The following is a 52180-nucleotide window of genomic DNA, read 5'->3' on the forward strand; positions in this document are numbered from 1 at the left end:
TTTTCACCATTAAGAGATTAAGAAAAATTAAGTTTTAGCTCTTAATAGTTATTTTTTTGCCACAGATTTCAAGGATTAAAAGGATTTTCTGCATTGTCTATAAAGCAACGCGGATAACACAGATTTGCTAAAGCAAAGACGCTGATAAAAACGGATTTTTAAAACCTTAATTTTTCTTAATGCCTTAATGGTTCAAACCTTTGCTAACTTTGCGTAAATCTTTGCGCTCTTTGCGGTTAAACTAAAATTTAAAATATTCTTTTGCGTTATTATAAGATATATCCTGAACCATTTTCCCTATCCATTCCATGTCATTAGGAAGTTCTCCGCGTTTTATTTCGTCACCTAAAAGATTACAAAGAATGCGTCGGAAATATTCGTGTCTTGGGAAAGACAAAAAGCTTCTGGAATCGGTTAACATTCCCACGAAACAACTAATTAATCCCATGTTCGAAAGTGCGTTTAATTGCTTGGTCATTCCGTCTTTTTGATCCAAAAACCACCATCCTGATCCAAACTGAACTTTACCTCTAATACTACCGTCATTAAAATTTCCTATCATCGTTGCCATAACTTCATTATCAGCTGGATTCAGGTTGTAAATGATTGTTTTTGTCAATTTATCTTTACTATCTAATGCATTTAAAAATGAAGATAGTTTTTGTGCTTGCGGATAATCCCCAATAGAATCCCAACCAGTATCTGGTCCTAAAATCCTATGCATTCTCGCATTATTATTTCGTAATGCTCCTAAGTGAAATTGTTGCACCCAACCAAATTCATGATACGTTTCGGATAAAAATAACAACACAGCACTTTGAAATTTTAAGGCTTCATCGGGTGTAATTGTTTGGTTTTCTCTTTTCTTTTTGAAAATTGAATTGATCTCATTTTCAGTGAAGTTTTCAAAGTAAATTTGATCTAATCCATGATCACTAAGTTTGCATCCATTTTTAGCAAAATATTCAATTCTATTTTTTAAAGCACTGCATAAATCAGCATAAGAACTAATTGTAATTCCTGCAACTTCTCCCAGAGTATCAATATATTGATTGTAACCATCATTAGAAATTAAAATAGCTTTATCAGGTCTAAAAGCCGTGCTCATCTTAGTCCCAATTGGGTTCTTGGCTAATTTTATATGGTATTCTAAATTATCAATTGGATCTTCGGTCGTACAAACCACTTCGGCATTTACTTTTTTAAGCAAGTTTTGTGTGCTGTACGCTTCTGAATTTATTTTCTCTGAAGTTTCGATGTAGATACGCTCAGCCGATTTTTCATTCAATAAATCATAAATATCAAAATAACGAGCCAATTCTAAGTGTGTCCAATGATACAAAGGATTACGCATCGTGTACGGAACTGTTTTTGACCAGTTTATAAACTTGTCTTTATCAGAACCATTTCCTGTTATAAATTGCTCATTAATACCCAATGTACGCATAGCGCGCCATTTGTAGTGATCGCCATTTATCCAAACCTGAGTAGTGTTTTCAAAGATTTTATCTTCAGCAATAAACTGCGGATTCAGGTGATTATGGTAATCTATTATCGGTTGATTCTTGGAATAATTATGATATAATTCTTCCGCGAATTTATTTTCAAGTAAAAAATTATCGTTTATGAATGTCTGATTTGCGCTCATATTTTTTATAGAATTGAGTGGTTATTCGTTTGATGGTTTACCGATTGTGGCAAGAATTCCACCATCAACATATATGATTTGACCGTTTACAAATCGGCTAGCTTCAGAAGCTAAGAAAACTGCTGTTCCGGCTAAATCTTCTGGATCTCCCCATCGTCCCGCAGGCGTTCGACTTATAATAAATTCATTAAAAGGATTTCCGTCTACGCGAATAGGTTCTGTTTGCGAAGTAGCAAAATAACCCGGTCCGATTCCGTTAACCTGAATATTGTGTTTTGCCCATTCCGTAGCTAAGTTTTTGGTAAGCATTTTCAAACCTCCTTTTGCAGCAGCATAAGCAGAAACACTATTTCGACCTAACTCACTCATCATCGAGCAAATATTGATAATTTTACCTTCATTTCGCTCAATCATTTTACGCCCCACTAATTGCGACATGATAAAAGCTCCAACTAAATCCACATCTATAACACGACGAAAATCTTCGATTGGCATACTCACCGCAGGTTCTCTCTTGATGATTCCTGCATTATTTACCAAAATATGAATTGGTCCCTGATTCTTCTCGATTGCTTCTACTTGTTCGGCAGCAATTTTTTCGTCGGTTACATCAAAAATATATCCTGATGCTTTGTACCCTTTACTTTTGTAATATTCAAGCGCCTCTTCTAATTTGCTTGGTGTTGTACTACTAATTACTAACTCTGCTCCTGCTTGCGCTAAACCTTCAGCCATAGCCATACCCAGACCATGCGTACCTCCTGTTATTAAGGCTCTTTTATTACTTAAATCAAATAATTTCATGATTCTTTATTTTAGTTCGTTTGGAGCAACGATGTCCATATCTCCGTAATCTAAATTTTCTCCCGCCATTCCCCATATAAAAGAATAATTAGACGTTCCAGCTCCGGAGTGAATAGACCATTCTGGAGATAAAACTGCCTGATGATTTTGCATGAAAATATGACGTGTATTTTGTGTTTCTCCAAGGAAATGGCAAATTGTTTGTGGCGCTTCTAGATCAAAATAGAAATATGCTTCCATTCTTCTATCATGTGTATGTGCTGGCATGGTATTCCAAACATTTCCTGGTAATAACTCTGTTAATCCCATTTGTAACTGGCAGGTTTGAACAATACTATTCACAATCAACTTATTCAAAACCCTGCGATTTGCAGTTTTTTCTTCTCCTAACTGAATTACTTCGGCATTTTCTTTACCTACTTTTTTATTTGGAAATTTGGCATGAGCCGGAGCTGAATTAATATAAAACAAAGCTTGCTCTCCATTGGCACTTGCAAACAAAACTTCTTTGCAACCCTGACCTACATATAAAGCTTCCTTTTTATCTAATTCAAAAACTTCTCCATCGACAGTTACAGTTCCTTTTCCGCCAACATTTATAATTCCTAATTCTCTTCTGTCTAGAAAATTTTCAGATTTTAAATATGGAATCGTTTCTAATTTCAACACTTTTCCAACTGGCATAATCCCTCCTACAATGTATCTATCGTACATAGAATACGTAAGCTGAATTTGGTTTTCGATAAATAATTTCTCAATTAAAAACTGAGTTCTTAATTCGTCAGTACCATACTTTTTAAAATCTGTTGGATTTGTTGCGTATCTAAATTCAAAGTTTGTCATAATTTCTATTTAAAAATGTAATCGATTACAAAACTACACAATATATTCTAATTAGTTATAATCAAATCTCAATTTATTATTTATAAATCAGTGATAGGTGCGTATTTTGGTACTAAAAGTTTCATTACTGACCAGCCTGTTAAGTAACAAACAGCACATATTGAAAAAATGATAAAATAGCCAGCTTCAATTCCGTGAAAACCCATAAAAGACATATTGGTTTCTTTGCTATAATCAAACAACAAACCTGATCCTTTATTAATTAATGTTGATCCAACTCCTCCTGCCAATCCGCCAATACCTGTAATGGTTGCGATTGCTTTTTTAGGAAACATATCTCCTACTGTTGTAAATATATTAGCCGACCAAGATTGGTGAGCAGCACCCGAAATACCTATTATAATTACTGGCAACCAATAGCTTATATACCCTAATGGTTGTGCGATTAATGCTAATAAGGGAAAGAATGCAAAAATTAGCATAGCTCTCATTCTACCTTCGTATGGATTCATGCCTTTCTTCTCGACAAAATAAGTTGGCAACCAACCGCCAATAATTGAAAGTAACGTAATCATGTATAAAACAAATAATGGTAAAGCTGCTTGGGTAGAATCCATTCCGTAAACCGAACTTAAATAAGCTGGTGTCCAAAATAAGAAAAACCACCAAACACCATCGGTCATGAACTTACCAAAAGCAAAAGCCCACGTTTGTTTGTATCTAAAACAATCTGCAAAAGTTACTTTGGTAGTGTTTTCGGGAACGTAACCTACAAGTTTGCTATCGGCAATATCATCTTGCTGAATATATTCTAATTCAGCAGCAGAAACCTTCGGATGTTTTTCTGGTTTATCATACATAAAAACCCAAAATCCCATCCAAACAAAACCTAAAGCACCTATAATAATAAATGCCATTTCCCAACCAAAAGATTTAGCTATAAAAGGAATAGATATTGGTGCTGCCAATGCTCCAACGGTAGCACCAGCATTAAATATACTTGTAGAGAATGCTCTGTCTTTTTTAGGAAAATATTCGGCTGTGGTTTTAATCGCTGCAGGAAAATTTCCTGCCTCTCCTATTGCCAAAATGAAACGGGCAAAAATAAACAGAGTAACACTCACATTTATTACCATTCCTGTATCGTTTATAGAACTAATTATTTCTTTAGAACCTTCAAATCCTACAAACCAATTACCAGTTATTATTCCTGAAGTTGCAATACCGCAAAACGCATGCAAACAAGCTCCTAAAGACCAAATTCCGATTGCCCAAAGAAATCCTTTTTTGGTATCCAACCAATCCACAAATCTTCCTGCAAATAATAAAGAAACAGCATAAAATATAGAAAATAAGGCAGTAATGTTTCCATAATCATTGTTTGTCCAATGAAACTCAGGAGCGATATAATCACTCCATGTTAAAGAGAGCACTTGTCTGTCTAAATAATTGATGGTTGTGGCAAAAAATAACAATGCACATATACTCCAGCGATACTTTCCAGTGGATTTAGTGGTTTGGTTCATGGTTTTGGTTTATTATGGATAGTTAAAAAATTATTCTCTTTATTTATGCTTGTCAATTTCAAAATTAAGGCAGAAATAAATTTTAATGTAATCGATTGCACAAATATAGTTTTTAATACTAACTTAGCAAATAATTTAAATATTTTTTTAAAAAATCTATTTAAATAAACATATCACATAAAAAAACCAATACATAAGTAAGCATTAACCAATATATTTGTTAAATGGTCTTTTACCAAAAAAGATAGAATTAAAGGCCGAAAACTCAACCAAAATCTGCTAAATAAAAGCAAAATAAATAAAGAAAATATCGCATTGAAACGGCATAGTTTCGATAAAAAAACAAAATGAAAAAAAATAAGAATCTAAAAAATTGCCTAACAGTTATAATTCTAATTGTAGCCTTAAAGATAGGCACTCCGATATATGCTCAGGATAAAGTTATTCCGCTTTGGACAACTGCAATTCCAGACGCTATAAAGGCACCAAATTATCAAGAAAAAGAAGTTGTAAAAGATGGAATAGTAACTGGTGTTAGTTTTGTTACAATTCCTACATTGGCTATATACTTACCTCACGAAATCAAACCAAATGGAACATCGGTACTAATACTTCCGGGTGGTGGATATTCGCATTTATCGATAGATAAAGAAGGTGCAAAAGTTGCAAAATGGCTTAACTCACTCGGGATTACAGCTTTTGTATTAAAATACAGATTACCAAGCGATTTAATTATGAAAGACAAAACAATTGGGCCGTTGCAAGATGCGCAAGAAGCAATGCGTTTTATCAGAAAAAATGCCAATCAATTGAATTTAGATTCTGATAAAATTGGTGTAATAGGATTTTCTGCAGGAGGGCATTTGGCTTCGACTCTATCAACTCATTATAATGATATTGTCTATAAAACGGATAATACGATTAGTGCACGTCCGAGTTTTTCTTTATTGATCTATCCAGTAATTTGCATGACCGATGTAGTTGCACACAAAGGATCTCAGACTAATTTATTGGGCGTAAATCCTTCTCAGGAATTAATAGATAAATTCTCTAACGATAAGAGAGTTACTCCCGAAACACCTCACGCTTTTCTTGTTCACGCAACCGATGATACTGTTGTTCCATCTGAAAATAGCATTAACTATTACCTGGCTCTTAAAAACAATAAAGTTTCTGCCGAATTACATTTATATGAAAAAGGCGGACACGGATTTGGTTTAGGCGTAAAAGATACAAGCTTCTTCTGGACAAAAGATTGCGTGGAATGGTTAAAGGCTAATGAGTATTTATGAAGGTATAGAAATAAGAAGTCACTATACAAAAACTAGTTTTTCAGTTTTATCTATGAAAATTAAAAAAAAGAAAAATACCTTTATTGACTTATAACTTATGTCCAATAAGCAAGAAAAAAATACACAAAACAAGAATTAATTAAATATAAAAAATTAAACAATGATTATAGATTCATTAAATAACGCTGCAAAATATTATAGTTTACACCCTAACTTTAAAAAGGCTTTTAATTATGTAAACGAAAATGATATAAGTAAGCTTCCGGAGGGATCATTTGAAATAGCAAAAGGGGTAAAAGTAATAGTTATTCAAGGCGAAGGACTTTTAAAAGAGGAAAGTATCAAAGGATTTGAATGTCACGACAAAAATATCGACATACAAATTTCTATAAAAGGTCCTGAAACTTTTGCCTGGAAACCAAGAGAAAAATGCATTAGTCCGAATGGAGATTATAGCGATGAAAAAGATGTACGATTTTTTCATGACGCTCCAGATATGTTTTTTCAATTGCAAGAAAAACAGTTCGCTATCTTATTCCCAGAAGATGTTCATGCAGCAATGATTGGTGAAGGGATGCTAAAAAAAATCGTAATTAAGGTTGAAAAATAAAACATTCAGACTGAACACAATATAAAGCAAAGAGAATTTGATTTGAAAAGAAACATGATAATCGATCTTATCTCTTGATACAGAATAAAAAACAGTACCTAATTTATATGGATTCAATATTTAATCTTAAAGGAAAAATTGCTTTAATAACGGGTGGTGCAGGCGTGCTGGGCAGTAACTTTGCTACTGTTTTGGCTAAGCAAGGCGTTATCACAGGAATCGTATCACAATCTATTGAAAAAGCGAATAAAATAGTAGATAGAATACAAAATAATGGCGGACAAGCTTTTGCTATACAAGCAAACGTATTAAAAAAGGAAGAACTCGAGAAAGCAAAGGATTATATCATAGCTCAATACGGGCGTTTGGATATTCTTATAAATGCTGCTGGCGGAAACATGCCTGGAGCAACTATAAGTCAAGACCAGGCAATATATGATATGAATGTTGATGATTTGCAAAAAGTAATTGATCTGAATATAATTGGGACAATGCTACCCTCTCAGGTATTTTCTGAACTTTTTGCTAAGCAAAAACAAGGTATCATCATTAATATTTCATCGGCATCGGCACAAAGACCATTAACGCGAGTTGTTGGATACTCGGCATCAAAAGCTGCAATTGATAATTTTACCCAATGGATGGCAGTAGAACTAGCTACTAAATACGGAGAAGGTATTCGTGTAAACGCAATATCTCCTGGCTTTTTTATAGGTGAACAAAACAAGGCTTTATTACTTAACCCTAATGGCAAATTAACACCAAGAGGCGAAAAGATTATCAAAAATACTCCTATGAGAAGATTTGGGACACCCGAAGATATAAATGGAGCTCTTTTATTTTTATGCAGTGACATGTCTAAGTTTGTAACGGGAACAATCCTTAAAGTAGATGGTGGTTTTGCTGCTACGAGTATTTAAAAAGAAATCATTTCAATAAAAACGACTGACTTGATATCATCAATTCTAAAAAATATTCTCTGAAGAAACAAACATTAAGTTGCACTTAAAACATTGATATAAAAAAAGAAAAATGAATAATATGATTTCTCTTGGATATTCTCTTACTTTGTGTAAACTATTATAAATCATTAAACTATGAAAAAATTTAATTTACTAGCAATTATCTTATTGACCGCTTTTTCTGTTAATGCTCAAGATGTCAAATTCGCACCATTGGATACAAGTCCAGTTGACATTAGTTATTATCCGCACAAAGCCGTTAAATCTAAAAAAACGGATAGTCCAACTGCTGTTATTAAGGTGGTTTATTCTAGACCTTCGGCAAAAGGGAGAGTTATTTTTGGACAATTAATTCCGTTTGGTGAAGTTTGGCGTGTTGGAGCTAATGAAAACACAGAAATCAAATTCTACAAACCAGTTACAATTGGTGGTAAAAACATTCCAGCAGGAACTTATAGTTTATTTGCCATTCCTGAAAAAGACAAATGGACAATTATTATCAATAAAGAAATAGATCTTTGGGGAGCTTATGCCTATGACGAAACCAAAGATATTGCCAGAGTAACAGTTCCTGTTAAGGCGGTATCAACTCCTATAGAAGCTTTATCAATTGCTTTTACTAATAATGGTTCCGTAGCAAATCTGGTAATTGGTTGGGACAAAACAACTGTTGAAGTTCCGATAACAATTAAATAATTATTTACCATTAGAACTAAATATAAAAGAGATACTTAATAAAATAAGTATCTCTTTTTTTTTATACTGAAAACTGAGAGTAAATACTCAACACTGAGACTGAATACTAAAAACTAAAGCCTCCTAACTTCCTTAGGATTTAATCCTGTTTGTTTTTTTAGGAATTTATTAAAATGACTTACATCCGAAAATCCAAACTCATTGCTTATTTCTTTCATTAAAGCATTGCTGTGTTTAAGGCGATTTTCTATTAATTTGTATTTATAATCATCGATATATTTCTTTATTGAACCTCCTGTTTGTCGCTTAAACAAACTACTTAAATGATTGGGTGCCATATTAAAAAAACCTGATAAAACTGTTAAGTTTAAATTAACAGGCACACGAATTTCTTTATGAATATAATTCATAATTCCGACCAATAAGCCTTCATTCAAAACCATGTTGGCTCCTAATGATTCAAAAGCATTTTTCTTAATTACAGCAAATACACTTCGTATTAAATAAAGAAGCACCTCATTAGATCCGTTTTGGCTACCTCCATCCCACTCGCTCACAATCAATCGCATAAGGTGATTTATTTTATCTAACTCTTGAGGAGAATCAACCAGTTTGCCATCTGATGTATTGCTTATTCCAAGCAACTGATCCAGGACTTTATTCCATTCGTTTTTGGCAGTATCAGATGAAGTTCCGTCGAGATAGCGATTATTAAATTTTAATACGCTAAACTCTGTTTCTTTATCGATTATAAAAAGATGATAATCTGATGGACATAATAAGAATACACAAGGTCCTTTATACGTGACTTCTCCTCCATTTAATTGATGTAAACCACTACCAGAATGAATAAAAACCAACTCAAAATGATTGTGATTATGCACAGGAAACGGCCAGGTTTCGGTCGTAAAATGCCGAATAAATAAAGGAGTATGTTGGATAAAACGTTCCAAATGATTGTTGTTTTTTTTTACAAAAATAGAGTTTAAAAGTACAATTTTTACTTTTAAGAGTACAATAGCTTTGCAAAAAAAGTTTATGACAAAAACCAGTTTCAAACCAGCGGTGATTCCGCTTATGGCAGTTTCAGCCGGAGTAATCGTTGCTAATATATATTACAACCAACCCATATTACAAACAATAGCTTTATCACTAAAAGTTACCGAAACCCAAATTGGGAAAATTTCCATGCTTTCGCAATTAGGATATGGACTTGGAATGTTCTTTTTACTTCCGCTTGGCGATAAAGTCAATCGCAAGAATCTTATTCTTTTATTGTGTGGATTATTGGTACTTACTTTGTTTTTTATAACATTGACATCTTCATTAACTGCCTTATATATACTCAGTTTTTTTGTTGGACTTTTCTCTACTCCTGCCCAAATTATATTACCTATGGCAGCAACATTGGGCAAAGAAAACAGAGGTAAAAACGTCGGCGTAGTTTTCAGCGGAATATTGGTAGGGATATTAGGAGCGCGGGTTATTAGTGGTTTCATAACCGAATTACTAGGTTGGCGCTATGTTTTTGGAATTTCGGGATTAATGGTTCTTTTGGTTACGCTTATGCTAAAGTTATACCTGCCCGAAGTACCTTCAAAATTCAAAGGCAGTTATTTCCATCTTATAAAATCAACATTGGCACTCATACCCAAATACCCTGTTTTACGCCAAACAGCACTTTTAGGATCATTTACATTTGGAGTGTTTTGTTCCTTCTGGACAACGCTTACATTCCATCTTAGCAGCGCGCCTTTAAACTATCATTCGGGCATAATAGGATTGTTTGGTTTAATCGCCATTGGTGGTGCATTGGTCGCACCATATTTTGGAAAAATAGCCGATAAGGGCAATGTACGACGCTCTTTATTAACTACAGTTTCGATGATTATAGGCAGCATTATCCTTATAAAAATCTTCCCATATTCTATTCCTGTGTTAATTCTTAGTGTTTTCTTCTTAGATATTGGTGTACAAGCAACCCAAATTACCAATTTTACACGTATATATAGTTTACACGAAGAAGCACATAGTAGACTGAATACCATATACATGACTACTTATTTTATTGGTGCCGCAGTAGGTACTTACTTCGGACTTTTAAGTTGGAAGTTAGGAAAATGGGATATGGCTACCTCGCAAATGCTTTTATGGAGTATTATTGCATTAATAATAGTAATTTTTTCAAACAAACGTAAAGCATGAAGAACATAGCAATAATTAGTGACATACATGGTAATTTACCAGCGCTAAAAGTCGTTCTCGAAGATATAAAACAAAGAAACATTGATCAAATATATTGCTTAGGCGATTTGGTCGATTTTGCTCCTTGGCATAATGAAGTAATCGAGCTAATTAATGCATTAGAAATTCCTTGCTTAATGGGAAATCATGATGAACGCATCGCATTTGATCATGAAGTAACTCCATTGCCAAAACATAATCCTGAGGAAAGAGCCGCACGCCTTAACGGAATTAATTATACCAAACAAACTATTAAACCAGAGAACAAGGCATTCTTAAAAACGCTTCCTGAAAGACTCTTACTTAATTTTACCATTTCTGGAAAAGAAACTAAAGTACTATTAGTTCACGGTAGCACCCGAAGCAATGATGAATACATTTATGAGAATCATGATCTTACAGATGTTCAATCGATGCTTACTCAGGAAAAAGCCGATATCATCATTATGGGACATACTCACAAACCGTATGTTAGGCATATAGAAGCAACCACAGAATCTCCTGCAGGAACATTAATAAATTCAGGCTCCGTAGGTCGCTCCAGAGAAGATAATCCATTGGCAACATACCTTATATTCCATATTTCTGACGAAAATATAACTCCCGAAATTGTTAAGCTACAATACCCAATAAACGAAGTTATACGTGCCATTGAAGAAAGTGAAATTCCTGATTTTTATGCCAAATTTTTAAAGAAAGACCTAATCGTTTAATTTGATAAAATAAAAAATTCTATAAAATATTATATCTCGTTAAGGCTTACTCTGTCTTTTTTAAGAGCGCGAATTTCTATGTTTCTATCTGTTAAGGAATTACCTCCAGTGGATTATATATTTAGCCTAAAAATAGCAAGTTTGTTCCAAATAAATAATTATATTGCGATACAAATCAATACAATATGATGGGTTTAAAAAATAGTAGCAAGAAAACAAAAGCCGCTTTTATACTGGCAATTGTAATGTTAATTATAATACTAAGTACTTTTAATACACTACGAAACGCTGAAACCACCAATGAGAATATCAATGCAATTTACAAAGATCGCTTAATCGTTTCGACCTATATTTTTCATTATGCCAATGAGTTAAACCTTGTTAAGGCAAACGCAGTTAAAAACAGTAATGAAGCTGATAAAAACGATGCTGTTATTACGTCTATTCAAAATATCAAGGCAATAAACTTATTGTATCATAAAACGGTTTTAACACCCAAAGAAAAAGAAGACTTTAATACTTTTGTGGCTATCTGCTCCAAAATAAACAAACAAGCTCAAGACAAACAATGGCAAGAAGTCGAAAAATCGGCAGATGAAGCTTTAGTTACTTTAGAATCACTTTCTAAAATTCAGGTTGATGAAGCTAAATTACAATTAGAAAACGCCAATAAAGCATACAACCAATATAATGTATTGGCACAACTAGAAATTGCTTTATTAATAGTTCTTGGCGTTGCAATTATCTATTTATTGCTAACAAAAAGACACAAGCGAACTATAAAAATTCCCGAAGGCCCTAGCCTGAATTAATTTAAAAATCATATTTCTTAAATCATAAAGCCTGTTGAAGCAAATACTGCATCAACAGGCTTTTTCTATGTTTTCTGTATTTCTACTTCACTCCTTCTAAATATTAAAATATAAAAAATGCATTTCATGATTTTAATCATGAAATAAGATTAACCTCAATAATATCTTTACAACGCTAAAACCATAATTAAATAATTATAATTCAAAAAGTTATAAAACATTTGTAGTAAAAATTATGGAATAGGTTCCTCCTAGGCCGAATACAAAATTAGAAATTGCAATAATATGCAATAGCCTTCATAAAAAGCAAGGCAATTATATATAGAACACGTTTTCGGTTTGGGAGTTTTTTTCAATTTAAAATTCTGTTTTCTAAAAAAGTAACTAATCTAATTTGGGTATTCTTAACATGAAATATAAGAGTATCGATAAAAATAAATTCATGGATAAATTATTCTTAATTTCTGAAATAAACCGATTAAAACAAGAAAAAAACGCGATTATCCTCGCTCATTATTATCAAGAAAAAGACATACAAGATATTGCCGATTTTGTAGGCGACAGTCTTGAATTATCAAAAAAAGCAGCCACTACAAATGCAGATACAATTGTTTTTGCAGGAGTTTATTTTATGGCCGAAACTGCAAAAATTATCAATCCAAATAAAAAAGTGCTTTTACCTGACCTCAATGCAGGTTGTTCTCTTGCCGATGGATGCGACCCGGTTAACTTTAAAAAACTAAAAGAACTTTTTCCTAAACATGTTGTGGTAACCTACATCAATTCTTCAGCAGAGATAAAAGCTTTAAGTGATTGGGTATGTACCTCATCTAATGCAAAAAAAATAATCGAAGCGATTCCTAAAAAACAAGAAATAATTTTTGCCCCAGACAAAAACCTAGGAATGTATCTAAAAAAGGAAACAAAACGTGATTTACTTCTTTGGGATGGTTCCTGCATTGTACATGAAGCTTTTTCATTAGATAAACTAATCGAAATTTACAATACAAACCCAACCGCCAAGATTGTTGCCCATCCCGAATCCGAAAGACATATCTTGGAAACAGCCCACTATATTGGGTCAACATCTGGAATGCTCAATTTTATCAAAAATGATTCGGCTACAACATTTATCGTAGCAACAGAGGCAGGAATAATGCATCAACTCGCAAAAGATGCTCCGCAAAAAACAATCATTCCAGCTCCTTCTCACGAAGATAATACCTGTGCTTGTAGCGAATGTGCCTATATGAAGATAAATACATTAGAGAAGCTTTATTTATGTCTAAAGAATGAAAGCCCAGAAATTAGCATTAATGAAGAATTACGATTACAAGCTATAAAACCAATAGATAGAATGCTCAATTTCTCTTAATCACCAAAGCTTATCATCATGAAAAATACTGACATACTTATAATTGGTTCTGGAGTGGCAGGTTTATTTTTTGCAATAAAAATAGCGAAAAAACGTCCTGAATTATCGATTACAATCATGACCAAAGAAAAAGCTAAAAACTCCAATACGCAATTAGCGCAAGGAGGAATTGCAGTTGTTACCGATAGTATCGAAGATAGTTTTGAGCAACACATTCAGGACACCTTAAAATCTGGCGGTGGTTCATGTGATGAGGAAATTGTAAAAATGGTAATACATCAGGCGCCAGAAAGATTAGGTGAACTTATTGATATTGGTGTTTCTTTTGATAAAAATAAATCCGGAATCTGGAATTTAGGTTTAGAAGGCGGACATTCTCAACATCGCATTTTACATCATAAAGATATATCTGGAGCAGAAATCGAAAAAAAACTAATTGATACCATAAATCAATTGTCTAATATTACCGTATTAGAAAATCATTTGGTTATAGATATAAATACTAAAAACAATAAAGGAAATCCTTATGCTATAGGAGCTTTTTATTGTGACAAAGTCAATGACAGAATAAAATACATACAAGCTAAAACCATTGTTTTAAGCACTGGAGGATGTGGGCAAATTTTTAAAAACACTACAAATCCCGAAATTGCAACAGGTGATGGAATCGCAATTGCATCACGAGCCGGAGCCTTAATAAAGGATATGCAATACATACAGTTTCATCCAACGGCATTATACGAAGAAGATAAAAACCCGTTTTTTTTAATTTCTGAAGCCGTAAGAGGTTTTGGAGCGCATATCGTTAATGAAGATCAAAAGCGTTTTATATTTAAAGATGATATTCGCGGAGAATTAGCGACAAGAGATATTGTTTCTCAAGCTATAAGCAAAGAAATAGAAGCATCTGGAAAACCGTATGTTTATTTAGATTGCAGACATTTGGAATTAGAAGAATTCTATGCTCATTTTCCTTCCATTACAGATTACTGCAAGAAAATCGGATTAAATCCTAAAATAGATTTAATTCCTATTGTACCCGTTGCGCATTATCAATGTGGAGGAATAAATGTCGATAAAAACTCAGAAACAAATATAAAAAACTTGTACGCTATAGGCGAATGCTCCAGAACGGGATTACATGGAAAAAACAGATTAGCCTCAAATTCTTTATTAGAAGCTTTAGTTTTTGCACACCAAGCCTCAGAACATATCGATAGTATTATTGATGGAATAACTTTTTCTCCAAAAAAAACTATGTTAGGTTTTAATGAACCTTTGGTTAAAACCAATTCTAATAATTTTGCGAAACTGAAAAAAGAACTTCAAACCATGATGACTCATTTTTACGCTAACAAAGATGCTGATTTTGAAAAAATAATAGACGAAATAGAATCGATGAAAATGAAAACTGTAGCATTGTTATTTAAAAAACAAAAACTAACAACACAACTCGTAGAATTTACAAATATGCTTACAGTTGCAAAAATTGTTATCGAGGATCATAAAGAACAAATTATTGAAAATATCTCGAGTTATTAAAACTCGAGATATTACTTGACATAGAATTAATAACTATCTAAAAATTATTAAGGATCACTAATTAATGCTCCACTTCATCAACACCATTAAACATATTTATCAGTTTGGTAATAGGATCATCAGAATGCATCATTTCAGTAGAATCTAAAGTGATTTTGGTAATCTCCGAAGCTCTTTTGCACATTTGCTTTTCGTAAGTGGCAATCGCTTCCTGAATGTTTGGGAAGTTATTACCAGAAAGAACCTCAGCTAATTCAAAAGCATCTTGCATTGCCATATTTACACCTTCTCCTGCATAAGGCGGCATGCGATGTGCAGCATCACCTAACATAGTAAGATTTGGTAAAGCATCCCATTGCTGATCTAGCGGAAAATGATATTGTGGTCTGGGAATAATCGACATTTCATCACTTTCAAATAATTCCTGCCAAACTGGATCCCATGAACCAAATTCTTTTTTAAACCATTGATAAACCTCATCTTTATTAGAGAAATCAATACTACTATCACGAACCCAAAATTCATCGACTTTGCAACCTGTATAAAAAGAAAGTGTTCCATCTCCTTTCATGCTTAAAATCAATGTTTTTTCGTCGCCAAAAGCAAATATTTTTCCACCATTTACAAGCTTATATAATTTTGGAGCATTTTTTTCAGAATCATAAATGTTTCCTTCTACAATTGTAACACCCGAGTATATTGGTTTTATCGAGTTAATGTGAGGTCTTATTTTTGAGTTCGCTCCATCGGCTGCGATTACAATATCGGCTTCTGCTTTTGAACCATTTTTGAATGTTAATTCCCAACTCTCATTTTTTGGAGACATCGAAAGAAACTGACTGTCCCAAACCACAGTATCGGGTTGTAAAGAATCTAGGAGTATATTTCGTAATGGGCCACGATCTATTTCTGGACGATTCTCCTCATAATCATCGGCAGAATGCGTATCCATTGCAACATTCAGGTTTTTATCTAGAATACGCAATTTACCTGCTTCAGGACGATGATTGGCATAAAATGCATCTATTAATCCTGCTCTGCGAAGCGCTTCTAATCCTGATTCTTCATGAAGATCCAAGGTAGCTCCCTGAACTCTAACATCCGAATTAAAATCTCTCTCATATACTTTTACTTCTGCGCCTTTAAGTTGCAAAAGTCTTGCTAATGTTAAACCTCCTGGTCCTCCACCTACAATTGCTATTTTTTTATTTTTAATTAACATAACTCAATTCTTTAATTTTATAAGACAAAATTATTTCTTCTTGAGTGTCGATAATTGTATAAATCGGTCGTTTATATTCTTGTTCAGTTCCTTAGGAGTTACACCCGAGAATTTCTTGATGTTTTTTATAAAATGAGCCTGATCGGTAAAGTTTTGTTCAGGAAAAAGTTTGCCTTCTTTTATTTGTTGAAATGTAGCTCTAAACCGAAGAATGGTACAATATGCCTTTAATGATATTCCAAACCGTTGATTAAAGTATCGATTGATTTGTCGGCTATTCCAATGGATTGTTTCGGCAATTTCGGCAATCGTAATTTCACCATTTGAATTATATATTAAATCAAATAATTTTCTCTTACGTTCGTCAATTTCAAGATTCAGAAAACTCAAAAACTTTGACGAAAGTAAATCACAAAACCCTTCAAAATTTTCGAAATCCTGAATTGAAATCCCAAAATAATCCGAAGGTAAATTATAAGCAGTATCTACTAAAACAGGGAATTTATCTTTAAAAAGATATTCGATAGCCAATAGTTTAAAACTAACTGCAAACATTGCTGTCTTTGGCGCAAGCACAGCTCGAGAAGGTTCAGAATCGACTCCCAGAAGTGTAATATTATCTCTGTCTTCAAAAGAAAATATAAGATCTATTCTCCCATCTGGCAGAATCACAATTTGTTTTTCCTGATCAGAAACATTCGAAAGCATCCAAAAACTTTCAACATAGTTAGACAACGGGAAACCAGGTTTCATTTCCCGATAGTCTATATCTAGTATTTCTTGATTAGTTTTATTCAATTTTATTCACCATTAAGGCATTAAGAAAAATTAAGCTTTGTCCTTTTTTTTTGCCACAGATTAAAAGTTTTTTACCATTATAGAGATTAAGTTTTAGCATTTGGATTTTCAAATGCACAAGAAGTTAAATTTGGTGTAAAAGGAGGAATTAATCTTTCTACTTTGACAGGAGATATTTATGATGCTTCTTCAAAAGTTGGTTTCCAGGTTGGAGGTTTTGCAGAGATAAAATTATCAGATAAATTCTTTGTTCAACCTGAGCTTTTATACTCTACTCAGGGAGCTAAATCTAAAGTATCTGCTTATGGTTTTTCTTCTGAATCTAATTTTAAGTTTGGGTATTTAAATGTACCAGTAATGGCAAAATATTATGTTATAGATAAATTTAGTTTAGAAGCTGGGCCTCAAATCGGGTTTTTAGTAAGTGCTAAAAATGATTATTCATATTCAACATTAGGATATAATGAATCTGGAAAAGAAGATGTTAAAGATCAATTTAAATCAATTGACTTTGGAGTAAACTTTGGTGCTGGATATGACTTCACTGAAAATATTTCTGCTGGTGTTAGATATAACTTGGGGTTATCTAACATTACTGACTTCGGAGATGGAGATAATGCTAAATTTAAAAATAGCGTATTTTCTTTATCAGTAGGATATAAATTCTAAACTATTTTAATTACGTTTTAAAAGCCCCTCATAATCAATTTATGTGAGGCTTTTTTTTATTTATAAGTTTTTTAGTAATAATTTTTAGCGGTCTTAAAACAAATTTAGCATCACTAAATTTAGTGAGAAAAACAGTAATAACATTCTTCTTTTCAGAGAGATAAAGAATGAAAATAGGATTTCGTGTTTTTATTAATTTTTTGTTTTTTTTATGATTTTATTGGAATTTCGTTTGCACTTTTTTACGTTTGCCGCTTAAACCTTAACATAATACAAAAAAATGAAAAAAATTACTTTATCAATTGTTGCTGTTTTAGCATTTGGATTCGCAAATGCACAAGAAGTTAAATTTGGTGTAAAAGGAGGAATTAACCTTTCTACTTTTACAGGAGATGTTGAAAACGCTTCTTCAAAAGTTGGTTTCCAAGTTGGTGGTTTTGCAGAAATTAAATTAACTGAAAAATTCTCTATTCAACCTGAGCTTTTGTACTCTTTACAAGGAGCTAAATTTGAAGAGTCAGGAGAAGGATTTAGTTATGAAAACACTGATAAATTTTCGTATTTAAATATTCCAGTAATGGCGAAATATTATGTTGCTGAAAAATTTAGTTTAGAAGCAGGTCCTCAAATTGGATTTTTATTAAGTGCTAAATCTGATTTTACAAATACAGATGAATTTTTTGGGACTACATCTGGTGATGAAGATGTTAAAGATTTTTACAAATCAATTGACTTTGGAGTAAACTTTGGTGCTGGATATGACTTCACAGAAAATCTTTCTGCTGGTCTTAGATATAATTTAGGTTTATCTAATATTGCTGAAAATGAAGAAGGTGATAACGGTAAAATTAAAAACAGTGTATTCTCTTTATCAGTTGGATATAAATTCTAATAACTATTTTAGAATATTATTTTTAAGATATTCTTAGTTTGACTTTTTACAATTTAGCAACCCTTAAGTAGAAATATTTAAGGGTTGTTTTTTTTATGTATGATTTTAAGATGACTTTGTTATTTGCTGAGTATAAATGCAATTTATAGGTTTTTTACGGTTAATTATTGTTAGGTTTAAAAGAAATTTGCTCTCACTAAATTTAGTGAGAAAAACAGTAATAATAAGCTCTAAGTCAGTGTTGTGAAGCTGGAAAGGTATGAGGATTGGTTTTATAAGATATTTTTTTTTAATCTGAAATTTTGGAATTTAAAGCGCTGTTTTCTAGGTTTGTCTCCTAAATTTTAACAAAACATAAAAAATGAAAAAAATTATTTTATCTATGGTTGCGATTTTAGCATTTGGATTTGCAAATGCTCAAGAAACAAGATTTGGAGTAAAAGGAGGTCTTAACCTCACAAATTTCACAGGTGGTTATGATACTAAATCTTTAGTTGGTTTCCATGTTGGAGGTTTTGCAGAAATTAAAGTTATGGACAAATTTTTTATTCAACCAGAGCTTTTGTACTCAGCACAAGGGGCAAAATTTGATAGCCCATTTGGAGATTATGATGCTAAATTGAGTTATTTAAATATTCCTGTTCTAGCTAAATATTATGTAACAAAAGAATTTTCAGTTGAAGCTGGTCCACAAATAGGATTCTTATTGTCAGCTAAAACTGATGGTGAAGATGCTAAAGATGGTTATAAATCTACAGATATAGGTTTCAATTTAGGAGCTGGATATAATTTTACTGAAAATTTATCAGTGGGTATTCGTTATACTATTGGTTTGTCAGGTCTTGCTGATAGAGGAGATTATGAAGATTTAGATGATTATTATGATAGTGCTAAAAACAGTGTTTTGGCTTTATCTCTAGGATATAAATTCTAATTTTATTTTTTAAAATATACGTTAAAACCTTCTGCAATAGTAGAAGGTTTTTTTATGATTAAAAAAAGCTTTCCTTTGTTTTATGAACTGGACTCGTTATATAAAAGAATATCAATCCTATCTTAAGATAGAACGTGGTTTATCTAAAAATACAATCGAGAACTATGTTTTTGATATTGAGCGATTATGTCTTTTTCTTACTCAAAACGAAATTGAAGTTTCTCCAGTGCAAATTAATGAAGAAACAGTTCAGGATTTTATTTATTCAGTTTCCAAAGAAGTTAACCCTCGTTCTCAAGCTCGAATTATTTCGGGTTTAAAAAGTTTTTTCAATTATTTGATATTCGAAGATTATCGCAATAATAGCCCTTTAGAACTTATAGAATCTCCTAAGACAGGAAGAAAATTGCCAGACACTTTATCTGTCGATGATATTGATAGACTCATTGCTGCTATCGATTTAAGCTCTAATGAAGGAGAAAGAAATCGTGCTATGTTAGAGACTTTATATGGTTGCGGACTTAGGGTTTCAGAATTAGTTGCTTTAAAAATATCGGATTTATTTTTTGAAGAAGGATTTATTAAAATTACTGGAAAAGGAAATAAAGAACGTTTTGTTCCTATTGGAGAATCGACTCAAAAATATATTTTGCTATATGTTAATTTAGTACGGTCGCATTTAAACATTAAAAAAGGTTTTGAAGATACTTTGTTTTTAAATCGTAGAGGAAGTCAGTTAACCAGAGCCATGATTTTTACAATTATCAAAGATCTGGCTTTTAAGATTGGTTTAAATAAAAATATAAGTCCACATACTTTAAGACATTCTTTTGCTACTCATTTGCTTGAGAATGGTGCCGATTTGCGATCCATACAATTAATGTTAGGACATGAATCGATCACTACAACCGAAATATATGTTCATTTAGACAGAACATATTTAACACAGGTAATTCATAGTTTTCATCCGAGAAAGTAAACTTTTGGCTAAAATATTTGAGATGATTTTATTTTTGTCTTAAAAAAATTAATATCTTGGAGGTGTATTGTTCGTAAAAAAGAGAATTTGTTCTCATACTTATAATAAGCAATAAAAAACGAAATTTTTATGTTTTTTTAAGCCTTAAATAATAGTATCAATTTTGTTCTATTCTGGATAAAATGGTCAACTTACACAGACACAATTATGGTTTTTGATTTATATGAAGATGAAAATTGTCAGAAGTTGAATAACTTTTACAAAAAACTATTTGCCGAAATTCCCGATTTAATCTTTCAATTTATTATCGATGTCGATAATACTTATTCTTTTCCTTTGGTTAGTAAAGCTATGGAAGAGATTTTTGAGTTACCAACTACAGAATTTACAAATCGAAGTAAATTTGCGATGTACGAAAGAGTGCATCCCGAAGATCGACATATGTTTATTACTTCACTATCTAAAGCCCGAAAAACACTAACGCCCTGGGAAGTAGAGTTTCGGGTAGTTTTACCAAAAAAAGAAATTCGGTGGCTAAAAGTTTGCGCAAAATCCGAAGGTTCTCCAGATGGTCTGGTTAGTTTCTACGGACGGATTTCGGATGTAACGGATATAAAAAATCAGGAGCTTAAACTTAAAATTTCAGAAGAAAGGTTTCAGTTTGCTTTAGACGCATCTACAGTTGGTGTTTGGGATTGGGATATGGTAACAAACAGAGTATTTTATTCGTCTTTATCGTTGAAAATTTTAGAATTAGAATCTAATGATATTTTTGATGATCCAGAACGTTGGGATAAAATCGTGCATCCAGATGATTTACCTAAGTATTACTCGGATATTCAAGAGCATTTTGATAATAAAATACCTTATTATGAAAATTACCACCGTGTATTAACTTCTAGTGGTAAATACAAATGGATTCTCGATCGGGGAAAAGTTATCGAAAGAGATTCAAACGGAAAACCATTGCGTGTTTTGGGTACGCATACAGATGTTTCTTATCAAAAAGAGAAAGAACTGGAACTCATTAAAACGATGAAATTATTTAGTGATCAAAATAGTCGATTGCTTAATTTTTCTCATATCGTTTCTCATAATTTAAATACTCAAGCAGGTAATATTAAGAGTATTCTTGATTTTATCGATGAAGATCATAGTAAAGAAACAATTGATGAGATGTTGGTGCATTTACGAACGGTTTCTAATGATTTAAATGATACTATTTCTAATTTAACTCAGATTGTACAAATACAGAGTAATCTCAATATTGTTATAAAACCTCTTAAACTGGCGTATAGTATTGATAAAACGGTTTCTATAATCAAGGCTTTTAGTGCAAAAACAAAAATAGTAATACTTAATAATGTACCAGATTATGTAACGATTAATTTTAATCCTGCTTATCTGGAAAGTGTTTTATTGAATTTTACTACGAATGCAATTAAATATGCTCATCCTGATAGAGCGCCTGTAGTCGAGTTTATTTTTGCAATTGAGCCAGATGGTCGCAAAGCTTTAAAAATTAAAGATAACGGTATCGGAATTGATTTAGAGCGCTATGGCGATTTGATATTCGGGATGTATAAAACCTTTCATAAACATAAAGAAGCTCGCGGTATTGGATTGTATATTACAAAAAACCAAATAGAATCTATGAAAGGGGAGGTTTCTGTAGAAAGTGTTGTTGGTGAAGGAACCGTTTTTAAGATTATATTTAATGATGATTTGTAGGTTCAGAGGTTCTAAGGTTCAAAGTTGCAAAGGTTCAGAGTTGCAAAGGCTCTAAGGTGCTAAGATTCAAAACGTGCGTAATACCCGCAAACTTGCCTTTCTGAGCGGAATAGAAGAATCTCCATCAATAACTTGACAGTTTTAGAGTAAGTTTGGGTTGGTTTCTGAAAAGGGGACAAGACAGAGAAAATATTCAAAGGTTTTAGCTAGTGCAATTGTAAAATATAATAGATTGAGTATATACTCTATTAACTTTGAATTTACTCTAACAAAAACTTTGCGAACTTTGCGTAAATCCTTGCGTCCTTTGCGGTTAAATAAGATACATAGATTAATTTTTCTTAACCCTTTAATAGTAAAAAAAAGGAAAAGTATCATAAATAAAAAAACTCCTCAATTGAGGAGTTTTTTTATGATTATAAAGAGAGTTTTATTTTGCAATATTTACTGCTCTTGTTTCTCGTATTACTGTTACTTTAACCTGACCTGGGTAAGTCATCTCAGTTTGTATTTTTTGTGAGATATCAAATGATAAACTTGCAGCATTATCATCAGATACTTTTTCGCTTTCTACAATTACACGAAGCTCTCTACCTGCTTGAATAGCGTAGGCGTTTTTAACTCCATTAAATCCGTAAGCTACTTCTTCAAGGTCTTTTAAACGTTGGATATAAGAATCTAATACTTGTCTTCTTGCACCAGGTCTTGCGCCAGAAATAGCATCACAAACCTGAACGATTGGCGATAATAGTGATTTCATTTCGATTTCATCGTGATGCGCTCCAATTGCATTACAAACTTCTTCTTTCTCACCGTATTTCTCAGCCCATTGCATTCCTAATAATGCGTGTGGTAAATCACTTTCAGTATCTGGAACTTTACCAATATCGTGAAGTAAACCAGCTCTTTTAGCTAATTTTACGTTCAGTCCTAATTCGGCAGCCATAATACCACACAATTTAGATACTTCTCTAGAGTGTTGTAATAAGTTCTGACCGTAAGAAGAACGGTATTTCATACGTCCAACAACTTTTATTAATTCTGGGTGTAAACCATGAATTCCTAAATCTATTACTGTACGTTTTCCAACTTCAATGATTTCATCATCAATTTGTTTTGCAGTTTTAGCAACAACTTCTTCGATACGTGCTGGGTGAATACGACCATCTGTAACTAATTTGTGTAATGCTAAACGAGCGATTTCTCTACGTACAGGGTCAAAACAAGAAAGGATAATTGCTTCTGGAGTATCATCTACAATAATCTCAACACCTGTTGCAGCTTCTAGCGCACGGATGTTTCTACCTTCACGACCAATGATTCTTCCTTTTACATCATCCGATTCGATATTGAATACAGATACACAGTTTTCTACTGCTTCTTCTGTTCCAACTCTTTGGATTGTGTTAATGATGATTTTCTTAGCTTCTTGTTGTGCAGTAAGTTTTGCCTCTTCAATAGTATCTTGAATATGAGACATTGCATTACTTCTTGCTTCTGCTTTTAAGCCTTCCATTAATTGGTTTTTAGCTTCTTCTGCAGAAAGACCTGAAATTACTTCTAATTGTTGTAGTTGACTTTTGTGTAATTTATCAACTTCAGCTTGTTTTTTGTCTAAAACTTCAATTTTGTTAGTATATTCCTGAGTTTTAGCTTCGTAATCATCATTAGTCTTTTTTGCTTTTGATAATTCATTAGAAACTTGAGATTCTTTGTCGCGTACTCTTTTTTCTACTTCTGCTACTTTTTTATCTCTTGCAAGAATTACTTGTTCGTGCTCTGATTTTAATTCAATAAACTTTTCTTTTGCTTGAAGAATTTTATCTTTCTTAATGTTTTCGGCTTCCAGATTAGCATCTTTTAAAATCGATGCAGCTTCTTTTTTTGAGTTCTTGATTAAATTGGAAATATTGCTTTTTTCTATGATTTTGGCTATCCCAAAACCCCCAGCAACACCTATAATTCCTGAAATAATGATCGTTATTATGCTGTCCATGTTTGTTAAAATTTATATATAAAAAAGCCTACATTAGGTTGCTTGTATAAACTCGAAAAGACAAGTTTTGAGCTAACTCACTGTTCAAGTTTCCTCGCCGAAGCGTGGCATGCTTTAGTAGTGATGATTTGCTCATTCTAATTTGTTAGTGTTGAGTTTACCAAATATGAACTAATGTAGGCAGTATCTTAGTTTCTGTAAAGAACGTTTAATTTTCGAGATATTGATCTAAAAGGGTATTTAATCTTTTAATTCTTTCGATAGTTTCATCACTATCAGTTGCTTTGTCAATTTGTTTTTGCTCTACTTGCGATGCAAATTGTAATGCACACATGGCTAAAACGTCTTGTTTGTCGCGAACAGCATAGTTTTCTTCAAATTGCTTAATCATAACATCAATTTTTTTAGAAGCACTTCTAAGTCCTTCTTCCTGTGATAGTTCGACCGTTAGTGGGTAAACTCTGTCAGCGATTGATATTTTTATTTTAAGCTTTTCGTCCATGTTATTACTAGTCTGATAGTTGTGCTATACAGTGGTCTATTTCGCGAATTAATGAATTTATTTTAAGCTTTGTATCTCTCTTATTATCGTTACTGCCAAGTAAAGAATTGGCGATTTTGAGTGTTTCATACTGCTTTTTCAGGGCCTCAATCTCTTCCGATTGTTTGTGTATGGTGTGCTTAGCCTCTGTTAATTCTGACTTTAGTTCTTGATTGTTTTTTTCTAAACCTTTTAGCTTCGCAAAAAGTTTTTCTACTTTATATTCAAGAGTATCAATTATTTCGGCAATTACACTCATTATAAATCCTATTCATTACTTAATCATACAAAGTTAGTATTCCTTTTTATTAATGCAATATTTTATCGATTTTTTTGCATTAAAAATAGCAAATTAATGGAATTCAAGGTATTGTATTTTGTGATTTTAGTAATTATTTTACTAACTTTTTTTTATCTTAGCAAAAATGTAAATCATGAGATATTCTGTATTTTTTCTGCTATTTTGTAATCTTATTTCTGCTCAGACAGATTATCCGAAAGACTATTTTAGACCACCTCTTGATATACCAATGCAGCTTTCTGGGAACTTTGGGGAGTTAAGACCAAACCATTTTCATGCTGGGTTTGACTTAAAAACTAATCAAAGAGAAGGGCTGAATGTGTACGCTGTTGCCGATGGATATATTTCGAGAATTAAAATTTCGACTTTCGGAAATGGTAAAACTTTGTATGTAACACATCCAAATGGTTACACATCTGTATATGGACATTTGCAAAGTATGGTTGGGACAATTCAGGAATACATCAAGAAAACGCATTATCAGGAGAAATCATTTGAAATCGAAATGTTCTTGAAACCAGGGGAAATGGTTGTTACCAAAGGACAGTTGATAGGATTGTCTGGAAATACAGGTTCTTCAGAGGGACCACATTTGCATTTTGAATTCCGTGATTCTAAAACAGAGTTTGTTATTAATCCAATGCTTTTTGGTTTTGATAAATATGTTAGAGATACAAAAAAGCCAGTAATTTCTAATTTATATGTTTATCCGCTTGACGATAACACAACTGTTAATCAATCGAAAGTGCCTTTAATGCTTAATTTGACATTGCAAAAAGATGGAACTTATTTGTCTGATAGGGTTGCTACAAACGGAAAAATAGGTTTTGGAATTACTGCTGTAGATTATGACGATGTTTCGTTTAATAAAAATGGAGTTTATAAAGTAGAGTCTTTTTATAATGGAAATTCTAATTTCGGATATCAATTTAATACTTATTCATTTGATGAAATGCGATACATAAACGCATTAATTGATTATCCTAGATATAAAAAAACTGGGCAGAGAGTGCAAAAATTGTTTATGAAAACGCCTTTTGCCTTGAGCATTATAAAAACGGATGCTCTGAACGGAGTGCTTCCGGTTGTGCCAAATTTAGCTTCGGCGTATCGTGTAGAAGTTTCGGATTTTTATGGAAATATAAATACAGTTAATATTCCAGTTCAGTATGATTCCTTGCCTGCAATTGTAAATCCGACACCTGAAGCTTCAAATTATTCGGTGAAATATAACAAAGACGCTAATTTCTCTAAGAACAATATGTCGGTGTTTTTTCCTGCGGGAACATTTTATGATGATTTTAATTTGAATTTTGATGTAAAAAATGACCGTATTTATATTCATGACGATACAGTTCCGGTTCATTCTAATTTTACAATTACTATAGAAGATGGTAAATATCCCGAAAATCTTAAGGATAAAGTTTATATAGGCAGAATTACAGGAAAGAGTGGTAGTTATAATGCTACATCTCGTAAAGACAATGTTTATACAGCTAAGTCAAAAACCTTAGGACAATTTGGGTTAGTTCTAGATACAATCAAGCCAACAATTAGTATTGCAAAAACAATTCAGGATAAATGGATTAGCGATGTAAAGAAAATTCAGTTTACTATTAGTGATAGTATGTCGGGGATTAAATCTTACAATGGGTATTTAAACGGAAATTGGATTTTGTTTGAGTATGATAATAAAACCAAAAAGATAACTCATGATTTTAATGATGGTATTGTAGCCGAAGGAGCGAATGATTTAAAAATAGAAGTTGTTGATAATGTGGGGAATTCTGCTATCTTTGAGACTCGTTTTTTTAGAAGTCAAACAAAATAAAAATATAACTTTTGAATAAGAATCTGCTATTTGTTTTCCTTTTTTTAGGTATTGGTTTTGTTTCACTTGCTCAAAATGCTAGAGTAAAAGGAGTGATTTTGGACGAAAGTAACCTCCCAGTTGCTTATGTAAATGTTTCTCATTCGGGAAATGTTACACAATCCGACTCGGATGGATTTTTTGATATTTTGGTTCCGTCTAATAAAAAAGTGATTATTGTTTTTACTCACATTTCGCAGAAAATGATGACGATAACAGTGAATTTAAAACCGAATGAAATTTTTGTTTTTAATCCTGTAATGAATAGTTATGCCGAACAAATGGGAGAAATTGTTGTTATGGCAAATAAAAAACGTGTTCAGGGAATTACAGTTGTAGATCCAGTAACGATAAAGAAAATTCCGGGTGCTAATCCTGGAATTGAAAATATATTAAAAACATTGCCAGGTGTAAATAGTAATAATGAACTTAGTACACAATACGCTGTTCGTGGAGGAAATTATGATGAAAATCTGGTGTATGTAAACGAAATCGAAGTATACCGTCCTTTCTTGATTCGTTCAGGACAACAAGAAGGTTTAAGTTTTACGAATACAGATTTAGTTCAGAATGTAGATTTTTCGGCAGGAGGATTTCAATCTAAGTTTGGAGATAAGCTTTCATCGGTATTAGATATTACTTATAGAAAGCCAACAAAATTCGGGGCAGCTTTTGAAGCTAGTTTTCTTGGCGGAAGTATTGCAGTCGATGCGGTTTCTAAAAACAAAAAATGGTCGGCAATTACAGGAGTTCGTTATCGTAATAATAGTATGCTTGTAAATAGCCAGGATACTCAAACTAATTATACGCCTTCGTATACAGATATCCAGACGAATGTAAATTACATCGCTTCGGCAAAATGGCAATGGAGTTTTCTAGGAGCTCTTTCTCAAAATAAATATTTATACCAGCCATTAACTCGTGAAACCAAATTTGGACCTATCGATAAACCAATGGCGCTTGCAGTATATTATGAAGGGCAAGAAAGAGATAAGTATGATACGTATTTTGGAGCAATAAAATCAACATATAATGTTTCTTCCAATTTTACGTTAAAATTTATAGGTTCTATATTTCATACACAAGAGCAAGAACATTATGATATCTTGGCACAATATCGCTTAGGAGAAGTAGATAGTGATGGTTCGGTTGTTTTACAAGAAGTGGATTATACTAAGGGAATTGGTATGCAATTAAATCATGCACGTAATGATTTAGATGCTTTAATTGTAAATGCTGAATTAAAAGGAATTTATAATTGGAAAGAAAATCTTATTGAGTTTGGAGTAAAATATACTCGTGAATCTATACGTGATCGTGTAGCAGAGTGGGAGATGATTGATTCTGCAGGTTTTTCGGTAAATCCACCTCTTGTGGTTTTGCCTAAAAACGATCAGCCATACGAACCTTATACAGGGCCATTGTTACCGTATCAAAATGTTAGAGCAACAAATTTTAATACTATAAATAGATTTTCGGGTTATGCACAATGGAGCCGAAAAGGAGTTTTAGGTTCTAGTGAAGTTTGGTACAATGCAGGAGTTCGTTTTCAGGATTGGAAAGTATCAGGAGGAATTGTCGAAGGAAAAAATCAGATTGTATTTAGTCCACGTGCTCAATTTTCGATAAAACCAGATTGGAATATGGATATGGTTTTTAGACTTTCGGGAGGGTTATATCATCAGCCACCGTTTTATAGAGAATTACGTGATGCAAGTGGAGAAGTATTACCAAATACAAAGGCGCAACAATCTGTACATGTAGTTTTGAGTAATGACTATAATTTTAAAATGTGGAATCGACCATTTAAACTTATTTCGGAGTTGTATTATAAATCATTAACAGATGTAAATGTTTATACTATCGATAATGTTCGAATTAGATATATTGCCAATAATAATGCGACGGCTTATGCTCAAGGTTTAGATCTTAGATTAAATGGAGAGTTTGTGCCGGGAACTGAATCATGGTTTAGTTTTGGATATTTAAAAACACAAGAGAATTATGAAGATAAAGGATATATAGCCAGACCAACAGATCAACGATTAAAATTTGCTCTTTTGTTTCAGGATTATATGCCTAATATTCCGAGTGTAAAAATATATTTAAATTTAGTTTATAATACAGGATTGCCTGGAGGTTCGCCTTCATATTCAGATCCGTATTTATATCAAAACAGGTTAAAAGATTACCGCCGAGTAGATGTTGGGTTCTCTAAAGTTTTTATTGATAATAATAAAGTTGCAAAAAGTAAGTTTTTTAAAGAGTTTAAAGAATTGTCATTAGGGTTTGAAATTTTCAATCTTTTTGATAATCAAAATGCGATAACAAATACTTGGGTTCGTGATGTATATTCTAAAAATCAATATGCAATTCCTAATTATATGACATCGAGAGTTTTTAATATAAAATTAACCGCAAGGTTATAAAAACCAATGGAAAAGCTAGTTTAGAACGCATAAATTGACTGTAAATAGGCTAACCATTTTTAAAATTGATTACATTTGAAATTATTTTTTAATAAAACAACATGAGAAAATTACATATATCCATCATAAGTCTTTCTGTTTTACTTTTAGTGAGTTGCAAGAATGAAGTCGAGAAACCAAAGGTTACTTACGATGCGTCTACAGGTTCAAAAGTAATTGCCAAGGTAGATTCTACTCAAGTTGCAATTGCCGATTTGCCAATCCAGATGGAAGGAACAAATTATTTGATTCACCCAGTTGGAGACGTAAGAGTATATGAAAGAGGAACTAAAGCGCGTTATGGTTCATCGAGTGTGAATGATATAAGTTTTACAATTTCGAATATTGGAGAGTATGAAATTACGGGATATTTGCAAAATTTAAAATTTCAAAAAATAGATTCAGATTCTATAAGACCATTAACAGATAAAGCGGTATTAATTCAGACGGCTACTTACTTAAAAGCAATTGCCGATAAAACGCACAATCATGTTATGGTGTATACCATGGTAGATATGGATACTAATAAAGATGGAAAATTAGATACAAGTGATATAAAAGCATTGTATTTAAGTGATATCAGTGGAGAAAGATTTACTAAGGTTTCTGATGATTTCCAGGAACTGATAGATTGGAATGTTATAGAGTCTAAAAATCGCTTGTATTTTAGAACAATCGAAGACACCAACAAAAATGGTCAGTTTGATAAAAATGACGTTTTACATTATAACTACATTAATCTAGCGGCCAAAGATTGGAAAGTAATCAGCTATAAACCTATTTAAGAGTTTAGACTAAAAGTTCCGTAAAAACAGAAAAGCCATTAAAATTAAATTTTAATGGCTTTTCTGTTTCAGATTAGAGTAAGAATCATTTTAATCTGTGGAAAAGAATTAGATTAAAATATCACTTTCAAGATCTGATTTTTCGATATCAAAATCGTAACCTAGTTTATGAACTAAATCAATCACAAGTTTTTTATACCAGTTCTCAGATTTTGGATGAATGTATATTTTTTCGATAAGATATTTAAGGTCAACATCAACTCTTAATCCGTCGTTGATTTTGATGTCACTTTTAGAAGAATCAGTGATTATGCGTACTTCACGCTCATATTGAAAACTTTTTCTTTTGAATAAAAAAGGGAAGAATAAATCATCAAACGGAATGTATTCTTTTTTGTAGTCAATATAATTTACTTCACCAATATACTGGTCAAAATTATTCTCAGGTTTCAAGGCTTTTTGTAATCTCCCAATGGTCGATTGAAGCGCTAATCCTTCGTTGTTTTGAGTGAAAATTTGCCACATAGCAAACGATTCATATTCGTTGATGTGCCAGCTGCTTATGGCTACTTTTTCGCGATGTGTTTTGTAATAATCTATAAACTCGGGATTGTCTATAGCGAGTTTTTTAATCTCTTCGTAAGTAGGTTCGCTAAACGTGCCCTCGTACTGATCTTCAAATTTATCAGAACGAGACATGAATAGTTTTTTAGACATCAATAAGTCTAGAAACTTGGATAAATCCAAGTATTTCCAGACTATTGTATTTGGGTCTTCGGGAAGAGTTATGTTTGAATTGTGGCGATACATAAGTATTTTCTTAATGTATCTCTAATTTATGAAAAATTATTCAAACGACTGCATGGTAACCAATTTATTATAGGTTCCGTTTAGAGCTATTAATTTTTCGTGAGTACCTTGCTCAACAATTTCACCTTTTTGCATAACAACAATTAGGTCTGCTTTTTGGATAGTAGATAAACGGTGAGCAATAACAATCGAAGTACGGTTTTGCATCATGTTTTCAAGAGCTACTTGTACAAATTTTTCACTTTCGGTATCAAGAGCAGAAGTTGCCTCATCAAGAATCATAATTGGAGGATTCTTTAAGACAGCACGAGCAATCGATAAACGTTGTTTTTGTCCGCCAGAAAGTTTGTTTCCGCTATCACCAATATTAGTATAAATACCAAGAGGTAATTCATTTACAAATTCAAAAGCATTAGCAATTTTTAGTGCTGCAATGATTTCTTCATCAGTAGCGTCTAGTTTTCCTAATGAAATATTAGCTTTTATAGTGTCATTAAATAAGATGCTGTCTTGAGTTACTAATCCCATCAAACCACGAAGAGAATGTAAAGACATATCTTTAATGTTGATATTATCAATTGAGATAGAACCTTCATTTACATCATAAAAACGAGTAAGAAGATTCGCAATAGTACTTTTTCCGCTACCAGATTGCCCAACAAGAGCAACAGTTTGTCCCTTTTTAATATCAAGAGAAAAGTCTTTTAATACATTTTCATTTTCATATTTAAAGTTGATGTTTTTGATAGCTATATTTGAATCAAAAGTTGTTTTTTCGATGGCGTCAATTTTACTTGTGATAGGGTTTTCCTGATCAAGAATTTCCAATACACGTTCAGCAGCAGCATTACCTCTTTTTACACCATAAGAAGCTTTAGAGATGGCTTTTGCAGGAGTAAGGATGTTATAGGCCAATCCCATATAAGCGATGAACGAAGCGCCGTTTAATGTTTTTTCTATTAGTACCATCTGGCCACCGTACCAAAGTAATATAGCGATAACCATAATCCCCATAAACTCACTCGCAGGAGAAGCTAAGTTCTGACGGTTACCAATACTGTTTGATAATTTAAAGAAACGTTGAGTTGAGTTTTGAAAAACTCCATTGAAATAATTTTCAGAATTATATCCTTTTACCACTTTTAATCCGCCTAAAGTTTCCTCGATAGTAGATAAAAAAGTTCCTTGCTCTTGTTGTGCCTTAGTCGATTGTTTCTTTAATTGTTTTCCTATCAATGATATGATATATCCAGAAACAGGGATGAAAATAAAAACAAAAAGAGTTAATTGTGGGCTTATGGCAAGCATTGCAATAATTGTAAATACAATAGTAAGAGGCTCTTTTACAATAAGTTCAAGAATTGCCAGAAACGAAGTTTGAACCTCATTTACATCACCTGCAATACGAGCGATAACATCCCCTTTTCTTTTTTCGGAGAAAAAGGATAGAGGCAATTCAAGGGTTTTTTTATACATGGCATTTCGCATGTCTCTTAAAACACCATTTCTTAAAAAGTTAATAAAAAACATAGCAAGATAATCGCATAGGTTTTTCAATAAAAATATAGAAATAATGATTGATACCATTACCGATAGCGTATAGCCTACACCATAATTATCTGTTGCTTGGGTAATGTAGTAGCTTAGGTAGTTTTCTGCGTAACTTTTCAGTTCCCAAATGCCTTCATAAAGAGGTATTGTGGTATTACGTTTCGTTTGGTCAAATAATACTTGCATCATAGGTATCAACGCCATAAACGAAAGTGTACTGAATAAAGCATACAGAATATTGAATAAAATATTCATGTAAGCATATCTTTTATACGGAAATATAAAAGGAAATATTTTTTTGAAATTGTTCATTTATTTTTGAGTGTTATTTTCTGCTATAGCTATGGCTCTTTCCAGTTTTTCTAGTAATAATTTTTTTTCAGGTAATAGAGTTAAATATTCTGCTACTTTAATGTGTTCATCATTGTCGAGCATCAAATAGTTAATTTGTTCGGGAGATTTCTCACTACAAAGAATTAATCCAATAGGTTTGTTTTCTCCTTCTTTTTGCTCGTTTTTCTCTAGCCAACGAAGATATAACTCCATTTGACCTTTGTAACCAGCTTTGAACTTTCCGAGTTTCAAGTCTATTGCTACTAAACTTCGTAAGCCTCTATGATAAAAAAGCAAGTCGATATAGAAATCTTCATTATCAATTGTTATTCTTTTCTGACGCGCCAAAAAAGCAAATTCACTTCCCATTTCGGTGATAAAATATTGAAGCTGCGCCAAAATAGAACTCTCTAAATCTTTCTCAGAATAGCTGTCGTGTAATCCTAGAAAATCCAAAAAGTAAGGATCTCGAAAAGCTAAATCAGGACTTATTTTTTTATCCGTTTTTAATTGCTCAAGTTCATTGATAATGGTTTGTTCTGGTTTTTTACTGATAGCTGTTCGTTCAAAAAGCATACTGTCTATTCGTTCTTGTAAAGTTCTTACACTCCATCTTTCATGAATAGCCATCTGAATGTAGAATTCTCGTTTTATAGTGTTTTCAATGTAAATTAGAGTTCTGATATGTGACCAACTCAATTGTGCACACACTGTGTGCACAATTGTAATGTCTTGTAATACAGTGTTAAGCTTTATAAAACTATGAAGGTTTCTTTTGTTAAACCCACTTCCGTATCTATTGGAAAGATCTGTGCTTAAATTCAGAATAAGTTTTTTCCCGTAATCGGCTCTGTCGTTGTTTAGAATTTCATCATTTATACTTTTTCCAATATTCCAATACAATAAGGTAAGTTCCTGATTAACGGTTTTGGCAACAACATGACGTGTCTTGTCTATTAAATCGATAATCGAATTTAATAGTTGCGGAGCGTCATTTGTTGCAAGCACATTCATCCTTAAACTAAGTTAATTGCATTGCTGCAATAATATTTTTTATTTTATTATCTAAAATCGCTTCAGTTGCATCAAAATCTTCTACTGAGTCAAGTTGAGCATTTACACTAATATAAAACTTAATTTTCGGCTCAGTTCCACTTGGTCTTGCGCAAATTTTAGAACCATCTTCAGTATAATAAATCAATACATTCGATTTTGGAATACTCATTTCAGAAACTTCATCAGTCAATAAGTTTAACGCAGTCGATGATTGGTAATCCTCTACCATTATTACGCGTTGTCCGTCAATTTCTTTTACCGGATTCTCACGTAAATTAATCATCATCTGATTAATTTCTTGTAATCCCTCTATTCCTTTTTTGGTCAAAGCAACTAGATGTTCTTTATAAAAACCGTGCTCAACATAAAGTTTTAAAAGTTCTTTATAAACAGAGCTTCCACTAGCTTTTGCCTGAGCTGCCATTTCGCAAATTAATAAAGTTGCAGCAACGGCATCTTTATCGCGAACAGCATCACCAACCATAAAACCAAAACTTTCTTCTCCACCACCAATAAATTCAAGCTCAGGAAAATCTTTGATCATTTTGGCAATCCATTTAAAACCTGTCAAGCCTATTTTGCATTCTACATCATAACTTGTCGCAAGTTCCATCATCATAGGAGTTGAAACAATAGTAGAACCTATAAATTGTTTTCCGTTAATTTTGCCCGCTTTTTTCCATTCTTTCAATAAGAAAGAAGTCATTAAAATCATGGTTTGGTTACCATTTAGCAAAATCATTTTTCCTTCGTTGTTACGAACAGCAACTCCAAGACGGTCACAGTCAGGATCAGTACCAACAACAATATCTGAGTTTGTTTTAACTGCTAGAGCAAGAGCCATTGTTAAAGCCTCAGGTTCCTCAGGATTTGGAGATTTTACAGTCGGGAAATCCCCATTAGGCACAGCTTGCTCCGGTACAATATGCACATTAGTATAACCTGCTTGTGATAAAGTAGGAGGGATCGATTTTATCGAAGTTCCGTGTAAAGAAGTAAATACGATTTGTAAATCCTCTTTAGCTTTAGCTGGAGTATTAAAACTTGCATTTTCGATAGACGAATTGATAAAAGCATTATCAATCTCAGTATCTATATATTCAATTAATTTCTCGTTAGGGTGAAATTTAATTTTATCATATTCTAAGCTTTCAATCGTAGCAATGATTTCTGCATCTTGCGGAGGAACAATTTGTCCGCCATCTTCCCAATATACTTTGTAACCATTATATTCTGGTGGGTTGTGTGATGCAGTAAGCACAATACCACATTGGCAACCTAAATGCTTAAGAGCAAAAGACAATTCAGGAGTAGGACGCATATCCGAAAATAAATACACATGTATTCCATTTGCCGAGAAAACATCAGCAACAACTTTTGCAAGTGTATTACTGTTGTGGCGACAATCGTAAGCAATTGCCACTTTTAGAGTTTGGTTCGGGAAAACTTTGTGCATGTAATCCGAAAGACCTTGCGTGTTTTTTCCAAGCGTATATTTGTTAATGCGGTTGCTTCCCACACCCATTACGCCACGCATTCCTCCAGTTCCGAATTCTAAATTTTTATAAAAACTTTCTTCAAGGTCTTTTGGCGATGTTGTCATCATCTCTTTAATCGCCGATTGTGTTTCATTGTCAAATGCTGGCGTCAGCCATTCGTTTACAGCAGTTAAAATGTTAGGTGCTATATTCATTTGTATATTATTTAAATTGTAAGTCAAAAAAATTAATGCGATTTCAAGAGTTAATATTTCGATTTCTCGAAGCAATCTCCTGCTGTTCACTATATCTTTATGTTTTTAAAGAAAAAACATAAAGGATGCCGCTGCCATCAGGGCTAGGTATGTACTAAAAATTAACCTGATTTGCTATTTTATAACGCGCTTCATTGTTTTTAGTTCGTAAAATAATCTCTCCCAAAAATCCTGCTAAAAATAACTGAGTTCCTATTATCATTGATGTTATTGATAAATAAAAATGAGGCCTTTCAGTAATTAATCTACTAGTTTTATGAATAAATAATTTGTCGATTCCTAAGTATAAAGCCAGTAAAAAACCAATTATAAACATAATAGAACCTAATAAACCAAATAAGTGCATAGGTCTTTTTCCGAATCTTGATAAAAACCAAATCGTAATCAAATCCAGGAAACCATTAATAAAACGATCCATACCAAATTTGGTTTCGCCATATTTACGTGCCTGGTGTATTACTACTTTCTCTCCAATTTTATTAAAACCTGCATTTTTTGCCAAAACAGGAATATATCGATGCATCTCGCCTGAAACTTCAATGTTCTTAACAACAGTGTTTTTATATGCTTTTAATCCGCAATTAAAATCATTTAATTCAACACCAGAAGTTTTTCTTGCAGCCCAATTAAATAATTTTGATGGTAAATTTTTTGCTACAACAGAGTCATAACGTTTCTTTTTCCAGCCAGAAACTAAATCAAATTTCTCTTTGGTAATCATTTCGTATAATCCAGGAATCTCATCTGGACTATCTTGTAAGTCGGCATCCATAGTAATAATAACATCACCATTAGCCTTGGCAAAACCAGCGTGTAAAGCCTGTGATTTACCAAAGTTCTTCATGAACCGAATACCTTTTACATTTGGATTTTCTAATGAAAACCCTTCAATGATATTCCAAGAATTATCTGTACTTCCATCATCCACAAAAATGATTTCATATGAGTAATTGTTAGATTGCATCACTTTAATGACCCATGTGTATAGCTCTTTAAGTGATTCCTCTTCGTTAAGAAGCGGTATAAGTATAGATAAATTCATTTATTTTATTCTTGATATGTAGTTTTGCTTTTAAAAAAGGCTGCCAAAATTAATCCTAAAATAGAGTAGCCAACAATACTAAACACTAGAGCTTTTAATAGCTCAGCAGTAGCGTAAGGATTGCTTTCTTTCATTTTTGCCAGAGTTTCATTTATTACCGATGCCGGAGTTCCGAATTTTTGCAATGTTTCGGCCATATATTTTCTAATTAATTCACCCAAAGTCTCTTTTGCGCTAGGATCAATGAAGTTAAATAAGATAATGTTGAAAAAAGTAGAAATTAATATACCTATAAGTATAGCTACAAAATAGGTAGTAAAAGCGTCTTTAAAAGAAAAAATATTGTTTAAATCCTTTTTAGTTTTTACTAATAATGCAATAGTTATAGCTAGGAAAATAACAAATGTTAAGCCTCCAATCCACCCAGAAACAAATAGTTTAAGGTCTATTGAATACATTATTGCAGTAATTAGAGCTAAAACAATTCCAATTATTACGCCGTAAGTAATTCCGTTCTTTTTTATAACTTCATTAATCATAATTTATATGTTTTAAAATTAATCCACAAATATAGCAATTCCCAATATATTCGTGGATAAAAAATGCTTTTCGATTTTATATAAAAAAACAGAGAGTAAATGTTTGTTTATTAAAAAATAAATGTAAATTTGCAAACTGAAATAATTAAAAGTTTTAAAACAAAAAGAGTAGTTGTATTTACACCTTTTTCTAACCACGAAGAAGCTTCAAAATTAAAACGCTCCAAACAATAAATAAAAAGTAAAGATGAAAAAAGGAATTCACCCAGAAAATTACAGATTAGTTGCATTCAAAGACATGTCAAATGAAGATGTGTTTATCACTAAATCTACTGCAGATACAAAAGAAACAATAACAGTTGATGGAGTTGAATATCCAGTTGTGAAAATGGAGATCTCTAGAACATCTCACCCTTTTTACACAGGTAAATCTAAACTTATTGATACTGCAGGACGTATTGATAAATTCAAAACTAAATACGCTAAACACGCTAAATAATTTTAGTTTGTTTTTAAATAAATCAAAGCCTTCCTTTTTGGAAGGCTTTTTTTGTATGATTATTTTACCTTAATGCTTGACTAAGAAGTCTTATCGTTATAATTGTAAGAAATAAAATATTTGTAACTTTGGTCTCGATAACCAAATCAGGATTTTAATATATTGCCAAATTAAATTAATTTATGAATTACATTCTATTTGACGGGCCCGTCCGGAATGCCTTATTGCCTTTTACATTTACCCGACCTGTTGCCGATATCTTAATCGGAATTATGACCATACGTCAAAAATGGGAAATGCATTTAGGTTCAACTACAACTACAATAACCGAAGAATATTTATCGGTAAAATATCCAATGGTCGAGTTGGAGGAAAACGTGATGATTAATGCTTCATTTTTACCTAATAATGATTTAGCAGAACTTGTTTCGGATTTAAAAACGAACCAGGCTATCTTTAAAGGAGAAGAAGTTATTGCTTTTTATACAAATGAAAATCAGGAAGAAGTCGATTTTGACTCTTATGAAATCATACAGTATACAGGTGATTGTATAACAGTAGAGAATACTTGGGATATTTTTTCTAAAAATGCTGCAGCAATTCGTGAAGATTTTGACTTTTTGACCGAAGACAGAAAATCACAGCCAATACCAAAAAGCGTAAATACGATTAATCCCGACGATATATTTATAGAAGAAGGAGCAAAATTAGAGTTTGTTACTTTAAATGCTTCTACAGGACCTATATATATAGGTAAGAATGCCGAGATTATGGAAGGTTCTGTAATTCGTGGGCCTTTTGCTTTATGCGAAAATGCACAAGTAAAAATGAATGCCAAAGTTTATGGAGCTACAACAGTAGGTGTAGGATCTAGAATAGGTGGTGAGGTTAAGAATTCAGTTCTTTTTGCAAACTCAAACAAAGGACATGACGGATTTTTAGGCGATTCAGTTTTAGGCGAATGGTGTAATATTGGTGCAGATACTAATAATTCGAATCTAAAAAATAATTACGAAGAAGTAAAGTTATGGAGTTATGAAACTGAAGGATTTGCTAAAACCGGACTTCAGTTTTGTGGTTTAATGATGGGAGATCATAGTAAATGCGGAATCAACACCATGTTTAATACAGGAACTGTAGTGGGAGTAAGTGCTAATATTTTTGGTTCGGGTTTTCCTCGCAACTTTGTACCAAGTTTTTCTTGGGGTGGAGCAGCAGGTTTTACTACCTATGTAACTAAGAAAGCTTTTGAAACTGCAAGATTAGTTATGGGACGAAGAAATATTGATTTTGATGAAACTGAAGCTGCAATTTTGGAGCACATTTTTGAAGAAACAAAAAAATGGCGTAAAGACTAAAAACAAAAAACCTCGATTTCCAGAAATCGAGGTTTTTTGTTTTTAGATAAAACTTAATTGGCAATCTTGATAAATTCCCCTTTCGGATTAAATTTTAATTCTAAACCACTGCTCAGTTTCGCTTCGTAGCCTAAAGTTTCTTTCTCTATTTTTGTTATTTTGTCTTTAGCAAAATTAGTTTTTACGTAAGTAGTAATCTTTGTAGGAACAATAGCTGTGGGAATAGCTGTGTTTTTTCCATCAACTTCTTTCCAGTTTCCTTTTCCATCAAATTCAATTTGAAGATTATTTGCAAATTGAACTTTGTACTCTTTAGATAAGATTTCTTTATCTTCAAGAATATAAGTTGGTTCTTGTCCAGCGAAGTGAGTTTTCAAAAAAGTTTGTGCATTTGCCGGTAATGCAGCTTTTTTAATTACCGTTTTTTGAGCATTTGCAGAAAGTCCAAATATTAATCCTGCAATTAGGCAAGCTGCCAAGTTTAATTTCGTTCTCATAATTTTCTGATTTTTAAATTCTTATACAAGATATAACTAAAATTTTAAAAGATGTAGGAATAATTGTAAAACTTAAAAAAAACGAAGATGTCGGAGATTTAATTGTATTGTCTAATACTCTAATTAATCTATCTTTGCGCTTTTAAAAAAATACTTGCTAAGAAGTCAAAAATCTAAGCAGTCTAAAAATCTAAAAGTCAAAATGATTACAGTTAATGATATCTCAGTTCAGTTTGGTGGAACTACACTTTTTAGCGATGTTTCTTTTGCTATAAATGAAAATGATAAAATTGCCCTTATGGGTAAAAATGGTGCGGGAAAATCGACACTTTTAAAAATAATAGCAGGACAAAGCAAGCCCTCTACTGGGAGTATCTCGGCTCCAAAAGATGCTGTTGTGGCTTATTTGCCTCAGCATTTATTGACCAAAGATGGATCAACTGTAATGGAAGAAGCTTCAAAAGCTTTTGGCGAGATTTTTCAAATGAAAGCTGAAATTGATGAAATCAATGAGCAATTAACCGTTCGTACTGATTACGAAAGTGATGCTTACATGAAATTAATCGAAAGAGTTTCCGACTTAAGCGAAAAATTTTATGCTATCGAAGAGGTAAATTATGAGGCTGAAGTTGAGAAAATTTTAGTTGGGTTAGGTTTCGAACGTGAAGATTTTACACGTCAGACTTCAGAGTTTTCTGGAGGATGGAGAATGCGAATAGAGTTAGCTAAAATTCTTTTGCGTAAGCCAGACTTAATTTTGCTAGATGAGCCTACCAACCACATGGATATTGAGAGTATTCAATGGTTAGAAGAGTTTTTGATAAATTCAGCAAAAGCAGTTGTGGTAATTTCACACGATAGAGCGTTTGTAGATAATATTACCAATCGTACTATTGAGGTTACAATGGGAAGAATCTATGATTATAAAGCAAAGTATTCTCATTATTTAGAGTTAAGAAAAGATCGTCGTATACACCAACAAAAAGCTTACGATGAGCAACAAAGAATGATTGCTGATAACAGAGCATTTATTGATCGTTTTAAAGGAACATTTTCTAAAACAGATGCGGTTCAATCTCGTGTTAAGATGTTAGAGAAATTAGTAATCGTACAAGTTGATGAAGTTGATAATTCGGCATTAAAATTAAAATTCCCAGCAGCAGCACGATCAGGACAATATCCTGTTGTGGTTAAAGATTTATCAAAATCTTATGGTGATCACGTGGTTTTTAAAGATGCAAATATTGTTATCGAAAGAGGACAAAAAGTAGCTTTCGTAGGTAAAAATGGTGAAGGAAAATCGACTATGATTAAAGCCATCATGAAAGAAATTGGTATTGATGAAGGAAGTGTTGATATTGGGCATAATTCACAAATTGGATATTTTGCACAAAACCAAGCTTCTTTATTAGATGAAAATGCAACAATTTTTGAAACTATCGATGCTATTGCAGTTGGAGATGTTCGTACACAAATTAAGAATATTCTTGGAGCTTTTATGTTTCAGGGAGATGATATTACTAAGAAAGTAAAAGTGCTTTCAGGAGGAGAGAAAACACGTTTGGCAATGATAAAATTATTGTTGGAACCAGTTAACTTATTAATTCTGGATGAGCCTTCGAATCACTTAGATATGAAAACCAAAGATATTATTAAAGATGCATTACGTGATTTTGATGGAACTTTAATCTTAGTATCTCACGATCGTGATTTCCTTGACGGATTAGCGACTAAGGTTTTTGAATTTGGAAACAAGCGTGTTAAAGAGCATTTTGAAGATGTTGCTGGATTCCTGGCACATAAAAAGATGGATTCTATGAGAGAAATCGAAAAATAATCTAGTTATAACATAATAATAAAAAGAGCGCAAGTTAATTCTAGCGCTTTTTTTGTTTAATATTTTTAAGAAAATAATTGTTAAATAAATATAAGTACATGATATAAGTCAGATTAAAGACTACTTAGATTAGATAATTTTGTTGTAAGAAAAAAGCTGTTTTATGGCTTTGGATTTATTAAAGAAAAATATATCTAAATTTTTATTCATGGATTTTTTAAATAATTTTTTTTCAAAAAAGGTTGTGTTTCTAATCTTTTTATTGCCTTTTTTCTCGAATGGACAAATTGCAGAACCTGGTTCTCAAAATGAAGTTAAGTACCCACAATTTAAATTTCAAGGACTTTTTCAGGGGCGTTATTTAAGTGATTTAACTCAAGGTATAGACGCGACAACTGGTTTACAACATGCAGATGGTAATGCAGTAGAAAACACATTCGACATTAAAAGGATGCGTTTAGGGTTAACCACTAAATTGGGAGAAGTGTTTGATATTGTTGTTCTGGCTAATTTTGCAGACTTTAAATCGGATCCCAAAGGAAAAGTTTTAGAGAATGCTTTTGCAAGGTATATCTTTAATAAGGAAATAGGTTTTATTTTGGGGCAGTTTAGGCCAGCTTTCGGAATCGAGGAATTAAATCCTGCCGATATTCTAAAATCATTTGATTATTCTAACCAATATACCGAATTTGGAAACAATGGTTGGACAAGTTTTCAAATCGGAGCTTCTGTATTTGGAGGATTTGATTTGGGTACAATCCCTATTAGTTATACTTTTTCTGCTGTAAATGGTAATGGGAGAGATCAAGTATCGGATAAAGATGATGGCAAGCAATATTCTTCTCGTCTTGCCTTAGAATTAAATAAAGAGCATAATATCAATTTTGGAATTAATGGAGGTATTGGAGAAGTTTTTAATACCAAAGTCTTTGCTGTAGGATTAGATTTTACGATTGATTTTAAACTAACGGATAAATTAAAACTAGAAACTCAGCTTGAAGCTAAACAAGGAACAAATCATTACTTGTATTATTCGCTAGCGGAAGATTCGAGAACAGGAAATATTAATGATTATGAAATGCGAGGAGGATATTTTTTACCAAATTTGAGATATGAAATTCAATATCAAAAATTAACGGCTATAGAATTTTCTTGTCGATATGAGTATTTTGACAGAAGTTTTAAAATTAATTCAAACGCAAGACAAACTTATACACCAATGGCAGGTTTGGAATTTGGGAAAGGATATATAGGACGTATAGAAATGGGAATTCAGTTTGATAATTATAAACGCAATGTGCCTAATACTACGACATATGATAATAACTTGTTTATCATACAGTTTCAAGGGCGATTTTTTTAATGAATAATTGCAATGTTGTAATCTTAATAGGATATGAGTCGGAACTTAAAACGGCATAAGAATTAATTCTTATGCCGTTTTTTATAGAATAAATAAAAGAGTTTAAGCTTCTTTTAAAACATTTTTCTTTTTAAAGTATAAAGCAATATAGGCGGCAATAGAACATACTACACCTATAATTATCATGTTCCAGATAGGTCTTGTAGTTTGAGAAAAAGTTCCATCCTCAATAATTAATATTCTAAAAGCTTTCAAGAAATGTGTTAACGGAATTACATTGGCTATTGCCTGAACGGCTTGTGGCATTTGGCTTAAAGGCCAAGTAAAACCGCTTAGGATAAAACTGGGTGTTGCAATTACCATTAAAATCTCAGTAGCTTTTAATTGATTCGGAACTAAAATACTCACGAGAATCCCAATAAAGGAAACGGAGAGTACAAATATTCCTGCTATAAATGTGAGAGGAAGCAGGTTGTCGTAAAAAGGTAATCTGAACCATAATGTAAAAAGCCAATATATAAACCAAATACCAAAACTCATTAGCATATAAGGAATGATTTTTACAGCTAGTAAATTTAAAATTGAAGGACATCTTTTTACAAGATCTTTAAATGTTCCATTTTCAAATTCGGAAGCAAAAGAAAGTGCCAATCCTAATAATAAAACTTGTTGTAGAACTGTTGCCAAAACTCCTGGCCAAAGAAAATACATATAGTTGGTGCTTCGATTATATTTTTTTATAAAAGTAGTTTTGAACGGTTCGTATTGCGACATCAGTAAATTTTCGGGAACACCTTGTTTTCTTAAAGTTTCAATTTGAATACCGGCTTTTAATGTTCCAAGGCAAATTTGTATGGCCGTCGATGCATAATTGGCGGTTAGAACATTAGATGTATTTACTATAGTAGTAATTTCAGGATACTTTTTTGTGAGAGTCATTTTCTCGAAATCTTTCGGAATAATAACAACACAAGTTGCGCCTTTTTCGATAGCAATCTTGGAAAGATTATTTTGGTCGTATAGAACGGAAGCTATAGATAAAACCTCATTATCCTGAAACATCTGAATTGCTTTTGAGCTTAATTCCGTTCTGTCCTGATCAACAACAAGTATGGGTAGATCGGTTACTTTACCTTTGCCGTAAACATAACCCAGCAAGACTCCATAAAGTATTGGCGCACCAATAAAGAGCAATCGAAGCACTTTATTGCTCCAAAATAATCGGAATTCCCGTTTAAGCAATGAAAAGAAATTTTGCATAGTTAAAGAGATAAAGTAACAGTTGTTTTTGTAATTAAATCTTTTGTTTCATCGTGGTTGGAAGGCGTTATTTTTATTTCGAATAAACTTTCCTGCATTTCATAATCTGGGTATGCAGTTGCTATGTTTCCGTATGCTCCCAGTTGTTTTATAGTACTGATGCTTCCTTTTATATCTGTTTTTTTATAAGGAACATGTACAGTTACTTCTTGTCCTTTTTTGAGTTTTCCTAATTGATTTTCGGGTATTGTAAAACGAAAGTAAGTACTGTTGGCAACATAGCCATTAAATAAAGTGTAGCCAGGTAAAGCCAGTTCGCCAATAGTTAAAGTAATGGTTTCGATACTCATATTTTGCGGTGCAATTATATAACGTTCTTGGTCGGCAGTTTCTACTTCTTGCAATGCACCAAGCGCTCTGTCTTGTTGTCCTAAAGCCATTGTTTGTTGTTCTATACGGGCTCCTTTTTTTGCGTCGTCTAGTTCGGCAATAACAGCATTGTATTGCGCTTGTGCACCTTGATATTTAGCAAAAGTTTCGTCATAAGTTTGTTGTGATATTAAGGAATCTTTGAGCATATTTGTTAATCGTTTAATCGATTTTTGCGCAAACTCATATTGTTCCTTTAATCCCATTTTTTTAGCTTCAAGCTGCTTAATCTGATTTTCAGTTGCGCCTTTTACAGCCATTTTATATTGCGCTTTCGCGGATATAACAACTCCTTCAGCTTGATTTTTTTTAGCATCTACTTCTGGAATATCAAGTATAGCCAGCGTATCTCCTTTTTGGACAATATCTCCTTCTTTGACATAGATTTTTAAAATCTTACCAGGGATTTTGCTTACAACTGCAATTTGTTCTTTTTCTATTTTCCCTTGAATTAAATCTTCTTTTTTTGCTTTTTCGCAGCTTGTAAAAATGAAGATTAAATTGACTATTATAATTGCTTTTTTCATAGAATAGAACTTTTATTTAGATAATTTTTTTGATAAATCGCCAGTGGCAATTATTGTTTCAATAGCCGATAATCGTTGCTCGATTAAAGTGGTAGTTTTATTTACAGATGCTTTATAAGAATCGTTTTCGGCTTCAAGTCGTTCCGATATATTGATAAGACCTTCCTTGTATTGTTTTATAGCTAGATTTAAATTATTACCTGCTACTTTTTCTTGTTGTTGGGTAATATCGATTTTTTGTGTTAGAACGCTGTAATCAACAAAGTTTTTTTCGAGGAGTAATTCTAGTTTTTCTTTAGTATCATCAATTTGATTTTGCATCTGCTCGATGTTTATTTTGGCCTCGTGTACTTTGTGTTTTCTTTCAAAACCCGAAAAAACTTCCCATTTCATTGCGGCTCCCACAACCCAGTTGTTACTTATGGTGGCTTCGTTTAGCCCTAGATACAATGCTTGATTTATTCCGGTAACTATTGGGGTTGTTGCATTGGCATTAAATAAACTGGAGTAAGAAACTCCTCCAAATGCTCCCAAAGTTGGTAAATAAGTGCCTTTTTCTTTTTTTAATAAATACTCGTAAGCAGTTTTAAATGATTCCAAGGCTTTAATTTCTTGTTTGTTTTGAGTGCTTAATTTTTCATCGGTAATTAAATAAGGAACTAAATTGTATTGAACATTGTCTATTTCGCTAATAGAATAGCCAGTTAAATATTGAATTTTTTTATAAATTAATCTTCGTTTTCCATCCAGCTCAATTTTTTTTGATGCCAATTCTAGTGAAGCTAATTTAATTTTATCTCTGTCGTATGGAATTGCCAAACCTTGTTCTATTGCTTTTGTAACACGTTTAGTTTCGGTATCTAATCGTTTTTCGCTCTCTTTTATCAGTTTGTCTATTTCCTTTAATAGTTCTAATTGATCAAAGGTGTTAATGACATCTTTTATGATACCGTCTTTCTCGGATTCTTTTAAGAATACTGTTCCTTTAGATTTTTCCTGTATGGCTTTTGCACCATTAGGAATTTGCATACCACTAAACAATACGGTTTTTGCCATCACGCTCCCATTAAAAATGTTTCCGTAATTTTTAAAAGCCGTTTTACCATCAAAAAGCGGATAGTTCACAATAGGTACAGTAGCTGTAGGGAGATCTACGGTTAGTTTGTTGTCAAAATAAGTATATAAAGCACTTGCTTCGACTGTAGGGATGTATTTATTCCAGACTCCTTTTTCCTGAAGATTCAATTTTTCAATATCTAAATTTTTATTTTTTAAAGAGGTGCTTTTTTCTATGGCTTTATAAATAGCATCTTCAAGAGTTGGTGAAACTTCTATCTGGGCATATCCATAAGTTAGGGAAAGGAAAAAAAAGAAAATAGGTAAATGTTTTCTCATCATAATTTTGTTTCTATAATTATATGATAAATTGTAAACGGATTTTTGTAAGGTATTACAAGTAGAATAAGCGTATGCGAAATACGGTTATTTACAAAGTTAAGGATATAAGTCTTACATTTTATGTTTTATCTATAGTAAAATAGGGAGCTTAATTAAAAACTTTTCCGTAAGTTTTATTGAAAATAGAAAGTTGTAGGATGTTGTTAAACTTTGTTTGTTTTTTTATACCTTAGTAAGCGTATTTATAAATTAACTAATTATTAACATGAAAAAAAGTATATTATATCTAGCTATTGTGTTGACTAGTTTTTTTAGTCTTCCTATATTATCTCAAACAGATAATGAGCCTGTTGCTTTAGGTTTACCAGGAGATAACCTTAATTTATATGCAGTATTAGATATTTTTCAAAAGTCTAAAACTTTAGAAGATTTTGAAAAAGTATTGAATGATCCGGATAGTAAGGTTAATAATTTAGATTTAAATAATGATGGAGAAATCGACTACCTCGAGGTAGAAGGACATAAAGAAGGGAATACCCATGTTATTGTGCTTCAGGTTGCGGTAAGTAGCAAAGAAACACAAGATATTGCTGTTATTGAGGTTGATAAAGATAAGAAAGGAAATATACATGTTCAGGCTATTGGAGACGAAGATTTATATGGTAAAAACTATATAGTTGAGCCTGCAGATACAGCTTCGGGAACACCTAACCCTGGTTATAAAGGAGAACCTACGGTAATTGTAAATAATAACACAACCAATAATTACAATACTACAACTAGCCCAAGTTATGTAAGTACAAGTGTAAGTGCATGGCCAGTAATTTTGTTTTTGTTTTCTCCTATATATGTAGCGTATAGATCTCCTTGGCATTGGGGGTATTATCCTCCGTACTGGCGTCCTTGGCGTCCAGTTTATTATCATGATTATTGGGGATATCACGGACATTATTACAGAAATCCTTATTATCGCAGAACAGCCGTTATAAGAAATCCTAGATACTATAATAATTATGTTTCTAGAAGAAACACATCTGTAGTTGTTAGAGACAACCGAGTTAACGGACGATATAATACGACCTATAACGGTAGAGATTATAAAAGACCTGCGCCAGTTACATCTACCAGACCAACTAGACCAGGCGGGACAACTAGACCTGGTACAAGGCCTACTAATCCTACGACTAGACCAGGAGGAACAACGAGGCCGGTAACACGACCTACAAATCCATCGACTAGACCGGGAACAGGTACAACAAGACCAGTCACACGTCCTGTAACGCCTACAAACCCAACTACAAGACCAGTTGTTAGGCCAACTAATCCAGGAACTACTCGACCAACAACCCGTCCTGTAACTCCAACGACTAGACCAACAACGCGTCCTGTAACAAGACCAACGACGACACCAAGACCAGCGACAACGAGACCAGCAAATAATGGTACAAATCGAAGATAGATTTTAAAAAAAAACGAGACTGAGTTTTAAACTCAGATAATACGTACACGCCTAATTTTATATTTAAGAAGCTTATGGGGAAATCTATGCTAGCTAGAGTTGTTTTTATATTTCTGATAATGCCATTTTTTTTGATAGCTCAATCTGTGAAGGATACAGTGAAGGTTGAGCTGAAAGAAAAGGAGAAAGAAAAAGAAGTGGTATACCCAAAATTTAAATTTAAAGGGCTTTTGCAAGTACGTTTTCTGGGGTCGATTACAGATAATGTTGATGTTTTAGGAGTTCAGCATACTACCGGAGAAGTAACAAGGAGTTCTTTTGATATAAAAAGAATGCGTGTAAGTGTTGCAGCAAATTTAAGTGAGCATACCGAAGTTGTTGTATTGGTGAATTTAGCCGATTTTAAATCGGATCCCCAGAACAAAGTGTTAGAGAATGCTTACGCAAAATATACTTTTAATAAATACATTGCTTTTACAGGTGGTCAGTTTCGACCAGGTTTTGGTATAGAAGAAAGTGTTCCTGTAGATATCATAAAGTCATTTGATTTCTCGAATCAATATTATGAGTTTGGAAAGAATGGATGGACAAGTTTTCAGATTGGAGCTTCGATGACAGGATCTGCAGATCTGGGGAATATTCCTGTAAATTATGCTGTTTCGGTTTTAAATGGTAATGGGAGAAACCAAAATATGGATAAAGACAGTGGGAAGCAATATTCTACCCGTGTTGTTTTTGGATTATCGAAAAAACACCATCTTAATTTGGGACTTAACGGAGGAACCGGAAAGGTTTATACCAGTGATGTATTTGCTTTAGGAGCAGATATTGCTGCCGACTTTAAATTAACAGATAAACTTTCTCTGGATACTCAATTCGAAATCAAGCAAGGAACCAATCATAATTTATATTATTCACTTCCTGTGGATACCCGTACTGCCAATGTGAATGATTACCAAATGCGAGGTTTTTATTTTTTGCCTAATTTTAGATATGTAATCAATTATAAGAAACTTACATCTCTGGAATTTTCTGCCAGATATGAATATTTTGATTCGAGTTTTAAAGTAGATTCAAACGTAAGGCAAACGCTTACGCCGATGTTAAGTTTAGAATTTGGAAAAGCATATACAGGACGAATCGAAATGGGAGTTGAAATTGATAGGTACACCAAGAATATTCCTAATACAAGCTATTATGATAAAGAACTATTTATTATACAATTTCAATGCAGGCTTTAGTTTAAATTAATCTCTATTTTTTATGAAAGAAGTAAAAATTCCTCAAACATTAATTACGCTTGCAGTAGGTATTGTTCTTTGGATTATTCCAGCTCCCGAAGGAGTGAAACAAGAAGCGTGGCATTTATTTGCCATTTTTGTAGCTACCATTCTTGGGATTATTTTAAAGGCTGCTCCAATGGGTACAATGTGTATGATTGCAATTGCAGTAACCGCATTTTCACAAGTTTTAGCTCCGGGTGAAGCAGGAAAATCAATTACGCTTGCATTAAGAGGTTTTGGGGATAAAGTAATATGGCTTATCGGAATATCCTTTTTTATAGCACGTGGATTTATTAAAACAGGATTAGGAAATAGAATTGCTTTTATATTCATAAGGATATTCGGGAAAAGTTCGTTAGGATTAGCCTATGGATTAGGACTTGCTGATTTATGTCTTGCTCCTGCAGTTCCTAGTAATACGGCAAGAGGTGGAGGTATTATTTATCCTATTATGAAATCGATGGCAATAAGTTTTGGCTCTGAGCCAGATAAACCTGAAACACATAGAAAATTAGGTTCTTTTTTAACTTTAAATAGTTATAATATGAATCTTATTTCGTCCTCGATGTTTTTAACAGGAACGGCAAGTAACCCGATGTGCCAGAAGTTTGCTCTAAATTTAGGAATTAAAATTACCTGGATGTCTTGGGCTCTTGCTGCAATTGTACCAGGATTAGTTGCTTTTTTTGTAATTCCTTTTGTTTTATATAAAATTTATCCGCCTGAATTAAAATCGACAAAAGACGCTCCGGGAATTGCTAAGCAAAAGCTAAAAGAAATGGGGCCAATCTCTAGAAATGAATGGTTGATGTTGTTAACATTTTTTATTTTATTGTTTCTTTGGATGACAGGTGACTTATTTTCTATCGATGCTACTACAACGGCTTTTATAGGATTGGTGATTTTATTGTTAACTTCAGTATTAACATGGGAAGATGTAAAATCCGAAAAAGGAGCTTGGGATACTATTGTTTGGTTTTCGGTTTTGGTAATGATGGCGAGTTCGCTCAATGAATTAGGATTTATTGGTTGGTTTAGCGATTTAGTTAAGCAACAAATAGGAGGATTGAGCTGGCAAATGGCTTTTCCTATAATAATTTTGGTATACTTTTTTAGTCACTATCTTTTTGCAAGTGCAACAGCTCACGTTGCAGCAATGTATGCTGCGTTATTAGGAGTAGGAGTTTCTCTTGGTATTCCGGGATTGTTATTAGCGTTTATGCTTGGATTTGTAGGTTCGCTTTATGGAACATTAACGCATTACGGTCATGGACCAGCTCCTGTGTTTTTTGGTAGTGGTTATGTTGATTTAAAGAGCTGGTGGGTAAAAGGTCTTGTAACAGGTCTTGTCCTATTACTCATATATATGGTGATAGGAGGATTGTGGATGAATGTAATAGGGTACTATTAAATTCGGATACCAGGAGGAAGTAGTTCTTTATAAGTTGGGTTTTTCTTAAAGAAAACTACAATTTTAGGGTGAATAGGGACTACTTTTAATTTTCGTTCAATCGAAATTTCCATGATGCTTCTAAGCATGCTATAAAGAAATTCTTGATCTTCGAATGAATCTGGAGTGTTGATTTTTGTTAGAAATATCTTTTTTTCTTGAAAAGAGTATTCGATTGTAACTAATCCTGTAGGGGTTGAGGTTTCAAATTGTCTTGCAAAGGCATTGTCTTTGATCTCCATTAATGAAATGGGTTCCATATTATTTGTTTTTTATGTGGTATTTAAAAAAAAATAGAAGAAATGAACCATATTAAGAGGTTCAGAAAACTTCTTGTAATATATTATCAGAAACAAATTATTTCTATAACAAAGGTAATCATTTGATATTCAATATCAAATGATTTTGTGAGTGAGATATACTTTACGTTTTTAAAAATGTTGTTAGCACTCGTATTTGCTGTGTTTTTTAATAATAATATTATCTAAAAAATAGAGTAGAGTCGTTAAAAAGCGATAATTTTATGTCGATAATGATATTTAGTTTGTTGTTAATGCCTGAAATACAATTATGAATAAAATTCCTGTTTACTTTATGCCGGGTCTTGCGGCAAGTACTACTATTTTTGAACGAATCGCATTGCCCGAAGATACTTTTGAGATGCATTTATTAGAATGGGAAATTCCGCTTGAGCATGAGTCTTTGCAGGATTATGCTAAAAGGATAGCGCAAAACATAAAACATTCGAATCCTGTTTTAGTAGGTGTTTCTTTTGGAGGAATCCTGGTTCAGGAAATGGCAAAGCATATTGAGGCTAGAAAAGTAATTATTATTTCGAGTGTAAAGTGTAATGCGGAATTTCCTCGAAGAATGAAAATTGCCAAAACTACCAAAGCATATAAGCTGATACCAATGCGACTGATATTAAATGTAGAGAATTTGGCTAAGTTTTCTTTTGGAGAAAAGATAAACAAGAGGTTAAAGCTATATGAGAAATTCTTATCTGTGCGTGATATTCGTTATTTAGATTGGGCTATCGAGCAGGTAATTCTTTGGGACAGAACTAAAATCGACGAAAGTGTAATTCATATTCATGGTGATGAAGATGAGGTTTTCCCGATAAAATATATTGCCAACTGCAAAGTGGTAAAAGGCGGAACGCATATTATGATTTTGAATAAATTTAAATGGTTGAATGAAAATTTACCTTCGATAATTTTGGAAGATTAGAAATCTTAAAATTCCAATTTTTTGAAATTGCTTCGCCTGTTTGCTTACGCTTGGGTCCAAATTCCAACTATTTTGCGGTTCGATATCTTTGTCAAAGTTTTAAGCCAAGGCTGTAAGGAACTTTAGTAAAAAATATTATTTTTATTTTCGTATATCTTTAAACATATCATGAAATGCAAATCAGAACAGATGTGAGAGAAATATTAAGTTATATCTCAGATGATCAACTTGATTTTTTTGCTCGAGAAACTAT

45 protein-coding genes and 1 pseudogene are annotated in these 52180 nt (G+C 32.7%); 25 read left to right on the forward strand and 21 right to left on the reverse strand.

Translation table 11 applies throughout. From position 1 onward, the window contains the following. Positions 1-241: 241 nt before the first annotated feature. The 4 genes from uxaC to B8T70_RS11805 all read right to left on the reverse strand — a co-directional run bounded on the left by uxaC (position 242) and on the right by B8T70_RS11805 (position 4821). On the reverse strand, positions 242-1648 hold the full coding sequence (gene uxaC / locus B8T70_RS11790; protein ID WP_086894972.1) for a glucuronate isomerase: 1407 nt from the start codon (positions 1646-1648) through the stop codon (positions 242-244). 21 nt (positions 1649-1669) lie between these two features. Then, positions 1670-2452 carry a gluconate 5-dehydrogenase gene (locus B8T70_RS11795; protein WP_039115651.1) on the reverse strand — a complete coding sequence of 261 codons (783 nt, stop codon included), beginning with the start codon at positions 2450-2452 and terminating at the stop codon, positions 1670-1672. Between the two features lie 6 nt (positions 2453-2458). Next, on the reverse strand, positions 2459-3295 hold the full coding sequence (kduI, locus tag B8T70_RS11800; protein ID WP_086894973.1) for a 5-dehydro-4-deoxy-D-glucuronate isomerase: 837 nt from the start codon (positions 3293-3295) through the stop codon (positions 2459-2461). Between the two features lie 80 nt (positions 3296-3375). Further along, a complete protein-coding gene (locus B8T70_RS11805) occupies positions 3376-4821 on the reverse strand; it encodes an MFS transporter (RefSeq protein ID WP_039115654.1) in 1446 nt (481 codons plus the stop codon). A 347-nt stretch (positions 4822-5168) separates the two neighbouring features. Between B8T70_RS11805 and B8T70_RS11810 the strand changes: the two genes are divergently transcribed. From B8T70_RS11810 to B8T70_RS11825, 4 genes are all read left to right on the forward strand, one after another. Continuing rightward, positions 5169-6113 carry an alpha/beta hydrolase gene (locus B8T70_RS11810; protein ID WP_086894974.1) on the forward strand — a complete coding sequence of 315 codons (945 nt, stop codon included), beginning with the start codon at positions 5169-5171 and terminating at the stop codon, positions 6111-6113. 160 nt (positions 6114-6273) lie between these two features. Next, the gene (locus tag B8T70_RS11815) at positions 6274-6723 is read left to right on the forward strand and encodes a YhcH/YjgK/YiaL family protein (protein ID WP_039115658.1); all 450 of its coding nucleotides are present in this window, start codon (positions 6274-6276) and stop codon (positions 6721-6723) included. 107 nt (positions 6724-6830) lie between these two features. Next, positions 6831-7643 (forward strand): SDR family oxidoreductase, encoded by an 813-nt coding sequence (locus B8T70_RS11820; protein WP_086894975.1) that lies wholly within the window; start codon positions 6831-6833, stop codon positions 7641-7643. A gap of 177 nt (positions 7644-7820) precedes the next feature. Continuing rightward, positions 7821-8381 (forward strand): DUF2911 domain-containing protein, encoded by a 561-nt coding sequence (locus tag B8T70_RS11825; protein ID WP_086894976.1) that lies wholly within the window; start codon positions 7821-7823, stop codon positions 8379-8381. A gap of 113 nt (positions 8382-8494) precedes the next feature. Here the strand turns inward: B8T70_RS11825 and B8T70_RS11830 are convergent, their stop codons facing one another. After that, the gene (locus tag B8T70_RS11830; protein ID WP_123912106.1) at positions 8495-9334 is read right to left on the reverse strand and encodes an AraC family transcriptional regulator; all 840 of its coding nucleotides are present in this window, start codon (positions 9332-9334) and stop codon (positions 8495-8497) included. Positions 9335-9419: 85 nt separating this feature from the next. Between B8T70_RS11830 and B8T70_RS11835 the strand changes: the two genes are divergently transcribed. The 5 genes from B8T70_RS11835 (at position 9420) to nadB (ending at position 15067) form a co-directional block, all read left to right on the forward strand. Beyond that, positions 9420-10586 carry an MFS transporter gene (locus B8T70_RS11835; RefSeq protein ID WP_039115687.1) on the forward strand — a complete coding sequence of 389 codons (1167 nt, stop codon included), beginning with the start codon at positions 9420-9422 and terminating at the stop codon, positions 10584-10586. Then, positions 10583-11338: a metallophosphoesterase gene (locus B8T70_RS11840; protein ID WP_086894978.1), complete on the forward strand. Its 756-nt coding sequence runs from the start codon at positions 10583-10585 to the stop codon at positions 11336-11338. Before B8T70_RS11835 ends, B8T70_RS11840 begins: the two co-directional genes overlap by 4 nt. Positions 11339-11523: 185 nt before the next feature. Further along, a complete protein-coding gene (locus B8T70_RS11845; RefSeq protein ID WP_086894979.1) occupies positions 11524-12150 on the forward strand; it encodes an MCP four helix bundle domain-containing protein in 627 nt (208 codons plus the stop codon). A gap of 409 nt (positions 12151-12559) precedes the next feature. Continuing rightward, positions 12560-13525: a quinolinate synthase NadA gene (gene nadA, locus B8T70_RS11850; RefSeq protein WP_369827399.1), complete on the forward strand. Its 966-nt coding sequence runs from the start codon at positions 12560-12562 to the stop codon at positions 13523-13525. Between the two features lie 18 nt (positions 13526-13543). Further along, the gene (gene nadB / locus B8T70_RS11855; RefSeq protein WP_086894980.1) at positions 13544-15067 is read left to right on the forward strand and encodes an L-aspartate oxidase; all 1524 of its coding nucleotides are present in this window, start codon (positions 13544-13546) and stop codon (positions 15065-15067) included. A 61-nt stretch (positions 15068-15128) separates the two neighbouring features. Here the strand turns inward: nadB and B8T70_RS11860 are convergent, their stop codons facing one another. Both B8T70_RS11860 and B8T70_RS11865 read right to left on the reverse strand, forming a co-directional pair. Beyond that, positions 15129-16289, reverse strand: coding sequence for an NAD(P)/FAD-dependent oxidoreductase (locus tag B8T70_RS11860; protein WP_086894981.1), 1161 nt, complete (start codon positions 16287-16289; stop codon positions 15129-15131). 30 nt (positions 16290-16319) lie between these two features. Continuing rightward, a complete protein-coding gene (locus tag B8T70_RS11865; protein WP_242667457.1) occupies positions 16320-17087 on the reverse strand; it encodes an AraC family transcriptional regulator in 768 nt (255 codons plus the stop codon). Between the two features lie 114 nt (positions 17088-17201). Here B8T70_RS11865 and B8T70_RS11870 point away from each other — a divergent pair. From B8T70_RS11870 to B8T70_RS11890, 5 genes and pseudogenes are all read left to right on the forward strand, one after another. After that, positions 17202-17756: pseudogene (locus B8T70_RS11870) on the forward strand (porin family protein); the annotation flags it as partial. A 280-nt stretch (positions 17757-18036) separates the two neighbouring features. Beyond that, on the forward strand, positions 18037-18648 hold the full coding sequence (locus tag B8T70_RS11875) for a porin family protein (RefSeq protein ID WP_086894983.1): 612 nt from the start codon (positions 18037-18039) through the stop codon (positions 18646-18648). Between the two features lie 361 nt (positions 18649-19009). Then, a complete protein-coding gene (locus B8T70_RS11880; protein ID WP_086894984.1) occupies positions 19010-19582 on the forward strand; it encodes a porin family protein in 573 nt (190 codons plus the stop codon). Positions 19583-19664: 82 nt separating this feature from the next. After that, positions 19665-20561 carry a site-specific tyrosine recombinase XerD gene (xerD, locus tag B8T70_RS11885; protein WP_086894985.1) on the forward strand — a complete coding sequence of 299 codons (897 nt, stop codon included), beginning with the start codon at positions 19665-19667 and terminating at the stop codon, positions 20559-20561. A 207-nt stretch (positions 20562-20768) separates the two neighbouring features. Continuing rightward, complete coding sequence (locus B8T70_RS11890; RefSeq protein ID WP_086894986.1) at positions 20769-22292, forward strand: PAS domain-containing protein; 1524 nt, start codon at positions 20769-20771, stop codon at positions 22290-22292. Between the two features lie 430 nt (positions 22293-22722). Here B8T70_RS11890 and rny read toward each other — a convergent pair whose 3' ends face one another. The 3 genes from rny to B8T70_RS11905 all read right to left on the reverse strand — a co-directional run bounded on the left by rny (position 22723) and on the right by B8T70_RS11905 (position 25088). Continuing rightward, the gene (gene rny, locus B8T70_RS11895) at positions 22723-24288 is read right to left on the reverse strand and encodes a ribonuclease Y (RefSeq protein ID WP_039112263.1); all 1566 of its coding nucleotides are present in this window, start codon (positions 24286-24288) and stop codon (positions 22723-22725) included. A gap of 208 nt (positions 24289-24496) precedes the next feature. Next, the gene (locus B8T70_RS11900) at positions 24497-24790 is read right to left on the reverse strand and encodes a cell division protein ZapA (protein ID WP_039112262.1); all 294 of its coding nucleotides are present in this window, start codon (positions 24788-24790) and stop codon (positions 24497-24499) included. A gap of 7 nt (positions 24791-24797) precedes the next feature. Further along, positions 24798-25088 carry a hypothetical protein gene (locus B8T70_RS11905; protein WP_039119394.1) on the reverse strand — a complete coding sequence of 97 codons (291 nt, stop codon included), beginning with the start codon at positions 25086-25088 and terminating at the stop codon, positions 24798-24800. Positions 25089-25263: 175 nt separating this feature from the next. Between B8T70_RS11905 and B8T70_RS11910 the strand changes: the two genes are divergently transcribed. The 3 genes from B8T70_RS11910 to B8T70_RS11920 all read left to right on the forward strand — a co-directional run bounded on the left by B8T70_RS11910 (position 25264) and on the right by B8T70_RS11920 (position 30253). Continuing rightward, positions 25264-26961, forward strand: a complete 1698-nt coding sequence (locus B8T70_RS11910; protein ID WP_086894987.1) for a M23 family metallopeptidase — start codon at positions 25264-25266, stop codon at positions 26959-26961. Positions 26962-26972: 11 nt separating this feature from the next. Next, entirely contained in the window at positions 26973-29429 is a 2457-nt protein-coding gene (locus B8T70_RS11915) for a carboxypeptidase-like regulatory domain-containing protein (protein ID WP_242667459.1), read from the forward strand. Positions 29430-29530: 101 nt separating this feature from the next. After that, a complete protein-coding gene (locus tag B8T70_RS11920) occupies positions 29531-30253 on the forward strand; it encodes a hypothetical protein (RefSeq protein WP_039112258.1) in 723 nt (240 codons plus the stop codon). Between the two features lie 108 nt (positions 30254-30361). Here B8T70_RS11920 and B8T70_RS11925 read toward each other — a convergent pair whose 3' ends face one another. The 6 genes from B8T70_RS11925 to B8T70_RS11950 form a co-directional block, all read right to left on the reverse strand. After that, a complete protein-coding gene (locus B8T70_RS11925; protein WP_039112257.1) occupies positions 30362-31063 on the reverse strand; it encodes a hypothetical protein in 702 nt (233 codons plus the stop codon). Positions 31064-31099: 36 nt separating this feature from the next. Further along, complete coding sequence (locus B8T70_RS11930; protein ID WP_086894988.1) at positions 31100-32926, reverse strand: ABC transporter ATP-binding protein; 1827 nt, start codon at positions 32924-32926, stop codon at positions 31100-31102. Beyond that, positions 32927-33961 (reverse strand): YhcG family protein, encoded by a 1035-nt coding sequence (locus B8T70_RS11935; protein ID WP_086894989.1) that lies wholly within the window; start codon positions 33959-33961, stop codon positions 32927-32929. A gap of 7 nt (positions 33962-33968) precedes the next feature. Continuing rightward, a complete protein-coding gene (locus B8T70_RS11940) occupies positions 33969-35696 on the reverse strand; it encodes a phospho-sugar mutase (protein ID WP_086894990.1) in 1728 nt (575 codons plus the stop codon). 154 nt (positions 35697-35850) lie between these two features. Then, positions 35851-36798, reverse strand: coding sequence for a glycosyltransferase family 2 protein (locus B8T70_RS11945; RefSeq protein ID WP_086894991.1), 948 nt, complete (start codon positions 36796-36798; stop codon positions 35851-35853). A 5-nt stretch (positions 36799-36803) separates the two neighbouring features. Continuing rightward, the gene (locus B8T70_RS11950) at positions 36804-37337 is read right to left on the reverse strand and encodes a DUF4199 domain-containing protein (RefSeq protein ID WP_039119384.1); all 534 of its coding nucleotides are present in this window, start codon (positions 37335-37337) and stop codon (positions 36804-36806) included. Positions 37338-37584: 247 nt separating this feature from the next. On the opposite strand from B8T70_RS11950, the gene B8T70_RS11955 reads away from it, so the two are divergent. Continuing rightward, positions 37585-37836, forward strand: a complete 252-nt coding sequence (locus B8T70_RS11955) for a type B 50S ribosomal protein L31 (RefSeq protein ID WP_039112250.1) — start codon at positions 37585-37587, stop codon at positions 37834-37836. Between the two features lie 182 nt (positions 37837-38018). After that, positions 38019-39194 (forward strand): GlmU family protein, encoded by a 1176-nt coding sequence (locus B8T70_RS11960; RefSeq protein WP_086894992.1) that lies wholly within the window; start codon positions 38019-38021, stop codon positions 39192-39194. A gap of 53 nt (positions 39195-39247) precedes the next feature. Here B8T70_RS11960 and B8T70_RS11965 read toward each other — a convergent pair whose 3' ends face one another. Continuing rightward, positions 39248-39691 carry a PepSY-like domain-containing protein gene (locus B8T70_RS11965; RefSeq protein WP_086894993.1) on the reverse strand — a complete coding sequence of 148 codons (444 nt, stop codon included), beginning with the start codon at positions 39689-39691 and terminating at the stop codon, positions 39248-39250. A gap of 202 nt (positions 39692-39893) precedes the next feature. Here B8T70_RS11965 and B8T70_RS11970 point away from each other — a divergent pair, with 202 nt between their 5' ends. Then, positions 39894-41528, forward strand: a complete 1635-nt coding sequence (locus B8T70_RS11970; RefSeq protein WP_086895002.1) for an ABC-F family ATP-binding cassette domain-containing protein — start codon at positions 39894-39896, stop codon at positions 41526-41528. A 208-nt stretch (positions 41529-41736) separates the two neighbouring features. Then, the gene (locus tag B8T70_RS11975; RefSeq protein WP_086895003.1) at positions 41737-42891 is read left to right on the forward strand and encodes a porin; all 1155 of its coding nucleotides are present in this window, start codon (positions 41737-41739) and stop codon (positions 42889-42891) included. A 102-nt stretch (positions 42892-42993) separates the two neighbouring features. Here B8T70_RS11975 and B8T70_RS11980 read toward each other — a convergent pair whose 3' ends face one another. The 3 genes from B8T70_RS11980 to B8T70_RS11990 are packed head-to-tail and all read right to left on the reverse strand — an operon-like array spanning position 42994 to position 46505. After that, the gene (locus B8T70_RS11980; RefSeq protein WP_039112235.1) at positions 42994-44151 is read right to left on the reverse strand and encodes an ABC transporter permease; all 1158 of its coding nucleotides are present in this window, start codon (positions 44149-44151) and stop codon (positions 42994-42996) included. A 2-nt stretch (positions 44152-44153) separates the two neighbouring features. After that, positions 44154-45107, reverse strand: coding sequence for an HlyD family secretion protein (locus tag B8T70_RS11985; RefSeq protein WP_086894994.1), 954 nt, complete (start codon positions 45105-45107; stop codon positions 44154-44156). A gap of 12 nt (positions 45108-45119) precedes the next feature. Beyond that, positions 45120-46505: a TolC family protein gene (locus B8T70_RS11990; RefSeq protein ID WP_242667460.1), complete on the reverse strand. Its 1386-nt coding sequence runs from the start codon at positions 46503-46505 to the stop codon at positions 45120-45122. A 265-nt stretch (positions 46506-46770) separates the two neighbouring features. On the opposite strand from B8T70_RS11990, the gene B8T70_RS23805 reads away from it, so the two are divergent. The 3 genes from B8T70_RS23805 to B8T70_RS12005 all read left to right on the forward strand — a co-directional run bounded on the left by B8T70_RS23805 (position 46771) and on the right by B8T70_RS12005 (position 50658). Continuing rightward, entirely contained in the window at positions 46771-47964 is a 1194-nt protein-coding gene (locus B8T70_RS23805) for a hypothetical protein (RefSeq protein WP_086894996.1), read from the forward strand. Positions 47965-48083: 119 nt separating this feature from the next. Next, positions 48084-49205, forward strand: coding sequence for a porin (locus tag B8T70_RS12000; protein WP_242667461.1), 1122 nt, complete (start codon positions 48084-48086; stop codon positions 49203-49205). A gap of 22 nt (positions 49206-49227) precedes the next feature. Continuing rightward, complete coding sequence (locus B8T70_RS12005) at positions 49228-50658, forward strand: anion permease (RefSeq protein WP_039112231.1); 1431 nt, start codon at positions 49228-49230, stop codon at positions 50656-50658. Here the strand turns inward: B8T70_RS12005 and B8T70_RS12010 are convergent. Beyond that, a complete protein-coding gene (locus B8T70_RS12010) occupies positions 50655-50939 on the reverse strand; it encodes a GNAT family N-acetyltransferase (RefSeq protein ID WP_039112392.1) in 285 nt (94 codons plus the stop codon). The genes B8T70_RS12005 and B8T70_RS12010 overlap by 4 nt on opposite strands. Before the next feature lie 328 nt (positions 50940-51267). Here B8T70_RS12010 and B8T70_RS12015 point away from each other — a divergent pair, with 328 nt between their 5' ends. Next, positions 51268-51927 carry an alpha/beta hydrolase gene (locus tag B8T70_RS12015; RefSeq protein ID WP_086894998.1) on the forward strand — a complete coding sequence of 220 codons (660 nt, stop codon included), beginning with the start codon at positions 51268-51270 and terminating at the stop codon, positions 51925-51927. Positions 51928-52180 lie beyond the last annotated feature (253 nt).

Origin of the sequence: Flavobacterium sp. AJR, assembly GCF_002156885.1 — a bacterium.
Classification (GTDB): domain Bacteria; phylum Bacteroidota; class Bacteroidia; order Flavobacteriales; family Flavobacteriaceae; genus Flavobacterium.

Bases quoted from the DNA above. Each gene is read 5' to 3' on its own strand.
- uxaC (WP_086894972.1), bottom strand. From the start codon at position 1,648: ATGAGCGCAAATCAGACATTCATAAACGATAATTTTTTACTTGAAAAT.
- B8T70_RS11795 (WP_039115651.1), bottom strand. From the start codon at position 2,452: ATGAAATTATTTGATTTAAGTAATAAAAGAGCCTTAATAACAGGAGGT.
- kduI (WP_086894973.1), bottom strand. From the start codon at position 3,295: ATGACAAACTTTGAATTTAGATACGCAACAAATCCAACAGATTTTAAA.
- B8T70_RS11805 (WP_039115654.1), bottom strand. From the start codon at position 4,821: ATGAACCAAACCACTAAATCCACTGGAAAGTATCGCTGGAGTATATGT.
- B8T70_RS11810 (WP_086894974.1), top strand. From the start codon at position 5,169: ATGAAAAAAAATAAGAATCTAAAAAATTGCCTAACAGTTATAATTCTA.
- B8T70_RS11815 (WP_039115658.1), top strand. From the start codon at position 6,274: ATGATTATAGATTCATTAAATAACGCTGCAAAATATTATAGTTTACAC.
- B8T70_RS11820 (WP_086894975.1), top strand. From the start codon at position 6,831: ATGGATTCAATATTTAATCTTAAAGGAAAAATTGCTTTAATAACGGGT.
- B8T70_RS11825 (WP_086894976.1), top strand. From the start codon at position 7,821: ATGAAAAAATTTAATTTACTAGCAATTATCTTATTGACCGCTTTTTCT.
- B8T70_RS11835 (WP_039115687.1), top strand. From the start codon at position 9,420: ATGACAAAAACCAGTTTCAAACCAGCGGTGATTCCGCTTATGGCAGTT.
- B8T70_RS11840 (WP_086894978.1), top strand. From the start codon at position 10,583: ATGAAGAACATAGCAATAATTAGTGACATACATGGTAATTTACCAGCG.
- B8T70_RS11845 (WP_086894979.1), top strand. From the start codon at position 11,524: ATGATGGGTTTAAAAAATAGTAGCAAGAAAACAAAAGCCGCTTTTATA.
- nadA (WP_369827399.1), top strand. From the start codon at position 12,560: ATGAAATATAAGAGTATCGATAAAAATAAATTCATGGATAAATTATTC.
- nadB (WP_086894980.1), top strand. From the start codon at position 13,544: ATGAAAAATACTGACATACTTATAATTGGTTCTGGAGTGGCAGGTTTA.
- B8T70_RS11860 (WP_086894981.1), bottom strand. From the start codon at position 16,289: ATGTTAATTAAAAATAAAAAAATAGCAATTGTAGGTGGAGGACCAGGA.
- B8T70_RS11875 (WP_086894983.1), top strand. From the start codon at position 18,037: ATGAAAAAAATTACTTTATCAATTGTTGCTGTTTTAGCATTTGGATTC.
- B8T70_RS11880 (WP_086894984.1), top strand. From the start codon at position 19,010: ATGAAAAAAATTATTTTATCTATGGTTGCGATTTTAGCATTTGGATTT.
- xerD (WP_086894985.1), top strand. From the start codon at position 19,665: ATGAACTGGACTCGTTATATAAAAGAATATCAATCCTATCTTAAGATA.
- B8T70_RS11890 (WP_086894986.1), top strand. From the start codon at position 20,769: ATGGTTTTTGATTTATATGAAGATGAAAATTGTCAGAAGTTGAATAAC.
- rny (WP_039112263.1), bottom strand. From the start codon at position 24,288: ATGGACAGCATAATAACGATCATTATTTCAGGAATTATAGGTGTTGCT.
- B8T70_RS11900 (WP_039112262.1), bottom strand. From the start codon at position 24,790: ATGGACGAAAAGCTTAAAATAAAAATATCAATCGCTGACAGAGTTTAC.
- B8T70_RS11905 (WP_039119394.1), bottom strand. From the start codon at position 25,088: ATGAGTGTAATTGCCGAAATAATTGATACTCTTGAATATAAAGTAGAA.
- B8T70_RS11910 (WP_086894987.1), top strand. From the start codon at position 25,264: ATGAGATATTCTGTATTTTTTCTGCTATTTTGTAATCTTATTTCTGCT.
- B8T70_RS11920 (WP_039112258.1), top strand. From the start codon at position 29,531: ATGAGAAAATTACATATATCCATCATAAGTCTTTCTGTTTTACTTTTA.
- B8T70_RS11925 (WP_039112257.1), bottom strand. From the start codon at position 31,063: ATGTATCGCCACAATTCAAACATAACTCTTCCCGAAGACCCAAATACA.
- B8T70_RS11930 (WP_086894988.1), bottom strand. From the start codon at position 32,926: ATGAACAATTTCAAAAAAATATTTCCTTTTATATTTCCGTATAAAAGA.
- B8T70_RS11935 (WP_086894989.1), bottom strand. From the start codon at position 33,961: ATGAATGTGCTTGCAACAAATGACGCTCCGCAACTATTAAATTCGATT.
- B8T70_RS11940 (WP_086894990.1), bottom strand. From the start codon at position 35,696: ATGAATATAGCACCTAACATTTTAACTGCTGTAAACGAATGGCTGACG.
- B8T70_RS11945 (WP_086894991.1), bottom strand. From the start codon at position 36,798: ATGAATTTATCTATACTTATACCGCTTCTTAACGAAGAGGAATCACTT.
- B8T70_RS11950 (WP_039119384.1), bottom strand. From the start codon at position 37,337: ATGATTAATGAAGTTATAAAAAAGAACGGAATTACTTACGGCGTAATA.
- B8T70_RS11955 (WP_039112250.1), top strand. From the start codon at position 37,585: ATGAAAAAAGGAATTCACCCAGAAAATTACAGATTAGTTGCATTCAAA.
- B8T70_RS11960 (WP_086894992.1), top strand. From the start codon at position 38,019: ATGAATTACATTCTATTTGACGGGCCCGTCCGGAATGCCTTATTGCCT.
- B8T70_RS11965 (WP_086894993.1), bottom strand. From the start codon at position 39,691: ATGAGAACGAAATTAAACTTGGCAGCTTGCCTAATTGCAGGATTAATA.
- B8T70_RS11970 (WP_086895002.1), top strand. From the start codon at position 39,894: ATGATTACAGTTAATGATATCTCAGTTCAGTTTGGTGGAACTACACTT.
- B8T70_RS11975 (WP_086895003.1), top strand. From the start codon at position 41,737: ATGGATTTTTTAAATAATTTTTTTTCAAAAAAGGTTGTGTTTCTAATC.
- B8T70_RS11980 (WP_039112235.1), bottom strand. From the start codon at position 44,151: ATGCAAAATTTCTTTTCATTGCTTAAACGGGAATTCCGATTATTTTGG.
- B8T70_RS11985 (WP_086894994.1), bottom strand. From the start codon at position 45,107: ATGAAAAAAGCAATTATAATAGTCAATTTAATCTTCATTTTTACAAGC.
- B8T70_RS11990 (WP_242667460.1), bottom strand. From the start codon at position 46,505: ATGATGAGAAAACATTTACCTATTTTCTTTTTTTTCCTTTCCCTAACT.
- B8T70_RS23805 (WP_086894996.1), top strand. From the start codon at position 46,771: ATGAAAAAAAGTATATTATATCTAGCTATTGTGTTGACTAGTTTTTTT.
- B8T70_RS12000 (WP_242667461.1), top strand. From the start codon at position 48,084: ATGCCATTTTTTTTGATAGCTCAATCTGTGAAGGATACAGTGAAGGTT.
- B8T70_RS12005 (WP_039112231.1), top strand. From the start codon at position 49,228: ATGAAAGAAGTAAAAATTCCTCAAACATTAATTACGCTTGCAGTAGGT.
- B8T70_RS12010 (WP_039112392.1), bottom strand. From the start codon at position 50,939: ATGGAGATCAAAGACAATGCCTTTGCAAGACAATTTGAAACCTCAACC.
- B8T70_RS12015 (WP_086894998.1), top strand. From the start codon at position 51,268: ATGAATAAAATTCCTGTTTACTTTATGCCGGGTCTTGCGGCAAGTACT.